48 protein-coding genes, 1 tRNA gene and 4 pseudogenes (2 of these 53 running past the window's edge) are annotated in these 57,671 nt (G+C 42.2%); 23 read left to right on the forward strand and 30 right to left on the reverse strand.

Features of this window, described 5'->3' with window-relative positions:
- Positions 1-610, reverse strand: a pseudogene (locus XZ46_RS19850) (Uma2 family endonuclease); it reaches 247 nt to the left of the window's first position.
- 429 nt (positions 611-1,039) lie between these two features.
- Here XZ46_RS19850 and XZ46_RS19855 point away from each other — a divergent pair.
- The 9 genes from XZ46_RS19855 (at position 1,040) to XZ46_RS19895 (ending at position 10,698) form a co-directional block, all read left to right on the forward strand.
- Positions 1,040-1,228 carry a hypothetical protein gene (locus XZ46_RS19855; protein ID WP_008053068.1) on the forward strand — a complete coding sequence of 63 codons (189 nt, stop codon included), beginning with the start codon at positions 1,040-1,042 and terminating at the stop codon, positions 1,226-1,228.
- Positions 1,229-1,272: 44 nt separating this feature from the next.
- Positions 1,273-2,442, forward strand: coding sequence for a radical SAM protein (locus tag XZ46_RS19860; RefSeq protein ID WP_048895189.1), 1,170 nt, complete (start codon positions 1,273-1,275; stop codon positions 2,440-2,442).
- Complete coding sequence (locus XZ46_RS19865; RefSeq protein WP_081593291.1) at positions 2,417-2,950, forward strand: phosphoglycerate mutase family protein; 534 nt, start codon at positions 2,417-2,419, stop codon at positions 2,948-2,950. The genes XZ46_RS19860 and XZ46_RS19865 overlap by 26 nt, the downstream gene beginning before the upstream one ends.
- On the forward strand, positions 2,947-4,104 hold the full coding sequence (locus tag XZ46_RS19870; protein WP_008053072.1) for a radical SAM/SPASM domain-containing protein: 1,158 nt from the start codon (positions 2,947-2,949) through the stop codon (positions 4,102-4,104). The genes XZ46_RS19865 and XZ46_RS19870 overlap by 4 nt, the downstream gene beginning before the upstream one ends.
- Positions 4,105-4,169: 65 nt before the next feature.
- Entirely contained in the window at positions 4,170-5,426 is a 1,257-nt protein-coding gene (locus tag XZ46_RS19875) for a radical SAM protein (RefSeq protein ID WP_008053073.1), read from the forward strand.
- Between the two features lie 113 nt (positions 5,427-5,539).
- Positions 5,540-6,625 carry a hypothetical protein gene (locus XZ46_RS19880; RefSeq protein WP_157234455.1) on the forward strand — a complete coding sequence of 362 codons (1,086 nt, stop codon included), beginning with the start codon at positions 5,540-5,542 and terminating at the stop codon, positions 6,623-6,625.
- Positions 6,626-6,630: 5 nt separating this feature from the next.
- A complete protein-coding gene (locus XZ46_RS19885) occupies positions 6,631-8,172 on the forward strand; it encodes a coiled-coil domain-containing protein (protein WP_008053075.1) in 1,542 nt (513 codons plus the stop codon).
- A gap of 10 nt (positions 8,173-8,182) precedes the next feature.
- Positions 8,183-9,868: an ABC transporter ATP-binding protein gene (locus XZ46_RS19890; RefSeq protein WP_008053076.1), complete on the forward strand. Its 1,686-nt coding sequence runs from the start codon at positions 8,183-8,185 to the stop codon at positions 9,866-9,868.
- A 2-nt stretch (positions 9,869-9,870) separates the two neighbouring features.
- Entirely contained in the window at positions 9,871-10,698 is an 828-nt protein-coding gene (locus XZ46_RS19895) for a hypothetical protein (protein WP_008053077.1), read from the forward strand.
- 341 nt (positions 10,699-11,039) lie between these two features.
- Here XZ46_RS19895 and XZ46_RS19900 read toward each other — a convergent pair whose 3' ends face one another.
- Positions 11,040-11,546 (reverse strand): GUN4 domain-containing protein, encoded by a 507-nt coding sequence (locus tag XZ46_RS19900; protein ID WP_008053081.1) that lies wholly within the window; start codon positions 11,544-11,546, stop codon positions 11,040-11,042.
- A gap of 287 nt (positions 11,547-11,833) precedes the next feature.
- Here XZ46_RS19900 and XZ46_RS19905 point away from each other — a divergent pair, with 287 nt between their 5' ends.
- The 4 genes from XZ46_RS19905 to XZ46_RS19920 are packed head-to-tail and all read left to right on the forward strand — an operon-like array spanning position 11,834 to position 14,865.
- The gene (locus tag XZ46_RS19905; protein ID WP_008053082.1) at positions 11,834-12,376 is read left to right on the forward strand and encodes a 2OG-Fe(II) oxygenase; all 543 of its coding nucleotides are present in this window, start codon (positions 11,834-11,836) and stop codon (positions 12,374-12,376) included.
- 5 nt (positions 12,377-12,381) lie between these two features.
- Positions 12,382-12,936 carry a 2OG-Fe(II) oxygenase gene (locus XZ46_RS19910; RefSeq protein WP_008053083.1) on the forward strand — a complete coding sequence of 185 codons (555 nt, stop codon included), beginning with the start codon at positions 12,382-12,384 and terminating at the stop codon, positions 12,934-12,936.
- A gap of 11 nt (positions 12,937-12,947) precedes the next feature.
- Positions 12,948-14,171, forward strand: a complete 1,224-nt coding sequence (locus XZ46_RS19915; protein WP_008053084.1) for a hypothetical protein — start codon at positions 12,948-12,950, stop codon at positions 14,169-14,171.
- Positions 14,161-14,865, forward strand: coding sequence for a class I SAM-dependent methyltransferase (locus XZ46_RS19920; protein ID WP_048895191.1), 705 nt, complete (start codon positions 14,161-14,163; stop codon positions 14,863-14,865). The genes XZ46_RS19915 and XZ46_RS19920 overlap by 11 nt, the downstream gene beginning before the upstream one ends.
- 125 nt (positions 14,866-14,990) lie before the next feature.
- Here the strand turns inward: XZ46_RS19920 and XZ46_RS19925 are convergent, their stop codons facing one another.
- The 8 genes from XZ46_RS19925 to XZ46_RS19960 all read right to left on the reverse strand — a co-directional run bounded on the left by XZ46_RS19925 (position 14,991) and on the right by XZ46_RS19960 (position 22,770).
- Positions 14,991-15,524 (reverse strand): helix-turn-helix domain-containing protein, encoded by a 534-nt coding sequence (locus XZ46_RS19925; protein ID WP_008053086.1) that lies wholly within the window; start codon positions 15,522-15,524, stop codon positions 14,991-14,993.
- A gap of 350 nt (positions 15,525-15,874) precedes the next feature.
- The gene (locus XZ46_RS19930; protein WP_228116614.1) at positions 15,875-16,990 is read right to left on the reverse strand and encodes an RNA-guided endonuclease InsQ/TnpB family protein; all 1,116 of its coding nucleotides are present in this window, start codon (positions 16,988-16,990) and stop codon (positions 15,875-15,877) included.
- On the reverse strand, positions 16,947-17,552 hold the full coding sequence (locus XZ46_RS30470) for an IS607 family transposase (protein ID WP_071829370.1): 606 nt from the start codon (positions 17,550-17,552) through the stop codon (positions 16,947-16,949). The genes XZ46_RS19930 and XZ46_RS30470 overlap by 44 nt, the downstream gene beginning before the upstream one ends.
- Before the next feature lie 71 nt (positions 17,553-17,623).
- Entirely contained in the window at positions 17,624-18,235 is a 612-nt protein-coding gene (locus tag XZ46_RS19940) for an HAD family hydrolase (protein WP_228116379.1), read from the reverse strand.
- Positions 18,236-18,632: 397 nt separating this feature from the next.
- Entirely contained in the window at positions 18,633-18,986 is a 354-nt protein-coding gene (locus XZ46_RS30480) for a DUF1257 domain-containing protein (protein WP_006617969.1), read from the reverse strand.
- Between the two features lie 150 nt (positions 18,987-19,136).
- Positions 19,137-20,666, reverse strand: a complete 1,530-nt coding sequence (gene ycf46 / locus XZ46_RS19950; RefSeq protein ID WP_008053093.1) for a stress-responsive protein Ycf46 — start codon at positions 20,664-20,666, stop codon at positions 19,137-19,139.
- A gap of 109 nt (positions 20,667-20,775) precedes the next feature.
- A complete protein-coding gene (locus XZ46_RS19955; RefSeq protein WP_006624065.1) occupies positions 20,776-21,126 on the reverse strand; it encodes a slr0373 family blue light stress response protein in 351 nt (116 codons plus the stop codon).
- Between the two features lie 174 nt (positions 21,127-21,300).
- Positions 21,301-22,770, reverse strand: coding sequence for a hypothetical protein (locus XZ46_RS19960; RefSeq protein ID WP_008053097.1), 1,470 nt, complete (start codon positions 22,768-22,770; stop codon positions 21,301-21,303).
- A 286-nt stretch (positions 22,771-23,056) separates the two neighbouring features.
- Here XZ46_RS19960 and XZ46_RS19965 point away from each other — a divergent pair, with 286 nt between their 5' ends.
- Together XZ46_RS19965 and XZ46_RS19970 are read left to right on the forward strand one after the other, a co-directional pair.
- Positions 23,057-24,526 carry a phytoene desaturase gene (locus XZ46_RS19965; protein ID WP_008053105.1) on the forward strand — a complete coding sequence of 490 codons (1,470 nt, stop codon included), beginning with the start codon at positions 23,057-23,059 and terminating at the stop codon, positions 24,524-24,526.
- Positions 24,527-24,586: 60 nt separating this feature from the next.
- Positions 24,587-25,537, forward strand: a complete 951-nt coding sequence (locus tag XZ46_RS19970; RefSeq protein WP_008053106.1) for a ribonuclease Z — start codon at positions 24,587-24,589, stop codon at positions 25,535-25,537.
- Here XZ46_RS19970 and XZ46_RS19975 read toward each other — a convergent pair.
- Together XZ46_RS19975 and XZ46_RS19980 are read right to left on the reverse strand one after the other, a co-directional pair.
- On the reverse strand, positions 25,513-26,184 hold the full coding sequence (locus XZ46_RS19975) for an N-acetylmannosamine-6-phosphate 2-epimerase (RefSeq protein ID WP_006669379.1): 672 nt from the start codon (positions 26,182-26,184) through the stop codon (positions 25,513-25,515). The genes XZ46_RS19970 and XZ46_RS19975 overlap by 25 nt on opposite strands.
- Before the next feature lie 56 nt (positions 26,185-26,240).
- On the reverse strand, positions 26,241-28,112 hold the full coding sequence (locus tag XZ46_RS19980; protein WP_008053107.1) for a hybrid sensor histidine kinase/response regulator: 1,872 nt from the start codon (positions 28,110-28,112) through the stop codon (positions 26,241-26,243).
- A gap of 325 nt (positions 28,113-28,437) precedes the next feature.
- Between XZ46_RS19980 and XZ46_RS19985 the strand changes: the two genes are divergently transcribed.
- Complete coding sequence (locus XZ46_RS19985; protein WP_006669377.1) at positions 28,438-29,589, forward strand: CBS domain-containing protein; 1,152 nt, start codon at positions 28,438-28,440, stop codon at positions 29,587-29,589.
- A gap of 32 nt (positions 29,590-29,621) precedes the next feature.
- On the opposite strand, the gene XZ46_RS19990 is transcribed toward XZ46_RS19985, so the two are convergent.
- From XZ46_RS19990 to XZ46_RS20005, 4 genes are read right to left on the reverse strand one after another with little or no spacing between them, the layout of a single operon-like run.
- Complete coding sequence (locus tag XZ46_RS19990; protein ID WP_006669376.1) at positions 29,622-30,311, reverse strand: DUF4340 domain-containing protein; 690 nt, start codon at positions 30,309-30,311, stop codon at positions 29,622-29,624.
- 26 nt (positions 30,312-30,337) lie between these two features.
- Entirely contained in the window at positions 30,338-32,182 is a 1,845-nt protein-coding gene (locus tag XZ46_RS19995; protein WP_008053108.1) for a GldG family protein, read from the reverse strand.
- 8 nt (positions 32,183-32,190) lie between these two features.
- Positions 32,191-32,991 (reverse strand): ABC transporter permease, encoded by an 801-nt coding sequence (locus XZ46_RS20000; RefSeq protein WP_006669374.1) that lies wholly within the window; start codon positions 32,989-32,991, stop codon positions 32,191-32,193.
- A 43-nt stretch (positions 32,992-33,034) separates the two neighbouring features.
- Entirely contained in the window at positions 33,035-34,090 is a 1,056-nt protein-coding gene (locus XZ46_RS20005; protein WP_008053110.1) for an ABC transporter ATP-binding protein, read from the reverse strand.
- 300 nt (positions 34,091-34,390) lie between these two features.
- On the opposite strand from XZ46_RS20005, the gene XZ46_RS20010 reads away from it, so the two are divergent.
- Positions 34,391-35,260, forward strand: a complete 870-nt coding sequence (locus XZ46_RS20010) for a Uma2 family endonuclease (RefSeq protein WP_006624055.1) — start codon at positions 34,391-34,393, stop codon at positions 35,258-35,260.
- Between the two features lie 75 nt (positions 35,261-35,335).
- On the opposite strand, the gene XZ46_RS20015 is transcribed toward XZ46_RS20010, so the two are convergent.
- Positions 35,336-35,881 carry a peroxiredoxin gene (locus XZ46_RS20015; protein WP_006669372.1) on the reverse strand — a complete coding sequence of 182 codons (546 nt, stop codon included), beginning with the start codon at positions 35,879-35,881 and terminating at the stop codon, positions 35,336-35,338.
- 199 nt (positions 35,882-36,080) lie between these two features.
- On the opposite strand from XZ46_RS20015, the gene XZ46_RS20020 reads away from it, so the two are divergent.
- Both XZ46_RS20020 and XZ46_RS20025 read left to right on the forward strand, forming a co-directional pair.
- A complete protein-coding gene (locus tag XZ46_RS20020) occupies positions 36,081-37,412 on the forward strand; it encodes a peptidylprolyl isomerase (protein WP_006669371.1) in 1,332 nt (443 codons plus the stop codon).
- Positions 37,413-37,505: 93 nt separating this feature from the next.
- Positions 37,506-37,739, forward strand: coding sequence for a hypothetical protein (locus XZ46_RS20025; RefSeq protein WP_006624052.1), 234 nt, complete (start codon positions 37,506-37,508; stop codon positions 37,737-37,739).
- A 985-nt stretch (positions 37,740-38,724) separates the two neighbouring features.
- Here XZ46_RS20025 and XZ46_RS20030 read toward each other — a convergent pair.
- Positions 38,725-39,840, reverse strand: coding sequence for an RNA-guided endonuclease InsQ/TnpB family protein (locus tag XZ46_RS20030; RefSeq protein WP_228116615.1), 1,116 nt, complete (start codon positions 39,838-39,840; stop codon positions 38,725-38,727).
- A pseudogene (locus XZ46_RS30485) lies at positions 39,797-40,405 on the reverse strand (IS607 family transposase). The gene XZ46_RS20030 and the pseudogene XZ46_RS30485 overlap by 44 nt, the downstream one beginning before the upstream one ends.
- Positions 40,406-40,467: 62 nt before the next feature.
- Between XZ46_RS30485 and XZ46_RS36940 the strand changes: the two are divergent.
- Together XZ46_RS36940 and pcrA are read left to right on the forward strand one after the other, a co-directional pair.
- Positions 40,468-40,875, forward strand: coding sequence for a hypothetical protein (locus XZ46_RS36940; RefSeq protein ID WP_008053115.1), 408 nt, complete (start codon positions 40,468-40,470; stop codon positions 40,873-40,875).
- Between the two features lie 76 nt (positions 40,876-40,951).
- On the forward strand, positions 40,952-43,291 hold the full coding sequence (pcrA, locus tag XZ46_RS20045; RefSeq protein WP_008053116.1) for a DNA helicase PcrA: 2,340 nt from the start codon (positions 40,952-40,954) through the stop codon (positions 43,289-43,291).
- A 2-nt stretch (positions 43,292-43,293) separates the two neighbouring features.
- On the opposite strand, the gene XZ46_RS20050 is transcribed toward pcrA, so the two are convergent.
- The 6 genes and pseudogenes from XZ46_RS20050 to XZ46_RS30490 form a co-directional block, all read right to left on the reverse strand.
- Positions 43,294-44,262, reverse strand: coding sequence for a hypothetical protein (locus XZ46_RS20050; RefSeq protein WP_008053117.1), 969 nt, complete (start codon positions 44,260-44,262; stop codon positions 43,294-43,296).
- A gap of 136 nt (positions 44,263-44,398) precedes the next feature.
- Positions 44,399-46,591 (reverse strand): lytic transglycosylase domain-containing protein, encoded by a 2,193-nt coding sequence (locus tag XZ46_RS20055; RefSeq protein WP_008053118.1) that lies wholly within the window; start codon positions 46,589-46,591, stop codon positions 44,399-44,401.
- A gap of 34 nt (positions 46,592-46,625) precedes the next feature.
- A complete protein-coding gene (locus XZ46_RS20060) occupies positions 46,626-47,696 on the reverse strand; it encodes a class I SAM-dependent methyltransferase (RefSeq protein ID WP_008053119.1) in 1,071 nt (356 codons plus the stop codon).
- 628 nt (positions 47,697-48,324) lie between these two features.
- On the reverse strand, positions 48,325-49,392 hold the full coding sequence (locus tag XZ46_RS20070; RefSeq protein ID WP_230428072.1) for an RNA-guided endonuclease InsQ/TnpB family protein: 1,068 nt from the start codon (positions 49,390-49,392) through the stop codon (positions 48,325-48,327).
- A 37-nt stretch (positions 49,393-49,429) separates the two neighbouring features.
- Positions 49,430-50,005: pseudogene (locus XZ46_RS20075) on the reverse strand (IS607 family transposase); the annotation flags it as partial.
- Positions 50,006-50,117: 112 nt separating this feature from the next.
- Positions 50,118-50,510: pseudogene (locus XZ46_RS30490) on the reverse strand (zinc ribbon domain-containing protein); the annotation flags it as partial.
- 150 nt (positions 50,511-50,660) lie between these two features.
- Between XZ46_RS30490 and XZ46_RS20080 the strand changes: the two are divergent.
- A complete protein-coding gene (locus XZ46_RS20080; protein WP_008053156.1) occupies positions 50,661-51,203 on the forward strand; it encodes a DUF1176 domain-containing protein in 543 nt (180 codons plus the stop codon).
- A gap of 138 nt (positions 51,204-51,341) precedes the next feature.
- Here XZ46_RS20080 and fba read toward each other — a convergent pair whose 3' ends face one another.
- The 4 genes from fba to XZ46_RS20100 form a co-directional block, all read right to left on the reverse strand.
- Positions 51,342-52,421: a class II fructose-bisphosphate aldolase gene (gene fba, locus XZ46_RS20085; RefSeq protein WP_006624033.1), complete on the reverse strand. Its 1,080-nt coding sequence runs from the start codon at positions 52,419-52,421 to the stop codon at positions 51,342-51,344.
- 354 nt (positions 52,422-52,775) lie between these two features.
- Positions 52,776-52,847 (reverse strand) — tRNA-Lys (locus XZ46_RS20090).
- A gap of 71 nt (positions 52,848-52,918) precedes the next feature.
- Positions 52,919-53,809, reverse strand: coding sequence for an aldose epimerase family protein (locus tag XZ46_RS20095; protein ID WP_006624034.1), 891 nt, complete (start codon positions 53,807-53,809; stop codon positions 52,919-52,921).
- A gap of 189 nt (positions 53,810-53,998) precedes the next feature.
- Positions 53,999-55,954 (reverse strand): CapA family protein, encoded by a 1,956-nt coding sequence (locus XZ46_RS20100; protein WP_008053164.1) that lies wholly within the window; start codon positions 55,952-55,954, stop codon positions 53,999-54,001.
- 249 nt (positions 55,955-56,203) lie between these two features.
- On the opposite strand from XZ46_RS20100, the gene XZ46_RS20105 reads away from it, so the two are divergent.
- Positions 56,204-56,515, forward strand: a complete 312-nt coding sequence (locus XZ46_RS20105) for a DUF6679 family protein (RefSeq protein WP_035760090.1) — start codon at positions 56,204-56,206, stop codon at positions 56,513-56,515.
- 9 nt (positions 56,516-56,524) lie between these two features.
- Here the strand turns inward: XZ46_RS20105 and XZ46_RS20110 are convergent, their stop codons facing one another.
- Positions 56,525-57,671, reverse strand: the 3' portion of a protein-coding gene (locus XZ46_RS20110; RefSeq protein WP_228116380.1) for an MBL fold metallo-hydrolase. It continues 395 nt past the right edge of the window; only the last 1,147 of its 1,542 coding nucleotides appear in the window; the start codon falls outside the window, past its right edge; its stop codon occupies positions 56,525-56,527.

The raw sequence follows: 57,671 nt of genomic DNA on the forward strand, positions 1-57,671 counted from the left end.
AGGTTGCCATACTGTCCGAGCCAAATGCCTAATTCTACACCCATGGGGTGAATGGGATAGTGACCTCTTTCATTCGCGGCCACTAACTCATAGTGATTTTCCATTAGGTGATAGACTTCTACACTGGCTTTCCGTACCTCATAGATAGCATAGAAAGGGGGGCGGATGATTTGTTCATATACCCAAAATTTACCGGTTTATGACGTTCTCCAGAAATTTGATATAAGGGAGTGCGATCGCGTTCTTCTGAACCATCTCCCGACACAAATTCTATGGCAATTAAAGGGGGGATATATTCCTGCCATAATACATAGGAACGTCTCACCCTACCATCAAGAGTTGGGGGAACGTTGGGAACATAAAACCAGTCTGGAGATTCCGCCCCCCGTTCTAGGGGTTCTGTTAATCGCCAATAGATACCAGAATCTTGACCTATGGCATATTGCTGGTCTGGGTGTAGACTATCTAGTGTTGATAGAATCGAATCAGTCAATAAGATACTTTGGGGATGCTCCTGAAAGTTTTTCACGAAAGTACCGTCGGAGTCGGGGAGTTGAGTATGATCGGGAAGGGTGGTAATTCCCAGTTCTGATGATGGGGCGATGGTCATGGTAAATAGTTTCTCATCGCAGGTTATGGCAGACAGTATAGCATTTGGGTAGGATTTTCGAGAGCGATCGCTCTCTATTTTTGACCCTTCCGCACTTCCTTTTAAACCACCAACGGTAGACTATCCAAGCCTTACCTAGTTGAATCGCTCCACTGCTGACACTCCATTACCTCTCAATTCCGCTTGGGAAACATCTTGTCATCTACCATTAGAGGCAACCATCCTAAATTTTTACATTTCTTAATCAAACTCCCGTCTTTTTCCGTCCTTTTCCGTCCTTTTCCGACTTGCAATACTTTGATAATTGAATCATAATAAGCAGATAGGTACTAGCCTATCAATTACAGTATATTTATAATATTGCTTAAATATTTGATAGGTTATATCATGTAGATTGATTTTGTATCTGTAAAAATACGGTATTTAGCCATGAAAAATAGCAGTCAGAAAATCGGAATTAATGATGTCAGCAATGAATCAAATGCTAATATGAAAGAAAATGAATTCCAAGCGCCAACCCTCGATCAATTTATGGAATTGATTACCGATGAGCAAAAATCAGTAGTATCAAGTCCCTCTGGATATAATGTTTACAACAAATATCATAAGTCATCTTGAATCGCCGAGGTAACTATAAGATTCATAGAAGCACTCAGGAATAATTGGAATTAATCGAAACTAAAATAATTCTCAAATACCTGAATGCTACCAGTTTATCCTCTACAAGCGGTACTGGTAGATTGACTGGTATCGCTTGTAATTTCAATACGCACAACCTCAAAATTATGATCGATCAAAAAATAAAACTGAAGCCATATACTTTGGTAATCCGAACGACTGAGAGATGCAATGTAGGCTGCTACCACTGCTCTATTTCCGCAACTCCAAAAGGTTTAAATCTACCTCTTCAAATAGGATTAGAAGCCATCAGAGATGCTAAAGCTAACGGTCTTAACCGCGTTCACTTTACAGGAGGAGAACCTCTACTTTATAATAATCTAATTGATCTAATAAATCGGACTAAAGAGTTGGGGATGTTTACAGATATAACATCTTCTACTTTCACTAAAACGGGAGAAGATACGCTGCAACTTTTAGATAGTTTACATAAGGCTGGGCTTGAATGTGTCATGCTTTCATTTGATGAGCCTCATGCCCAGAAAGTAACTATTGAGCAGTTTACTCAATTTACAAAGCGATCGCAAGATTTGGGAATGCACGTTTGTGTGTTTGTATGTCAAGGTGGTAACACTTCACTGCAAATGGCAGACCTAAAAAAAGCTCTGATTAAAGAAAACATAGATATTGACAAGATTGAGTGGACAGTTTCTGAATACCAATATGAAGGTAGAGGCGCAGACAATATTCACCTTGCCGAACAAAATGAAGAAGAACACTATTGCCGTTGTCCCTATGTCATGGCAGTTCCCACTCTTAATCCCGATGGACAAGTATTACTTTGTCACATGGCAAGGTTTAAAACTAAAAACTTTGTAGTCGGTCAATATCCCAGTGAATCTTTAGAAACAATACTTGACAGAATGGAAAATACTCCCATTTACAGGTATCTCTCTAAATATGGACCACAACAAAGTTTAAGGAATTTGGGCTTTAAAAAGGAAGAAGTGCCTAATGATATGTGTAGAGCTTGTGAAAAATATCTTACCAAGCTTGAGGAAAGCGAATATCAAAATAAGTTGAATGAATTAATGATCAATGATGATTTAACTGAAATAGAAGTTGATCTCAAAGCAGTATTGCCAATTTATCAAAGATATCTTTTAGAACACGGGGAAAAATTAATAGATGACTATGACTCAAATATGGATTAGACATGGACAATGTATAGCTAATTTACAAGATAAAAATTATTCTTTTTCTAGCGATGAACAAGATGTTCTAACCGAAAAAGGAAAAGCACAAGCTAATATCACTGCATTGTATATTAAGAATGTTTTTGCTCCAAAAACCTGTTTGGTTTCTTCTACTCTAACCCGAGCAAAACAAACCAGTAAAATTATAAATAATATAGTAAATGAAAGTGATAATAACTTGATTGTACACGAAAAGTTGCTAATCGAAAAAACCAATATTGAAAGTTTAGCTGATTGCGCTAAAAGAATTAACATTTTTTTACAAAAATTAAATAAAAATGAAAATTATTTAATTGTAACTCATGGTCATGTTTTACAAGCAATCGCCTCCATTGTTTTAAATTTGAACGCTAGAGTTTCTGAATCCCTGATTTTCAATAATTGTGGTTTAACAATTATTGACAACAATCAAAAACTTATTGCTTTAAATTCCATCTCCCATTTTTCCAAGGATTTATTAACATGAAATCACCATATAAAAACATCAACGAAGTTCATATTGAAATTACTAATATGTGTAACTTAAGTTGCACCTATTGCTATGCTGAGACTTTATTGCCAGACAAGCAAATTAAAAATCTTTTTACCAACGAACTATATCGAGATACCATCACTAAAATGCTACTAGAGAGCAAAAGTGATTTCTTAGACATCGTATTTCATGGAGGTGAACCCTTATTACATACTCCTGAGTGGTTTGAAGAAGCCTGTACTTTTGCCACCAGCAAAGCCAATCAACTAGGCAAAAAAGTATATTTCAGTATGCAAAGTAATCTTACCCTCTTAAAAAATGCTCATGTTGAAAGCTTTAAAAAACACCAAGTAAAAGTAGGAGTTTCCTTAGATGGTGACAAGGAAACCCACAACGCCATGAGAGGAAATTTTGGAGTGACTGTTGCCAATATGAAAAAGTTGCAAGATGCTGGATTGTTTGGTGGAGTCATTGTTGTTATAAGTCACCACAACTGGAACAAAATTCCTTTATTTTTCAAACAAATGGAAGAATTGGGCATTCGGATATTTCACATGAATATTGCTTCTTCTGTAGGCAGAGGAAATTCTATGGAATTGCTGGGAACAGAGAAAACTTTTAGGGCTTTTAAAGATTGTGTTGATTGTATGTTGAAATACAAAGGCGAAATTGTAGATACGCGCATGATTAAAAAATTGCAACAATTCATCAATCCCCCTCAATCAACGGAAGAAACTTTTCAACAACTTCGCTGCGACAATTTATTTTGTCATGCTGGAGTCACCATGATCGCCGTACAAAATGACGGTAATGTTTTCCCTTGTGGTTGTGCTGGATCTAGTGGAAATATGAAAAATTTTAAATTAGATAACTTCAGGGACACAAGAGAAACTAACCCAGTTGATTATTTTGAATTACTCAAAAAATTTCACACCAAAAAAGAAAAATATTATAACGAGTGCGTTCATTGTCCAGCCAAGTTTGTTTGTGAACATGGCTGTCCAGCATTTGACCATACAGATCCCGAAACTCCTGAAAATACTTGTTTAGCAACCAAGCAACTTTATTCTTATCTTCAAACTATTGATCGGAGTTTAATCGTGGAATTAATATCTATCCACGAATCAAAAAGCAGGGCATTAGTATAGCATTTTTTGTCTTACATCCCAGTTGGTCATTATTTCACAGTCAACACAACAGAGGCATTAAAAATATGAATATCATCGTAGTAGATAAATGTACGAACTACTGTAAGTATTGTTTTGCTTCAAATGAAATGGCAAAAAACAATGCTAAAGCAGCTTTAAAGGAAGAAAATATTCCTATATTATTAGATTTTATTAGTAATTCTGGATCGAACTTTGAACTGAATATTATTGGAGGTGAACCATTCCTTTACCTAGAGTTACCTTACCTGCTTGAAAAACTTTTAGAACTGTGTAATGTCAGCAAAATTTGCATTTTCACAGGAGGCATAGTACCCTCAAAATTAATCGCAAAAATTAGTGAATTAGATACTACTCGGATTAATTTTTTATTCAACCTTAATGAAAAAAAAGATTATAAAACCGAAAAAGAGTACAACTTAGTATTGCAAAATTTTGATTTAATTTTGGGCTATGGGTTTAAGGCTACTTTCGGCTACAATATTTACGAGAAAGAATTTAACTATCAAGAAATTTTGCAGGTGTGTCGTGAATATGGTTCAACTTATTTACGTTGGACAATTGCCTTTCCAGAATTAACAAAAAATCCTTATACTCAAACTTTACTACCTGAAGAATACCAATTAGTTTCAAGTCGTGTTGCTGACTTTTTAGAAGAAGCCTATCAAAGTGGAATAGATGCTGCTCTTGATTGCCCTATTCCCAAATGCTTTTTTACCCATGAACAATTAGGTAGAATTGCTCTCACTCAACCATTTACCATCAACTCCATTAAATCCTGTGGTCCGGTTATTGATGTCACCCCTGATTTAGAAGTTTTCCGCTGCTATGCACTGGCTGATTTAAAACGGACTAAATTGACGGATTTCAATAATTTTCAAGAAGTCGTTACTTACTACGAAAAAAATATAGATGAACTTTATGGTGTTCCTCAGACATTTGAATATTGTAGCACTTGTGAATTTGCTCTCAATAAAACTTGTTACGGAGGCTGCATAGCTCATTCTCCTAATTCAGTAGGTAAAAGAATCAGCGAAGAAGACTTATTGAGAGAAATGTTTAGTTACTTCCAAGCCAATGACTTTGGCAAAGCCGAACAATTTTTTGCCGCCAATAAAATTGCTTTGAATAAAAATCCAGTGGCCAATTATTTAATGTCATTTGTTGCCGAAAAAAACAATGACTTGAAACAAGCAAAAACTTTCACCAGACGTAGTATTATGCTTTCTCAATCGTTTAACAACATTGAGAAATATAAAGAACGTCTAAAGAATCTTAATGAACCAGTCAAAAAAGCTGTATGAAATATTTGAGATATCCAGTAAACTTTTACACTAATGATATCAACTCACTGTGTCTTGATATTTGCTCATTTTTAGGTTGCTCAGATTTTTTATTTGACAACTATAGAATCCCCTTGTCCGATTCTTTTTTAATAGCTCCTATTCGTAAATTTATAGTCAATGGTTCTAAAAGCTTTACTTCTGATTTTACTCGGTTTAGAATCAGTGGAAATTTTTTTGATGCTATTAATAAGATAAAAAATATTGACAATTTAGTAGCCAGAGGATATTATTTACCACATACTTATTCACACCCACAGTTACCCACACTAATTATATACAAACAAATGAATGCCTATGGGAATAAGCCTGTAATTATTTCTGAAAATTTAGTTCGCCCTGGAGAATTTATTTTAGTTACTGAAAATGTTGAAGTAATTGCTACTATTTCATTTTATGATGAAGTGAATGATACCCACACAAGTCTTCCCAATGAGTTGATGAGTATTTCTTTTTTTAATAAAGAAAATTACACAATAGATTATTTTTTAGAATCAAGTAATTTTGATAATCAAAAAACTATCAACAACAAAGTCTATTCATATACTGATGTTATACCTCATAGATTTGAGAAATCATTTTTTGAGGAAAGGACTATAGTTCAGCAACTTTTGACAGAGGAGTTCCAGTTCACACAAATATTTCCTGTGCTTAATCAGAAATTACATGAAGAACTTTTGCATGATATTAAACAGTCAACTTTATGGGTAAAACGACATTCTGACAATTTCATTCAAATGTCATTAGATATTCTCGAAATGAGTAAATTATCTGATTGCCCTGCTTCTATCACAAGAATTATTGAGGAGATTAAAAAGCCGGAAACGGTTCAAGCGATATCAAAAATAAGTGATATTTCAGTCAAATATGTCAATGAAATTTATGCTTATAGAATGCAAAACGGTGAATTTTTTGACATCCATGAAGATCATCACATGAATGGCAAACTATTAGTTAGATTTAATTGGCTTTTACAGTTACCTACCAACCGTAAACATGATTTGCGATTTGTCAAGAATGAAACTGTATATTGCTGCCAATCTGTACCTAATAGTGCAACTATTTTTCGTTTAGGTGAACAAACACCCCATGATGTTTCTTTAATCTCTTGGGATGCTGATTGTGACAGAATCAATATAATCTTAACTTTTGGTAATTAACAAATATGCAGAGTCAAAATTTACTTTTACACATTTGGATGAAAAAAATTAGCATGACCATTGTGCTGGTTATTTTTTGTTGGTTGAATCCTTCCTATCACAATCAATCAGTCTTAGCACAAACTCAAGATCAAAATACTCCTAATTTGCCCAAGCAAGAAAACCTAATACAGAAACAAAGTTTAGAAACTCAACAACCAAAAATAAAGGAAAATCCAACTCAACAACCAGAAAAGCCAGAAGTGAAAAAAGAGACAATCGATCTTGGAGTTTCTATTGGTTACAATACGTTTGTTGTAACGGCTCTTGCTCTTTTAATAACTATACTTTCTATTGTTTTGACTATTTCCATATTTATTCTTGGTTACTTGGGTTATTCTAAAATTGACAAAACTACAACAGAAAAATTGAACAAAAAGATGAAGGAAATTGAAGAAATTAAAGAAAAATTTGATGAGGATATTAAAGCAATTAAAGCAAAGTTGGATGAAAAGATAAAAAACTTGGATCAGGATATTGAAGCAATTAAAGCAAACTTGAATGCCGATGAGCAAAAACTAAAAACAAATATTACTGATTTGGATGAAAAGATAAAAAACTTGGATCAGGATATTGAAGCAATTAAAGCAAACTTGAATGCCGATGAGCAAAAACTAAAAACAAATATTACTGATGTTAATGCTAAACTTGGGGAATTAAGTGAAAAAATAAATGGTCAAGTTTCAGAACTTCAAAAAATAGTTTCATCGGAAAGAGATAAAACAGAAAATTTAACAAAAATGATCGATAATATTAGTGATGATTTTAAAAAATATATTCAAGCTGAAGCTATAAAAATGAATGTGCTTACTATGGTCGATCACTACATGAAAATGAAAAATTTTGAACAAGCTTTAAAAGAGATAGAAGATTTTGAAAAAAAATATTTGAACGAAAAAGAATTGTTAAAAAGATGCAAACTTAATAGATCAACTATTTTATGTAATCAAGAATATGCTTTAAACAATTACGATCTTGCTCTTAAGAATCTTGAAGAATTGTTAGATTGGGCGGAATATAAAATAGAAATTTATAATTTAATAGCTTATTGCTATTCGCAAAAATATTATAATTCGTATTGCCAAGAAACAAATTTAATCAAAAAAGCCAAGAAACAACTAGAACAATTAAAAGAAATTATTGCTGAAAAAAATCAAAGAGAAAATTTTAAATTAAAGATTAATTTAGGTAACTGCGAAATACATTTAGGCGATTTTAAGGCAGCATTACAATATTTTTATGATGCTGATAGTTATCTTGATGGCATTAATTCACAAAATTCCCCTGGAGAATTTTACTTATGGCGAGTTGGCAAATTAATTTGTTATTTGTCTTGTATTGAGCAATATAAATCTGAACTTGATCAAGAGTTCCAAATATTTACTTCTAATATTGATGAGTGGAATGAAGGTTTAAGATACTGCAAAAAAAATTTCCAACATTTAGAGAAATATTTGAACAAACTAGAAGAAGAATTTAATACCTTTAAAAATCAAGTCAATCCCTAAAAAATTAGTAATGCTTATTTCCATTACAATCCCATCGCTTAAATCTCTTTTAGTTATTTTCAGATTTTTTAGATATATCTGGAAACCATTTGTTCTATCTGTACTTTTGCAAGTTTTTGTTTCCTACACCATACTTTACTCCATTGAAGCCTTAAATATTGCGGTGTCACAAGTTGACCCGTCCAGGGATATCAACAAAGCGAGTTGGCTTTACCAAACTTTTGCTGAGGGTGCTGCAAGCAAACAACAGATCATTGTCAATTGTGTGACAGTGGCTTTAGTTATCATCTTTATTGGGATGATTTGTGATGTTGTTATTGCTTGGTCTATTTCTTGGAACTTTGCCTTACTTAATCACAAACTTACTCCGAAAATTATCAACCAGTTAGTCTATTCCCAAACAGCAGAAAAGGTCAAAAAACAGGAATCTACAGTAGTACAACGTTGGCTTACCATCAGGCAAATCTCAGAATTTTTTCACAATGTACTAGCCAACACAGTGGGATCAATATTTACACTGGGAATTTTGCTTTGGGGAACTTACCAAGAAAATACAATGGCAGGTCATTCATTATTATTAATTTTCTTATGCTGGATTATCTTGCTTTTAATATTGAGTCCTAAAGCTTTAGTTGCCTCTAGAAACTATGCTTTGATGGAAGAAACTGTAGGTAGAAATATACGTTCTTCAGTTTCCTTGAGTGATAGTTTAAGACCCAAGGAAGTTTTTCAAAAATTCATCGCCAAAATCTCACCTAATATTACTGAGTATTCCAGCGCAATTTCATTGCAAGGATTTTATGGCTCATTACTTTATGGTGTTCTTTCGGGGATGGCTTCTTTAGCTCCTTTGGTAGTTATTATAGTAGCAATACTCTCAAGCACTAACCATAGTCTTGGCATCTCCACTGCTGCCACATTGTATTTATTTGCTTCTAAAATTACTTCTCCTTTGGCTAATCTAGCAAGAGTAATTCCTATTCTGCAAAATCAGCGTATTGATTTTGTTCGTTTTGAAAGTATTTATCGCAATCAGCTATTTGATCAATCCCTGGAAGGTAAAAAAACAATCACTGATTTTAAATCTGTTCATATTGATAGTTTCAAATATGCTTATGACAGCAGCAAAAAAATTGACTTTAGGCAATTCAGTCTTGAAAAAGGTAAGATTACTTGTATTGCTGGTGACTCAGGGGTAGGCAAAACTACTTTATTGAAAATAATTGCTGGTCGTTTAGATACTAATTTGAATGTTAACATTAATGGTGATATTACTATTGAAGTATCTGAAATAGCTGATGAAATCGCCTATCTACCACAAGAACCAAAACTGGCAGAAATGACAGTCAAAGAAAATCTTGATTTATATACTATTAATGGTAAGGTCACTAACTCTTATTGCCTTGAAGCATATCATAAGATTATTGCCAAGCTTCCTCAAGCAGAAAATACTTTAGTTACAGGAGACGTTATTGGATTAAGCGTTGGACAGCGCCGAGTTTTGTCTGTAATTAATACTCTCTCAATAGATCGACCGATTTTGATTTTAGATGAACCTCTTGCAAATATCGATCAAGATATGGCAGAATTAATCTGGTCAGCTATTAAAGAGGAGAAAAACAAGCGTTTACTTTTAGTAGCTTTACACGAAGCTAAATATAAAAGAGAGTGTGATGTAATTATACAGTTGGATTAACAATGCTAACAAAAGAAATACATAATTTTGGTAACATATATACTCTTTCAGAATGCGAGATTGAAAAATTTGAAACCCTTGAAGAATTGTTTGAGGAGGAAGAAAACTACATTCTTTCTCTCAAAAATGACTATGATTTAGAGATAAGAGAAGATTTGCTAATTCTTTTTGTGCAAATGTATTTACTGCGTTTTGCCATCCCCTATTTTCAGCTAACCCACAATCAATTTCCCGATCGCGCAAATGTAAGTTTCTTGAAAAAGATTCTTTACTTTTGCTTAATTGGCAGATTTATAGACGATTTAGTAGATAGTGATTCTCAGTTATTCAAAACCTATGAATCCATTCTACTGTATCAAAAATACTATCCAAGATTAACTTCTTTACTTTCAAGAGACGATCGGGAGAAATTCGATCGCTATTTATTTGAGAGTACAAGATATAAAAGTCCCTTAATAGAAAATAAAATTAACTTTAGTGATATTAGTAATGATGTTTACTATCGAATTAAATATTTTTTCTGTGCAGCCGAGAATTATAATTCTGTTCATCAGGAAAAGCTTATAAAATATACAGTTATATTACTGGGTGGATTAGACTTGAATGATTTAATTTCTGATGGCTATCGGCAAAAGTCATCCACTGTCATCAGCAATAATGCTTATCATAAATATTATAATGATGAGGGCAAGCTTTTATTAGATCAAGCCTTGTTAAATTACTATCAGTCATTAAGATTAATTATTCAACAAGAAACAAACCAATTAATTCAGTATTGTCAGAAGAAAAATTTATTTTATACAAAAAACATTTTAAAAAGCACTCAATAATATAAATATTTAATGAAGTTAGCGATGAGTTTTAGGCTCTCCCGGATCTATAGTGATAAGCCAGACTTATGTCTATATTTGGCAAGGCTTTAAAGCATTTTCAAGCCTGCCAAGTGTGTAATTTAATACAGTTTTTACCGCTAACCCGGAAGATCCGAGTTTTAAAGACAGTTGGCAGTTCATATTTTTAACTGAATATAATTTTTCCTAATAGACATCTCCAAAAATCAGATATAAAGCCTTGATCTGGCTTTGTGACGGGCAATTATTGGAGATGTCTAATGCTTATAAGGGAGCGTATCTCATGACTATTGGCAATATTATATTCAATATTATAAATTTCAAAAAAGACTAATAAAATCAATGGTAAAATCACCAAAATCAGAGCTAAAACCATGCCCTACTGCATGACCAAACATCATATTTATAACAAGCCAAGAACCACCCCAGAGTTCAGGCAGGTGTCCTTGTGGGGCATTAAGAGAAAAATCAAGATCTGTATTCTCCAGATATCTATTTCCTTTTATCCATCCGATTCGCTGACAAAACTCTTGATACGCCATTTTGAAATTATCAGTATCTTCACTATAACATTCACTCCATTTTATTTTTTGGATGGAAAAGCCAAAATGTTTATTGCTGTTGTTTACCCAAAGATTATCAATTATTTTTAATTGATCTTGAGAAAATTGAGGAAGATAATCAACTATCTCGCACATAAAAGTATTTTTACCTGTAATTTTTTCTAGCTTTGAATGTATTAACTGTCCTGTGTAACGATTAGCTTGTTTCCATTTACCTTGTACTAACAAATCATCTAAAGTACAGAGGTCTGTTTCCTTGAACATAATTAATCTTCTCAGTTTTAGTAATGTAGTGCGGTTACAGCTTTTAATTGTTTTTATGATACCATTATTTCAGGTTGGATGCAAGTTTGGTAATTAATTATCAGCAATTCTCATTATGGAAATTTTGCCCCAGCTTATTGAGAATTATCTCAAGAGCGATTCTTGAAAGCCCCATTCTTTCGTTCAAGATTGGGCATCATCGGGCATTTTGGACAGGATGCGGGTCAAAATGAGAATTGCTGATTAATTATCCTTTGATCAATTCAAGTATAGATTAAGTATAAATTATGAAAAATTTTAAAACCCCATATCCACATATCAAATGCTTAAATTTTTTGACATTAAGTGAATATCATGCTATGATGGTAAGCGTCAGTAGTTTAGAATGGGAACTCTACGATAAAGGTAGTTACAAATATAAAGTCAGCAGTATTGACTATGAAACTGAATGTTACATTCAGAATCAAGCAATCATTGAAAAATTCATTTCAGAGGATTTTATTTCCCTACTCTCAGAAGCATTGAAGATTAAATTAGAAAAGTGCGTAGACTTCACTTTTCATAAAATGGATATAGGTGATTTTAGCCAGAAACATACCGATAAAAACGAATTTGGTCAATTAGCTAGAATTGTTTACTACTTATCTAAACCAGATGATTATGAAGGAGGGTGTTTAAGACTTTTTGATTTAGATGGACAAACCGTTTATGAAGAATTAAAGATGCCCATGAACTCTTGGTTTGGCTTTCGTTTAACCGACGATTTTTTTCATGAAGTACAAACGATCGGCAAAGGCATCAGATATTGTATTTGTGTAACCTATAGTTAAGAAAAATGCAGCTACTAGAACAACCTTACAAACACTATATCAAAGAAAACTTTTTCTCTCCAGAGCAGTTCCAAATGCTCCGTGAATTTGCCCAAAAATCCCCTTGGACATATTACGATGATGTTGATTTTCCTCAATACATCATTCAAAGGAAACTTATTGAAGAGTATTTTCTGAATCAAGAAGCAGATAGGGGAAAATTTAGCTTTCTTTTTCATAGTAATTTTATCCATAGTTTAGAACCTTTATTCAGAATATCTCTAGAAAAATGTGTGGCTATCTCGTTTCACAAACTAATTAAACCTAACTTTAATATCGTTCACAATGATTATAATGAATACGGTGAAAAATTTAGAATAGTTTGCTATCTATCCGATCCGGAAACTTATGAAGGAGGAGAATTAAACTTATATTCAATATTTAATCTGAAATCACCTTTTGCTTCATATAAACTTAATGCCAATACAGCCTTTATTTTTGAAATGAATCAGGAATCTTTTCACTCAGTCAGTGAAGTGATATCTGGTGAGAGAGTTTGCATGGTAATCACTTATCAATAAGGAATCAAACAATGAAAATTCGTTACCCTATCAATCTTATTTCCAATAATGTTGAACAAATTCTTAGTAATGTATCTGGATTACTAAATGCCAGCCAAGTTGTCAAAGTTACTCCGGGAACAAAAATTGATGATGTTTATTTTATTGGCCCTTATAATTTAGTCAAAGACCTATATGCTAAATACTCAGATGAACATAAAAATTCACTGCTAATTTTGATTGATGATAGTGCCAAATCTACCCGATACGAGCATAATAAAAAACTTATAGCAAACGGTGTTTATCTTCCTTGTGACTATGAAGGAAATTGCCCCTTTTTAATGCTATATAAAAGGGTTGATGTACTAAATGGTAAACCTATTTTAATCAGTGAAAATTACCTAATTCCTGGAGAATTAGTGGTTGTACCGGAAACCTCAGAGCTATTTGCTGTGCTATTTTACAACGATGGAGAAGTTTGTCAAATTCCTGATGATGTTCAGTGGTTTTCCTGGTATTCAGAGCAAGAACAAAATGAACCTGAAGATACATATAGTATTACATACAAAATAAGTTATGAAGATGAGTATGCTAAAAATGGTTTTCAAGATGCTGAAATAATCACTCTAGACCGACCTCTTTTTGATTATGAAGAATCTGAATTGCCCCAACAATTAATGACTGAGAAAAATCCGGTTGTTCATATTGCTCCTATACTTTCTAATCAAGAGGCAAAAGAGCTATTAACCCAGCTAAAATTATGCAACGCTTGGATTAGAAGAACAGGAGAAAACAACATACTATATACTCAAGAAACTTTTGATATTTGGGAATACTCTAAAAAAGATAATTCGCCCCAAGTGTTTAAAGATTTAATTGCGAAGCTAGAATCTGATACTTTATTAAAAGTGATCAGAAAATTGACAGGGATGAAAGTTAATGAACTTCGTGAAGTGTATGCTTTTCACATGAGGTCAAATGAGTTTATCACTAAACACGCTGATAGTTCTTTGGGCGGACAATTATTAGTTCGTTTTAACTGGCTTTTACAAAGTCCGACAGGTAGAGAGCATGATCTGAGATTTTGGAAAGGTGAAAATACTAACGAGCCAATTACAAGATACAAAGCTGTTCCCAATAGTGCGACTCTTTTCTATCTTGGTGATTCTACTCCTCATGATTTAACCCCACTTCCAGAAGACTGCGATCAAGATCGATATAACCTTGTAATTACATTTGGTGATTATGCAAGCTAAATTTTTAAAATCATTAATGTATGAAGCACAATACAAAGATTATTCGCCGGATTTTGTGATGTATGACACTTTATTAGAGAAGAATATTCCTGTTGTTGAGTTTGGCTCAGGAACGGGAAGAATTACTTTGCATCTTCTTGAACAAGGCTACAGAGTTTTTGGCATAGAAACTGATGAAGATTATCAAGGTTTTTTCCTCAACAAAATTCAAGAAAAAGGATCGAACGACAACTTCTGTTATGTTACAGATATAACAGAAGTTAAGGAGAGATGTAACATTATTTATCCATTTAATGTATTGTTTCATTTGAATTACCAACAAGTTGAGGCAGAATTAAATAAACTCCACAAATTTCGCCATTATTGGAATAAATTAATTATTGAAACTGACAATATTCAATACATTAATAGCGAAAGCTTTAGGTCTAAATTTCATCAAGATCAAGATTATTTATTTAAAGAGGTTCCCAGGCCATCTCAATCAAAAATTATCATATATAATGAAGTGATAGAGAAAAGAAGCTTCAACATTATTCTTAAGTTTGACTATTCGCTGTATTTACATAAAGCAGATGATTTGCATCTCATTTACAATCAGATATTTCCAAGGGCAAAATTTTATGGTGATTTTAATTTACAATTTTATCGTAAAAATTCTCCTAAATTAATTGCGATGTGTATTAATAATCATTAGATTATATCGAAAAAATTGCATCACACTTATGAAGCTTATGAATCTAATTCAATAAGATTCAATAAGCTTGTGAAGGTAATTTAAGATTTTTTAACAATTATTGATTCATACTACTGAGGATAAAGTTACTCTATCCAATTCTCAACTTCTGGTAAGGGTAAATCTAGGGATTCGGCAATTTGTTCCGGTGTTAAACCGAGTTTACTTAGTTTCTCCACCGCCTTAAATTTAGTCTCTTGCAATATCTGTTCAACTATTTCGTCTTCATATATGGTATTTGTGACTGGAGATTCAGGATGGACTTTATCCGGATTTTCTAAATTGGCTGTTTCATAATTGCCACAGAAATTAATATTACTTATTTTGACAGAATTCTTGACAATATGATGTTGATAATTTACAAACCCTAAACGCTCAACTGTAGCGACTAAATTTGATTTATTAACATCTTGATCAAAGACTTTTGATAATAACTGCCATAGTTCGTATCCCTTATCCTTGGCATGACCTGTACTACATCCGTACTGCTTGCCGATCGCACTATACTTATGGCCATTCAGCACTCCCTTTAAAATTGCCAATTGCAGGCTATCCAAGTGTTCCCCAGTTTTTTCAAACACAAACTCATCAATCGAGTTAACCACACTTTGCCACTCCATCCCCTCTCAATTCTCCTTCCGAAACATCTCCTTTTTTATGATTATCCATTATAATCCCTGGCTCAAATCGCCGCCATAAAAGAATAAAGGGGTTGACAAGGGGAGGAGCGATCGCATTAGATGAACCTGTGGTGCTGGCGTGGCTATACTTATGACTAAAAAATCAACAGCAAGAAGTACCACCTGAGACAGTTGAATCCCAATCAGTCAGTGGCGCGATACTCCCAGCCCTAATTTGAGTTGCCATAGCCCAACTCAATCAATAGTTTCCCTAAGTCCCACCGTCTCCAAAAACTGCTGGGGGTGGGGAAGTGCATCCCAAACCCACCAAGAACCGCAATCTGATACATTTACGCGACATTTATCCGGCTATTGCCTGACAATGCGACGATAGCACTATTACCCGTTAAGGTAACAGAGGCGGTATCCCGCAAAGCTTTTAGAAAGATTCCAAAAGCACCGTTCCAGTCCCTGGGTAGAGTGAACCCGCACTCAGGACATCGGAACACTTTTGAGCCACCTAGCTGGGAATGGACATGACCACAGTGAGTACAGGTTTTGCTGGTGTATTCTTCCGTCACATCTACAACTGTGGTTCCAGTTATCTCGGCTTGATGTCTCAGGGTTAGTTTGAATCGATAATGCGCCCATGTCAGCATGGCGCGGGCAGTCTTAGACCTGATTAGACGCTTCACCTTGGCAACCATATCGGAAGTCTCGAAGGTGGGCAAAAAAATTAGGCTGTAGTTGTGAGTCAAGTAGTGAGCAATTTGTTTGTGGGCCTCATCCACTAAATTCCGGATTTTAGTTCTCATTCGTTGAGCCGCTTGCCTCATCCGTCGCCTTCTTGAACGACAGGGTTCCTTGGCGATTCGGCTCATCAAATCATCCAAATGTTGACATAGCCTAGTAATGCGTCCAATATCCCCGGAGCCCAATTCCAGAAATCGAGAGCCATCAAACCCAGTTATGAAAGTTCGCACACCCGGGTCTAATGCAATCACGCCATTCGCTTCAGTTGGGGTAACGGCAACTGGTTCAGGGAAAATCGCCAACCATCGACCTTTGGTAAACACCAACTGAGTCCCTTGCCCGCAAGTTTTAGGGATGGGTTCGGAAACCATGAAAGTTAATCCTTTCGTTAGTCTTGGATACCAACTCCCTGAAGAGAAATTAGTATTATTGAACTTAATCCCTTGAGAGCTGTCACGACAACTTCTAAACCTGGCATCAGGACTAGCGGTCAAAGCCTGATAGGCATCAAAGATGGCATTTTGCCGAATGTGGCAGGGTGTTTCTTTGACCCATTCGGGTAAGTCACTCTGCATCACTTCGTTGCGTAACTTTAACTTGCTTAGTCGTTTACCACTCCTAGATAATGCAATTGCTTGGTTGTAGCAATACCTACAAGCAGCCAGCCATTTACGCCAGACTTGATTTAGCTCGGGGCTGGGGTAAATCCGGATCTTCTTTGACCTGAGTTTTGTATTTACTCCGTCGGTATAATCGGGAACTGAAGCAGTGGAGGATGGCGAGGATGTCCTCAACCATTTCTGGTTCTGGACTGAGACTTGTCTGGTTGAGAACCATGAGTGAGCACCTGTTTTGCTCACAGAGCCATCGAAACAAGTCAAATCCCCATATTGCCAATCGGTCTTTGTGGGCAACGACAACCATGCGGACATCTCCTGACAATTGATGTCCCAGTAAGGCCAGCATTTTCTTTCCCTTGAAGTTGAGCCCGCCTCCGATTTCTGAGACGACTTCTGCTTCGGGGTAGAGGTTGGACAGTGCGGCCACCTGTCGGTTGAGGTCGGACTGCTGGGCGCGGCTACTAACTCTGGCATAGATAACGACTTTGCGTTTGTCACTGCCTGATTTGGCAGTATATGACTCAACGTTGTATCGTCGTTGCCCAGCGGGGGTTCTGATGGTCTCGATTGAGCCATTGTCGTCCCATCTGCGGAGTGTTCTTTCATGGACTCGAAGGATTTGGGCGGCTTCCTTGGGTTTGACATATCTGGCAATAGGTTTATCCTCAACTCTTCTCGCTTCTTATACCATATTGCCCTAAAATATTAACCTAATTTGAGATTAAATCATGCTCTCAACTCTTCAGCGCCATGGTGTCCTGAAGCGATCGCGATCGCCCTCGCCCCAATCGCTTGACCGCAGCGCACATCATGGGGCGTATCACCAATAACATATAATCGATCCGGCGTGAGTTTTCCTAACTGTTGCTCGGCTAAAATCATAGCCCGTTGTGCAATTTCCACCCGCTCGCGCGATCGCCTGGAAAACGCGCCTAGGGGGAAGTATGAATCCAGACCATAGTGAGCCAATTTAGCCCTTCCCCCCGCTTCCATATTTCCCGTTAAAACCAAAGATAAAACATCGGTGCGCTGTTGCAAATTCTCCAAAATTTCCCGCACTCCCCCCAACACATATCCCGGACATCGCAGCAACATTTCGGGGAGATGTTTAATGTAGAGTTTCTCAAGTTGTTCGATATTTTCCGCCGTCGGTTCAAGATTGCACTTTTCTAAAATCCTGCTGCAAATATCCCAATCTGTCAATCCCGCCATATTCAAAGCTGACAAATCGGTGCGATCGCCTATTAGATCTGCGATCGCTGCTTCCATCGCCGATCTCCCCGCCCCTTTAGTGTTTAAAAGTGTCCCGTCAATATCCCAAAATAAAACCGTTTTCAACTGCTCAAATCCTCCCTTTTCCCTATTCAAGTTGACTTACAGCTTGTTCACCAGTCGCTTAATAGATTGCCCTCACCCTAAATCTGGATCCCAGAGAGGGAGAGGGACTTTGAGAGGTGATCAAATGATTTCTGAACAGGCTGTATTAACCCGCCTTGATAATGCCTCCGGGTTAATCCCCTGGGCGGGTAATAACTCAGCTAGTTCCCCCACTAATGCCTAATTATCAAGCCATCAAGTCAATGGGAGAATCACCCCGTTGATGTTAATAAACCCGCCCAAAACCAAGATGGTAGCATGGTCAGGGCCGTTTCCATGGTTAAATTAACTAGCCACACAAAAAACGGGTTAACCCGTCATAATGGTTAACCCGCCAGCTTGGGAACGCTCAGAGATTCTATTTTTGAACAACCAGTTTGACGTTTGCGCCTTGGAGACCACGCTGCTTAACATCAGCCAAAGTCTTGTTAACGGCGTATTTTTGATTAATAGAGTTGATCAACTCAGTTTGGTTGTGTTTTTTAGCGACACCCCACAGGTCAGCGATCAAATCGTAGCTTCCATCGCTATTGCGAGACCAACCCAGGTCATACTCGCCATCAAGGACGGCAACCAAGTCGGCACGGACGCGCTGGCCGTTGTAACCGCGAACGTCAGCGTTGGAATTCACAGAGATACCCAGATCACGCAGAGAAGATTTCAGGATTTCGGCATCGGTGATCTTGGTACGCAGTGTGCTAAAGTGAGACATTTAGGTATCCTCCTAGTGGAACTAAAAACGAAACAACAACGGTTTTGATTTGAACTTTAATCGCTCTTCGTGGGATGCAAAGACGATTGTGATAGAAACTGCTAGCGAATGTGCTAGCCTTTACTCCTGTTTGGACCAGGAGAAAGCCTGTTAGAACTCCATGCGCTGATATTCAGCGACGGAGGACGCAGCCGGTCGCGCCCGCTGTCTGGCCCAGTCTCGTAGCGCTGTGACCTGTTCCTTCATAGTTTTTGACAGCGGTAGGGTTGCCTTAATGGCGGCGATGATGTCGAGCTGCGTAAACTCGCGATCCTGAGCAAATGCCTCATACATGGCAGCGATTAGGGCTTGCTCAATTTCCGCTCCTGAGAAGCCCTCAGATATGGTAGAGAGCTGATCGACATCAAAGCGATCAATATCTGAGCGACGTTTGGAGAGGTGAATCTGAAAAATAGCTTGTCGTTCTTCCTTGGTGGGTAAGTCTACAAAAAAGATTTCGTCAAATCGTCCTTTTCTGAGGAACTCACCGGGAAGCCTTTCGACTCGGTTGGCGGTTGCCATCACGAACACGGGGGATTGTTTCTCTTGCATCCAGGTTAGGAAAGAACCAAAGATGCGGCTAGATGTGCCACCGTCTGAATCAGCAGAGCCACTCCCTCCGGCAAAGGATTTGTCTAATTCATCGATGAATAGGATGGCTGGAGAAATCGATTCTGCCGTTTTGAGGGCGTTACGAAGGTTGGCTTCCGATCGCCCTACCATGGAGCCATCATAGACCCGACCCATATCTAATCGCAACAGGGGTAAACCCCACAGCCTAGATGTAGTTTTAGCTATCAGGGATTTTCCACAACCGGGAATTCCCAAAATTAGCATCCCTTTGGGTTGGGGTAGACCATACTCTCGGGCTCGTTCGGTAAAGGCATTAGAACGCTGCTGTAACCAGTGTTTTAGCTCTTCTAAGCCCCCAACGGCATCAATGGTTTCATCAACATCTATGAACTCTAGGATGCCATTGCGCCGAATGAGTTGTTTTTTCTCAGACAGAACAATTTCAACCTCTTTATCAGTCAGTCTACCTGCGGTTACATGGGCTTTGCGGTACACTTTCTCAGCTTCATCTTTTGTTAAACCTAGGGTAGCCTTCAAGAGTTTTTCCCTGGTTTCGGTGTTGATGCGCTTAGAACGGCTTTGCTCAAGTTGGGCGGACAGTACCTGATTGAGTTCTGTCATGTCCGGTAGGGGGAAGTCAAGAACGACTACTTCTTTTTCTAGCTCGATGGGTACTTCTTGCACTGGAGACATCAAGATGATTGTCTTGTTTGTGTTTTTGAAGTTAGCGATCGCATCGCGTAAACACCGGGTTACCTCTGGGGAATCCTTAAAGGGGTGCAAGTCCTTAAAGATGTAAATACTGCCACTAGCATTTGGTTCTCTGTGCCGAATTACCCATTCGATCGCCGATTGCGGTGATACGGTGTTAGACTGTACTGTGTTACGGGCTTGCTCCCCGCTGTATTGGGTCAGTCCCCTCGTTACTGTCCAAACGTATACTTCCCGCTGGCGCTTCGAGTTCTGTGCAATGGTGGCGATCGCCTGCTCAGACCGCTCCTCCTCGAAAGTCACGAGGTAGATCAGAGGATATCGAGCTTCAATTAGGATACTAAGTTCTTCTTGCATAGTCCTCGATCCAGGGTAGAGACGGTACAACGTTTACTAATGGTGTTTCCCCATATCCGATTGTGAGCACGACATCGCACTATCATCGAAGCTAGGTTTTTTGACTTCCTCAACAGGGAACGAGTTCTTCTTCTCCTGTGTGGGCAGTGGTTGAACCCACTTCTCGCACTTGCGTAACCGAAATTTCTTCGTCCGACAGTACAGTGGGTTGGTTCTTGAGTGATACCAATTCGCCTTGGTCTATGACCACGGAACTGGCACACTCGGGACAGGCATAAACCTTGTGGCTATGTCCGTGTAGTCCTTCTAACTCATCTACGATTTCTGGGTGGGTGAGATAGAAGACAAGAGCTTTTTCAGCTAGAGCGGACATGGGTTCCGATTCAACTGCTGCCTTGATTTTGAGTTGGCGATGCAGTTGAGGTGGAATATAGAGTGTTACCTTTTGCTTACTTTGCATAGGACAGTGAACTTGTGTACCCGGGTATGTATGACAAGATAGCCGGTCTTTTTTCAGATGTCAAGCGGTTATGCTGCTATAACGTCAAACTTGTAATATTTCGTTACAATCATTGCCAAAAAAACTACTGGTGGGGTGGGTCAATTCACCGCACAGGGCTGGGCTACGGAGCGCTCAGTTCCTCCTGGGCCAGGGAATAGAGGGTTCAGCGACTAATTTTTGAGAGACAGCCCTCGCGCCGTAACGGTTGAGGTGGCTAGGGTCTACAAAATAATGGTATTGGGTGAGAGCCCTTTGGGAGAGGTCAATAAACAGGAACCCCTGCTGTCGGGAAAGGTATGTCATCCGATCCTGGAATTGACGTTCAGCAGACCAGCGCACAGAGTCTAAATAGCCTTCGGTGAGGGGAAGGTTAACCAAGACTAGGGAAATATTGCGCCCGCGAGTAAAGGCGACGACAGAATCAAAGGCTCTGGCTTGTACCCCCTGTAGGTTAAATGATTGATAGTCTCCGTCATAACGACCAGAGACATAAGGGCGACGTTGATAATAGGTCTGGGGATTATAGCGATCGCTTAGGGGTAGGAATCCTTGAGCATCAATGTTATCAAGAGATATGGGAGTCAGATTAAAGGGCTGTTGTCCAGGGCGATAGACTAAATCTGTTAGTTCCCAGTCTGCTGATGAGTCCGCCATGATCGGCTCTAAGGTGATATCCGGCTTTGCTTGGTAAAAATTGAATTTTGACCCCCTCGCCACACAAAGTGCTGGGAACTCGTGACAGGTGGTTGGGTAAGGTTGTGCTTGGGCTAGTTGGGGGCGGATACCAGAACCTATGCGTTGATGTCCCGCAGATGCTAAAACTGCTGCAAAGGTGCGATCGAAACGACCACTATTAAAGGCTCGCACTCCGTCAGCCCACAGAATCATCGGAGGTAAATGCTCTGGGGGTAAGATTTCCCTAATTAAATAGTTTACTAACTGGGCTGTAGCCCCATTGATGCCAAAGTTGAAAATTCTTAGGTTTCCGTAGCCTCTAGCGGCTAGGGAACGCTGCATTTGACTAGGATCGACTCCCTGAAGGGCGCGGGAACTGCCGACAATTAAAATGTCTGGCGTACCAACGGTGCTTAAATAGGATAGATATAGTTCTAATTGGCGATCGAAAAGTTCGCTGTCAAAACTGGGAAAAGCACTTACTGACCTGCTTCTGGCGGCTTGTTGTTGGGAGTAGGTCAGGTTACGCATATACTCTACTACTTTTCTCTCGGCAAAGCTGCGCCGGGGACTGCGGGGAGGGACGGCTTGCATCCATGCTACGGCTTGCACCCATTGACGGGCTACTTCGTCCCAATCTTCCTTGCTACGGGCGTTTTGGGCTAAATTGGAGGCTCTCAGAGCAAAACGCACTGATTCATCAAAGGGGTTGGTTTCGACGCAGTGATTGGATTTGGATATAATTTGATTGGCTGATTGGGCGATCGCATTGGGGACTGATTCTGATTCAGACACTTGGGCGGCGATCGCTTTTTCCGATACTTGGTTGTGTGCCGACTGTTGAGACTGGGAACATCCAGTCATAAGTACAATCGGTAACAGGGCTAAAATTTGGGCGGTGAACCGGAGACTATAGAATCTACTCATCGATGTTCTGACAAATGACGCTGAATACAGACAAGTTGGGTTTTAACTTTTCCGTCTGGAGAAGCCGCTAATTTCGATAAGGGTTTGATTTCCTATCTGCTTACCTAATTATGTCGGCTCAGGCTCCAATTGTGGGGACGGATCACCAAGGGCGATCGCCCTCTTTAAGTTAACTTAATGGGGAACCATTAGGCTCAGGTATTTGTAAAGGTCTCTATTTAGCACTTGTTTATTATTACATATTTTCAGATATTATAGTAACTATTCAGTGCGATTAACTAAAATCATGAATATTATCATTATTGGCAGTGGATTGGGTGGATTGGCTGCGGGGATTCGGTTGCAGGCTTTAGGTCATCAAGTAACTATTGTGGAGAAGCGAGATAAACCGGGAGGGCGGGCTTATTGCTATCAGCAGGATGGTTTTACCTTTGATGGCGGTCCCACCATTATTACCGCTCCTGGATTAATTGAGGATTTATTTACTTTAGCCGATCGCTCCATGTCGGATTATGTACAATTAGTCAAACTAGACCCTTTTTATCGGGTCAGATTTCCTGATGGTTCAGTGTTTAACTATAATGATAACTACGAGCAACTTATCGAGCAAATTCGAGAGTTTAATCCTGGGGATGTACAGGGATATCAAAGATTCTGTAGGGCGGCGGATTTAGTCTTTAGTAAAGGATTGCCTTTGATGACTAAACCTTTTCATAAATTTAGGGATATGCTGAAAGTTGCGCCCGCCATGATACAACTTCAATCCTATAAATCTGTGGCGGGATTTGTGAATCAATATATACAGGATGAACGGTTGCGCCAGGTGTTTAGTTTTCATCCTTTATTGATTGGTGGAAATCCTTTTAATAGTACATCGATTTATGCCATGATTCATAAACTTGAACAGGTTTTTGGGATTTGGTTTGCGATGGGGGGGACGGGGGCTTTGGTGGCGGCTTTGGTGCGACTTTTTGAGGAGATAGGGGGGGTTTTATGTGTCAATGCGGAAGTTGAGGAAATTGTGATTGATGAGGCTACCAGAAAAGCTAAGGGGGTGATTTTGAAGAGTCAGGAAATGTGGGAAGCTGAGGCGGTAGTGAGTAATGGTGATGTGGCGTTTACTTATCTCAATTTAATCTCACCCAAATTTAGGAGAAAATATAGCGATCGCCAAATTAAAAGCCTGCGCCATTCAATTTCTCTATTTGTAGTTTACTTTGGTACCAATAGACGTTATAATAATATGGCACACCATGAAATTATCATGGGACCAAATTATCGAGAATTAATGGATGATTTGTTTAGGCGAAAACACCTATCATCAGATTTTGCTCTGTATTTACACCGTCCTACGGCGACTGACCCATCCTTAGCGCCATCGGGTTGTGATTGTTGGTATGTGCTATCTCCGGTTCCTAATTTAGCAGGAGATACGGACTGGAAAATCATGGCAAAACCTTATCGCGATCGCCTAATTCAATTTTTAGAAAATCAATATATGCCCAATTTATCCCAACATATTGTCACCGAAAATTATATAGATCCGCTGCATTTTCAAAATACCCTTAACAGCTATTTAGGAAGTGCATTTTCCCTAGAACCTACCTTAATGCAGTCCGCTTGGTTTCGTCCCCATAATGTCAGTGAAGATATCCCTAATTTGTATTTTGTCGGGGCGGGTACTCATCCGGGCGCGGGGATTCCAGGGGTGATCAGTTCGGCTAAAATTGTGTCGGATTTGGTGGGTAAAGCGTGATTTTTAAACAGGATGAACATTAACTAAAATCGCCATAGTAAAATCAAAGGAGTAGCCATTTTGCAGATTACATTTTTAGGCACAAGTTCAGGAGTTCCCACGCGATCGCGAAATGTTTCTAGTATCGCCCTACGTCTTCCCCAAAGGGCAGAACTTTGGTTATTTGACTGCGGAGAAGGAACACAACATCAGTTTTTGCGTAGTGAATTAAAAGTCAGCCAACTGAGTCGTATTTTTATCACACATATGCACGGTGATCACATTTTTGGTTTAATGGGATTACTAGCTACCTGTGGTTTAGCCGGAAATGCTAACCGCATAGATATCTACGGACCCCCTGAATTAGAAGATTACTTAAAATCCTGCACTCGCTATTCTCAAACCCACTTTTCTTATCCGGTAAAAGTCCATCGCGTTCAACCCGGAATAATTTACGAAGACGAGGAATATATTGTCCGTTGTGGACCTCTCAAACATCGAGTTCCCGCCTTTGGATATCGGATCGAAGAAAAGGATCGCCCCGGACGTTTTTATGTGGAAAAAGCTCAAGCATTGGGGATTCCACCCGGACCGATTTATGGTAAACTGAAAAATGGGGAAATTGTCACCCTTCCAGATGGTCGTCAAATTAACGGTTCTGCTCTTTGTGGAAAACCGGAAATCGGCCGTAAATTGGTTTATTGTACGGATACTGTCTTGTGTGAGGGGGCGATCGAATTATCCACAGGTGCAGATGTTCTCATACACGAGGCTACATTTTCTCATCTTGATGCTGATATGGCATTTCAGCGACTGCATTCTACGTCTACAATGGCGGCGCAGGTGGCTTTGGCTGCGGGAGTCAAAACTCTATTAATGACGCATTTTAGCCCCCGCTATGCACCGGGAAATGATATAGTTTTGGAGGATTTGTTAAAGGAAGCTAGGGCAATTTTTCCCCATACCAAAATGGCCTATGATTTTATGAGTTATGAGATTCCCAGAAATCAGGAATTAGTAGTAGCTTCTTGAAATCCCTGTACTAGGTAATCAATACCAGTGATAGCCGTACCGACGACGATCGCATTAGCCCCTAAAGCGATCGCCTGTTTAGCTAAAGTGGGGGAACTAATACCCCCCTCGCAAATCACCGGACAATCAAGCTGTTTAACCAATTGACTAAGAAGTTCAAAACCTGGGGGTGACAGGTGTTGAGTCGCCTCTGTGTAGCCATAGAGAGTGGTTCCCACACAGTCCGCCCCCGCTTCAACGGCTGCTATGGCTGCGGCTAAAGTATCTATATCAGCCATCACTGGTTTACCTAATTTTTGATGAATTTGGGCGATTAAAGATGCCACAGTTTCCCCGTCTGGGCGGTTTCTTAAAGTCGCATCAATGGCAATAATATCAGCCCCAGCTTGAGCGATCGCCGCCGCCTCTTCAAACCGAGGTGTAATATAAACAGAAAACCCCGGAAATTGTCGTTTCCATAACCCGATAATTGGTTGAGCGACCTGTTTTCGCACCGCCGTGATATGGGCGGGGGTATCAATTCGCACCCCTACCGCCCCCCGTTTAACTGCTGTTTTGGCGATCGCTGCGATAATTTCCGGATCATGTAACGGAGAGTCAACGGGGGCTTGACAAGATACAATTAAGCCAGACGGAAGGGTTAACATAGATATTTTTTAGATACCAATCATCCTCATTAAATTATAGCATCTATTGAATCAATTTAATCATAATTTTTGTCCCCCAAGTTTAACGATTCAACTTGATTAAGTAGTTGATTAGGTAATATAGGTTTATTCAAACATTTATCAACCCCGAATTGTAAGGATTGTTCCTGTTCATCGCTGTTGGTAGTAAGGGCAACAATTTTAATTTTTTGGGTAGTGGCATCTTCCCTAAGATGACGAACAATATCATAACCATCTTGTCCCGAAATATGTAAATCTATGAAAATGGCATCTGGTTTGAGAAGTTGAATAGTTGCCAAAGCCGTTAAACCATCCATTAACCATACCACTTGATAACCAGCCGCTGTGAGTAATTCACAGATTAAAGTAGCAGTTTCCTCATCATCTTCAATCAAGACTAATCTACCTTGAGGACTATCTGTATACATGGAAGGTAGGGAGGTTTTGTAATTAGAACTACTTTTGTTAATTAAAGGTTGAATAGGGATGTAAACTGTAAATTTAGTACCTAAGCCAACTTCCGATTCAAACTGAATGCTACCGCCATGTAACTCTACCAATTGCTTAGTCAAAGCCAACCCTAAACCCGTCCCACCATATTGGCGACGGTAGGGAGAATCTAATTGTTGAAACTTCTCAAATAATAGGGATTGTTGTTCCTTAGAAATGCCGATACCAGTATCTTTAACTTGAAAGATAGCCGTTTTGTCTTTCCGGGAAACTGTGAGGGTAACGCGACCACCTTTAGGCGTAAACTTAATAGCATTGCTTAATAGGTTGAGCAAAATTTGTCTAACCCGGCGATAGTCTGCCCGAAAAAGGTCTTGATCAACCTTAATTTGTAAGTTGACATTAACTCCTTTTTCTTTAGCAAAATCTCGCAAAGTATGTAAACATTGTTGAGCGAGTTTTTGTAGGGAAAATTCGCTGAATTTTAGGACGGTTTTACCGGATTCAACTTGGGACAAATCGAGAATATCATTAATCAAAGCCAGTAAATTTTCGCCGCTATCGTGAATAGTTTGCAGATAATGTTTTTGCTTTTCTAGGGGTAGGGCTGGAAAATTATCCGGCTGACTATATAACCTTAATAAAGTCGATGAAATCCCAATTACATGGGTTAAGGGTGTTCGTAATTCATGACTCATAGTGGCTAAAAATTCACTTTTAGCACGGTTGGCACATTGAGCGGCTAAGAGGGCATCATGAAGCGCTTGGGTGCGTTCTTTCACCCGTCTTTCTAAGGTTTGTTTTTGTTGCTGAACTTGGGCGTATAGTTGGGCTTGATAGATAGCGATCGATAGATGTTGAGTGATTTTACTAATAAATTTTTGCTCGCTTTCTTTCCATTGACGATCGCTAAAACACTGATGAGCAATTAATATACCCCAAAGCTGTTTTTGTACTAAAATTGGAGCCACCAGTTGCGCCGTCACCTGCTTTTGTTGTAAAATTGAATACAATTCGGGGGATGATTGATAGTAGAGTTTGATATTGGGGATGCAGTGGATGATAGATTTTTGATAGTATTGTTGATATTCGGGAACTTGAGCAAAGCAGCGATCGGCTTCTTCCCAGTCTAGGAGTGAGGCGATCGCATCGGAAGATTTAGCCTCATAGGTAATACTTCCATGAATCTGATCATGGCGATCGGCTTGAGGGACGGGAATTTCGGGATTTGGGTCAGGTTCATCTAATTCAGGAGATAGGTCTTTAGTATGATCACCAGTCTGGACCTGATAGCTGTTTAACTGATAAATCACCAGGCGATCAACCTGCAAAAATTCGCGCAACTGTTGGACTGCAGTTGACAAAATCACCGACAGGTCAAGACTCTGGCGAATCTGGGTCGTCACTTGATTTAAAAGTCGCTCTCTTTCCAGTTGCTTATTTAGGGAATCATCCACAGGCTTAGTAAATATAGCGATCGCACAGATTTAACCAAACACAGACTTTTGCTGTACACTCTTAAAGATAGCACCAAACCACTCTATCTCATTTATAGCGCCTCCGATCAGGGTTCGATTCAGGGTTTTGGTCTCTCCATGTGGCTGATGTAGGCGTTTTCAGGGTCAAACTTGTTGCCAGATTATTTTAATATTTTTGTGGTAGTGGCTATCATATTCTCTGGTAGGGTGATCTACTTTTTTGACCTCAACCATTAAGCCTATCTCCCATAGCGATGACCGCTGGGACATGGTTTGATTGTATTTGTCTAAAAAATATAACCTTATGACTCAGCAATTACCCCTCACTCTTAACTCAACTATCGCCGACCTACCATGCCATAATTATCAGGTTAGTTGGGTAACTAGAGCCGACATTGTAGCGAAAGAACTCTACCAAAATCCCGAACTACCAGGGGTATTAATTATCGACGATTCCGAATTGATCGGGATGATTTCTCGCAGCAAATTTTTAGCAAAAATACATTTACCTAATTGGGAGGAAATTTACAGCAACAATCCGATTCAGAAAATTTTAGATTTTACCCGGATTCCTCCCCTGATGTTGTCATCAGATACTCTCATTAATGAAGCGGTACAACTGGCGATGAATCGGTCTGTCAATCTGATTTATGAACCGATTGTGATTATCTGGAGTGACCATGAATTTGGGTTGATAGATTTTCGGATTCTGTGTCAATCCCAAACAGTAATTTTACAAAAATCTCGTCAAATCCTTCAACAGCAAGAACAGACGAAACAGAAGTATTTTAATCTGTTAAATCAGGAAAAACAACGGATTAATGAGGCGAATCATAATCTCAATATTGAGAAAAATATTATGAAAAAGCTATATCAAAGTCGTTTTATAGAAAGGGAAAATGCCATTAATCAACATTATCAAAAAATCCTCAAAATTTATCAAGAAATTGTCCAGACTGGTCGGCTGGTTTCTAAGGAAAGTCATCGCGAATTTCATGCAATTTTTATCGGCGCTAATTCTATTCATAAAAATTCGGAAGATTTAGAGTCAGTGATTAAAAATATTTCTAGGGATTTGGAAACTATTAATTCCGCTTCGACAATTATGGCGGAAATTGTCCAAAAAGTCCGATATCTCTCGGTACAGGCTTCGGTTTTAACTTATCAACAAAGTTCGACTAATCAAACAGTTTTAAGTAAAATTAACCTAGAAATGAATCGACTGGTTAAACAAACTCTTGATTTAAGTCAACAAATGAATAATGTTTCTAGTCATTTTAAAGTTCATATTAATAACCTGAAAGATATCGCTCATAAAGAAGACGAAGTTACCCGCAAAATGATTTTAAACACTCAACGCGCTGAAATGGCGATCGCTGAATTGGATCAACTCCTAGAAAACCCTAATCTCGGTTTAACCAATCTAATTACCAACCTATCTAATCACCATAATTAATTGAATACAGTTAATCTAGTTGGCTAGTGATTTTATGTTTCTGGAGTGTCAACTTCTTCTGTCTCCATTTCGGTGGGAGTTTCGGTGGGAGTTTCTGGAGTTTCTGGGGATAATAAATCTTCCGCATCTCTAGCCATAATCCACTCATCTAGGGGGTGACTAATAGCATCTCGCGCGGTCTTAGAAATCACTAAAATCGAGATATTTTCGGGTAAAGTTTCGGGAGGATTGGTCATTGCATAAATTGCATCACCACTAAAATCCGACTTACCCAAAACCAGGCGATGAGTAGTTTCATCTCGTAGTTGAATTTGGATCGACTCTTGAGGATCAACCAATCCATAATCCTCTAATTGTGATTTAGAAATGGTTAATTTACTAATACCGGAGTTAGGATTCGATGCAATCCTCTGGGTATTTACCAGTTGATTTAAAACGGCATTCACCCTAGCAATATTAGCGGGATATTCCATAGGTTCAAGCATTTTCCAAGGGGTGATTGCATCAGTTTCATCTTCCCCAACCCGTTCAATTTTTAAAGTGCGATCGCCTGTTTCTATAATCAGAGATTGGATCTCATCTTGAGAAATATCAAAAATCCGATCTTGTCTAGCTTGGACTTGTTGCTGTTGAGACTTTCCGCGAATTTCCACCACATAAACACCACCCGCTAATACCAAAGCAATAATCATTAAAATCCGGGTTGATTGCTGCAATTTCATAACTAAACCTCCAAAGAAATGCTATCTTATCGTCGCCGCCACCAGAGGAAAGCTGATACAGCAAATCCAATTAGCGGGAAAATCACTAACGCCATCCAACTTAACAATCGACCTAATGGGGGAGTCATCAAAATCCGACGACTGGTAACCGGTTTAACCCCGATAGATAACACTTCTTGGTCTGGTTGACTCAGCCAAACAATAGTATTCACAAATATATCCCTATTGAGTTGTTGCTCAAGCCAGCCATCAGTCGCAAATTGAGAGTTTCCTAATACTACCAGTCTGGCTTCTTGACGAATTGCTGAGGTTTCCTCAGTTTCGGTAGTTTCCGCCGTGTCTGTAGTTTCCGGGGTGGGAGTTTCTGTGGTTTCCTCAGTTTCGGTAGTTTCCGCCGTGTCTGTAGTTTCTGGGGTGGGAGTTTCTGTGGTTTCTTCTGCTTCGATAGTTTCCGCCGTGTCTGTAGTTTCTGGGGTGGGAGTTTCTGAGGTTTCCTCAGTTTCGGTAGTTTCCGCCGTGTCTGTAGTTTCCGGGGTGGGAGTTTCTGTGGTTTCTTCTGCTTCGGTAGTTTCCGCCGTGGGAGTTTCTTGCTGGTTCAAAACTCTGGTTAAAGCGACCCCCAAAGATAGAGGACCTTCGCGATCGGTTTCCGGGTTAAATTCTAATCTTCCCTCTACTAAATTACTTTCCGCCCAACTTTGTCTATCTGTCCAAATTATGGGAGTTTCAGTAATTCCGTCTACGGGGCGAGTTTCCACAGGACGCGCTGACGGAAACAGAGATATATTATTACCAAAATCTCTAGTAATAGGATGATCGCCATATTCGCGGACAATGGGAACCGTGGGACCCAAACCCACTAATCGACCGCTACCTGTTGCGTCAATAGCAATGCGATCGTCTAATTTTACTCCCCATTTATCCAATAAATCATCTAGCCCTGGGTCAGTTTTCGGGTCTAGCATTAACAGTAAACCGCCGCCATTGTCAAGGAAATCAATTAAGGCGTTAACTTCCCCTTCAAATAGCCTTTGTTGGGGACCTGCTACGACAATCACATCTGCATTTTCAGGAATTCCTGTAGCTCCTGCTAGTAGCAGAGGTTCAACAATAAAGTTTCTTTCTTTTAAACTATCAACAGCCTGTTGAAAGCCTCCTTGTCCGGCTTGAAGTGGTCTTTGTCCGTGACCTTGGAGGAAATAAATTTGGGAAGTGCGATCGCTAAAAATTTGTTCAATACTATTAGTTAATGTAACTTCCGTTAGTGGTTGTCTTCCTTCCCGGCGAATAAGTTGGCGACGGTTTCCTGCTTCCAGATGAATTTCACCAAAATTTCTCACCCCCAATTCTTGGGCTATACCCGGCTGCATTTGTGGATCAATAAACTCGTAACTAAATAAGGCTGGGTTTTTTTCTCGGTAGCGGTCTAATAATGATTGAGTTTGAGGATTTTGGGTCGGGTCAAATACCCAAACCTTTAAAGGTTCAGGGAGGTTGGTCAGTATAGTTTGGGTTTGGGGGGCGAGGGTAAATTGTTGGTTTTCGGTTAAGTCAATGCGAACTGGGTTCCGCACTGCAATAATATTAATAGAGGTGAGAATTACCATCACGGAAACTGTTGCCAATAGGGCGTTAGTCCCGGCTTGAGTAGACCGACGATTACCTAGTCGTTTTTGTTGCGGGTCAGTTTCCAAATCACCTTTTAATACTAACCACACCCCGATAATTACCACCCCAGCGATGATTAATGCTAGGGGAACTGGTTGCCAAATTCCTGATACGAAACCCGCTGATAAACCAGCGATCGCAATCATGGGACCTAGCCAAAATGAGTATTTAAAGAGTTGCCAAATAATTCGATTTTTTTTCATAAAACCTTTTACGAACGCTGGAAGCGAAACGCATCAATAGACTGGGCGGTGAGAAACACCCCTAACACTACATAACTGCCAAACAAGACCAAACTCCTAATCTCAATAACCCCTTGTACTAAATTAGTATAATTAGAGATTAATGATAAATGGGTGAGGGCATCTCCTAGGGGTCCTCCTACCGCTTGACCAATGATATCCACAACCCATAAAAATAGCACCAAGGCAAAAGTACCGATCGCCGAAAGTAAGGTGCTATCTGTTAGGGAAGAAATAAACATTCCCAGGGATAACACACCAGCAGCCAGTGAAATTAACCCCAGATGAGATACTATCATAATTCCTGGAGACATGGGAGGGCTAGACACACTGAGGGCGATCGCCTGTAGCACAAACAGTGGCAAAATCATGGTACTATAGAAGGTGAGAACTCCTAGTAATTTTCCCGTAGCTACTCCCCAGTTAGTAATTGGAGAAGTCGCCAACAGTTCTAGGGTTCCTCGTTTGCGTTCTTCTGCATATAATCCCATTGATAACATGGGCAGCACAAACAGAGATATGGTTCCCATAAGCCTCAGAAATACTTGCAGAAACTCAAATGATAAATCAATGGGGGGTTCCGTTAAACCCATTTGATCTCTCAAAGCTACTTGTTGAATCAGTCCCTCTGGCCCTAACAGAATAGCTATAAAAAAGTATCCCGTTAGTAGCCAAAAAATTCCGGCGATCGCATAAGCCAACGGAGAGGCAAAATACCCCTGGAGTTCTTTGCGATATATGGCGATGATATTACTAAAAACGACTAGCATAGTTTCCTATTAGTTTAAGCAGAACCGGAGCCATCATCAGTTATTAATTCTCAACTGTTTCTTCTGTGTCTTCTTCTAGCTGGTCTTCTTCTAGCTGGTCTTTGGCTATGTCCTGAGAATCGGGTTTATCCTCAGAAGGCGATCGGGCGATCGTCGCTTCTTCTTGGGCGGTTAGAGTTAGGAAAACATCCTCTAAACTAGCACGAGTGCGCCGCATTTCATAAACTTTTATCCCCTCAGTCACACAGGCGGCTATCAGCTCAGGTCCGGGTTCCCTGTTATTTTCACAAACGACCTGTAACCGCTGGCGTGGTTCCGTGGGAGATGTTGTTAATAGGTCAACTATTTTCACTCCAGGAACTGCTAACAGCGAGTTTAGGGTTTCCTCCTCGATTTCTCCCTCTACTTCTATCTCATACCCTGCACCCGCCGTCAACTTCTCCATCAGATTATCGGGGGTTCCCGTCGCTACAATTTGACCCTTATTGATAATTACCACCTGGCTACAGGTCATGCTAACTTCAGGTAAAATATGGGTAGACAGGATAATCGTATGGTCTCCGGCTAGACTCTTGATTAAATTCCGCACTTCAATAATTTGGCGCGGATCTAACCCCACTGTCGGCTCATCTAACACTATCACAGGTGGGTCATGCACGATCGCCTGGGCTATTCCCACCCGCTGACGATAGCCTTTAGATAGTTTACGAATGAGACTCTGGCGGCGATCCAATATACCGCAGCGTTCCATAGCCGCTTGTACTCGTAAAGGGCGATCGCCCGCCGCCACCCGTTTAATTCGCGCCACAAAATGCAGAAAACCCTCAACCGTCATATCAGGGTATAATGGGGGTGTTTCCGGCAGGTAGCCAATTCTCTCCCGCACCGCCATTGATTGTTCGTGGACTTCATACCCAGCAATTCTAGCTGTTCCATTTGTGGCTGGTAAATAGCCTGATAAAATACGCAGGGTGGTAGTCTTTCCTGCGCCATTGGGTCCCAAAAACCCTAAGATTTCCCCCGCTTTCACAGAAAAGGATACATCCTCAATGGCTGGGGTTGTGCCATAAATTTTGCACAGATTCTCAACTTCAATCATGGGTTATGTGCTATCGGTCTGGCAATAATCATCTTCAAGATTAACTGATTTCGGGACCTTCCTGATTATTTCCTGGGTCAGTCCTCCCTTCTCCCTTGGCGTGTTGATTTTTTCGTCATGAGTATAGCCATGAAACCCCCACAGGTTTAATCTAGGCGATCGCTCCTCCCTTTGTCAACCCCTATTATTCTTTAAAGGCGACGATGTTGGTTTTAACAGTGTTTCACAATAGGTGTAGACCATCAAATTTAGCCAAATGCTATACTATCTGCCATCACCTGCGATGAGAAACTACTGACTATGACCATCGCCCCATCATCAGAACTGGGAATTACTACCCTTCCCGACCATACTCAACTCCCCGACTCCGATGGCACTTTCGTGAAAAACTTTCAGGAGCATCCCCAAAGTATCTTATTGACTGATTCCATTCTATCAACACTAGATAGTCTACACCCAGACCAGCAATATGCCATAGGTCAAGATTCTGGTATCTATTGGCGATTAACAGAACCCCTAGAACGGGGGGCGGAATGTCCAGACTGGTTTTATGTTCCCAACGTTCCCCCAACTCTTGATGGTAGGGTGAGACGTTCCTATGTATTATGGCAGGAATATATCCCCCCTTTAATTGCCATAGAATTTGTGTCGGGAGACGGTTCAGAAGAACGCGATCGCACTCCCTTATATCAAATTTCTGGAGAACGTCAAAAACCCGGTAAATTTTGGGTATATGAACAAATCATCCGCCCCCCTTTCTATGCTATCTATGAGGTACGGAAAGCCAGTGTAGAAGTCTATCACCTAATGGAAAATCACTATGAGTTAGTGGCCGCGAATGAAAGAGGTCACTATCCCATTCACCCCATGGGTGTAGAATTAGGCATTTGGCTCGGACAGTATGGCAACCTAGAATTGCCTTGGCTGCGCTGGTGGGATAGCCAGGGTAATTTGTTATTAACCGGGGATGAACGAGCAAAACTGGCGGAACAACGACTTGAACAAGCTCAGTTGCAATTACAGCAGGAACGCCAACGGGCGGAAGCTGAACGCCAACAAGCTGAACTAGAGTTACAGCAGGAACGCCAACGGGCGGAAGCTGACCACCAACGGGCGGAACGACTAGCGGAGTTTTTGCGCGCCCAGGGAATTAACCCCGAAGAACTTTAAATAAATAGAGGCGATCGCACCTACGAAGAAAAGCCTAGAGGCGATCGCTCTCCCAAATTCTCCCTATTTGAACTCTCAGGAGTTGATCATTTCATCCAAACGCGCTAAGACCTCCTGACTGTGGATGGCTGGAATCACACGCACAAAGGTTTCTCGGAGAATACCATCAGGATCAATAATAAATGAATGTCGCATCGAAAAGAAATTTAACCATGAACCATAAGCCTTGCTGACACTTCCATCAACATCAGCTAACAGCGGAAATTTTAGCCCCTCAGAGTCGCAAAACTCCGCGTGGGAGTCCACATCATCAGCACTAATCCCTAAAATTTGGGTATTTCTAGCCATATATTTCGGTAAGTCTTCCTGAAAGCGACGGGCTTCTAGCGTGCATCCTGGGGTAAAATCTTTCGGATAGAAATAGACTACTACCCACTGACCCTCGTAGTCTGATAGAGACACCTCCCCATCTCCCGTATTCGTGGGAAGCGTAAATTCTGGCGCGGGTTCATTTAGCGGCGGAAGTTGACCCCCCAAGGCTAAGACCGGACTCGCTAGGTTTAGGTTAAATAAGGCGATCGCAATTCCTAAAATGAGACTGATCAAGGTTCGGCGTAACATAACACACAGATCTAAATTTCTTTACATATATTTACATATCTCTGCCCTCACCGGACTGGCGGAACCCTAAATCTATATTTGCAGTCATGGAAGTGCGATCGCACCATATACTCCCCTAAATTCACCAACAACTCTCAAATTTGTCTCGATCTGATCCCAAACAAGCTAACATCATTAACGGAAAAATACCATTTCAAACATGACAAACATTCAACCCTTAAATGGTCAAGCATTAGTAGCAATGGTGGTTAATGGATCACCAATTGTTATCCAAGTTGATGGTGATAATGCACCCATCACCGCCGGAAACTTTGTAGAATTAGTTGAACTTGGCGTTTATGATGGTGTATCCTTCCATCGGGTAGTGCGTGAACCATTCCCCTTTGTTGTACAAGGAGGCGACCCTAACAGCGTTATTCCAGGTTTTCCCCCTAACTTATTAGGAACTGGTGGATTTATTGACCCAGCTACAGGACAAGTCCGCAATGTTCCCCTGGAAATTATACCAGAAGGTGCTACCGAACCTATCTACAGCCAAACCTTTCAACAAGCCGGAATTACAGTTCCTCCCGTATTAAGAAATGTCCAGGGTTCGATCGCTATGGCGCGGTCAGGTAATGACCCGGACTCAGCCTCTTCTCAATTTTACTTTAACTTAGTTGACTCTCCCGGCTTAGATGGTGATTATGCCGTTTTTGGTATGGTAATGCAAGGGTTTGATGTCATTGACCAAATTCAACAAGGCGATCGCATTCAAGACGCGGAAGTTTTTGCTGGGATTTTACCAACTCGCACCTCTAATCTAATCACTGATGTACCACTTTTAAATGGTTTCATTAACACTCTTAACCGCGCCAGCTTACCCTTATCTTATGCCTTTCCAAGGGATTTGGATGCTGATAATGTCATCGAAATTACCCAGGAAATTAGCCAACAAAACCCTAAAGGAGTTTTCGCCGGGGGTGGTAATGATTTAGTGATTGGCTCAGAAATTGATGATGTAATTAATGGCAACCAGGGTAATGATACCATCTATGGCGGCGCTGGTAATGACCTGATTTGGGGTGGTCAAGGTGATGACCTCCTCTTTGGTAATGATGGTAATGATATCATCAACGGAAATCGGGGAAATGACACTATCTATGGCGGCGCTGGTGATGACTTTATTCGCGGTGGACAGGGTGATGATTACTTGTCTGGAGATGCTGGAAATGATATTCTCATTGGTGATTTGGGTGCTGATACCCTCGTCGGTGGTGAGGGTGCTGATACTTTTGTTTTAACCCATGCTGATGCTACCATTGATCAGGCTGATCTGATTCTCGATTTTAACCTCGCTGAAGGCGATCGCATTGCGGTAGTCGGCGATATTGACCCATCAGTATTAATCCTTAATTCAGTGGGTAATGATACTCATATCCTTCTCCCAGAGGGGGGTATTTTCGGAGTCGTTCAAAATGCACAACCTGATCTAGTTAGACAAGGACTATTTACCCTCTCACCCCAAGATTTAGCCCTGACTATTGGCTAATTTCTTACCCTAGGGAACTGTATTTTTATCTTATCAGTCTAGTTCCCTAGATTACTAAATACTATTACCTACCCTTCCTCACCAGTTAAAACTATGTCACCATTATCTTTAATTCCTCTGGCGATCGCTTGTATTTCTGTTTGGGTCAGCCTCAGTCACCACGGACACTGGTTTGATGAACTTCCCCGCCTTCTCGCCGCCGTCATCGCCACTATATCATCAATGTGGTTTTTTGTGATTATTCCCTGGCCGGTTAAACTTAGTCTAATTCTGTTAACCTTAATTGTCGGTAACTTTTTGCTCAAAAAACAACTAGGTCTTAGATAGCAATAAATACTCAATCAATATCGCATCTTTTCCCGTCCCGTCAAAAATTCGACAACAGCAATAGCGCCCTAACTCATTCCCCAGGGACATCCTCTCGTTGATTTAGACTATCTGGAGGTGAACTGAAACCATATCCAGTTGCATTGCTCCCATCGTCGCTATCTGAGGAAATATAAGGAACCTTTGTGGGCGCTACTACCGCGTTTTGACGAAACAGAGTTTAGAGTGAACAGCTTAGAATACCTCCTGGTTGACCGAGTGATTCCCTCGAATAAATCTAGTTTGGCTGGAGTTACATCGAAACTAACAAAGTTAAGTGCATAGCTCCCATCGAAAAAGTAGAGGAAATATCAGAACCCTATAGAGGGGCTGCTCTCAAACATGACAGACTCGAAATGAAACAGTGTTTTACCTCCTGATTTTCACTACATTGGCGATGAACAAGTTTGGATTCGTTCTAGTCCTCCTTTTAGATATAAAACCGACAGATTGAACATCGCTTTTGGTATCTGTCAAAGAAGCCTGTTTGACTTCAATTACTACTTTAGCACTATTAAATATAAGTGCAAGCATATTAAACCAAACTTAACAATTTAATGAGTGACACAATCTAAATATATTAAATTTCGTTAAAAATATTCTCTATTTTCCTGGGTATAGTATCCTGTGTCTTCTTGTCTGTGGGGGTTTGAAAAGATTTTACTTAATAAAGTTGACCATTTTTGAGAAACCATTGTATTGACAAGGTATCTGGTATAATGAGTTGTTTGTCTATAAATAAATGGCTAAATTTAGCGGGCAAATGTAAAGAGAATGTTACAATAGGGGGATTAATCCTAAGCCGAATCTAATGATGCACCCGCTGGACCAGGAAATCGAAGCAACTCGGAAGCAAATTTTAGCCCTAGAAAGGGAAAAAACCCAGATCCAGATTCACGCATAGGCAAATCACCCCAGAAATCACGCCAGAGAATAACTGATACATTTACGCGACATTTTTCCGGTTGTTCCCGGACAATGCGACGATAGCACTATTACCCGTTAAGGTAACAGAGGCGGTATCCCGCAAAGCTTTTAGAAAGATTCCAAAAGCACCGTTCCAGTCCCGTGGTAGAGTGAACCCACACTCAGGACATCGGAACACTTTTGAGCCACCTAGCTGGGAATGGACATGACCACAGTGAGTACAGGTTTTGCTGGTGTATTCTTCCGTCACATCTACAACTGTGGTTCCAGTTATCTCGGCTTGATGTCTCAGGGTTAGTTTGAATCGATAATGCGCCCATGTCAGCATGGCGCGGGCAGTCTTGGATTTGATTTTCCGCTTGGCTTTGGCAACCATGTTGGAAGTCTCGAAGGTCGGCAGAAAAATTATGCTGTAGTTGTGAGTCAAGTAGTGAGCAATTTGTTTGTGGGCTTCATCAACTAGATTGCGGATTTTGGTTCTCATTCGTTGAGCCGCTTGCCTCATCCGTCGCCTTCTTGAACGACAGGGTTCCTTGGCGATTCGGCTCATCAAATCATCCAAATGTTGACATAACCTAGTAATGCGTCCAATATCCCCGGAGCCCAATTCCAGAAACCGAGAGCCATCAAACCCAGTTATGAAAGTTCGCACACCCGGGTCTAATGCAATCACGCCAGTAGCGTCAGTTGGGGTAACGGCAACTGGTTCAGGGAAAATCGCCAACCATCGACCTTTGGTAAACACCAACTGAGTCCCTTGCCCGCAAGTTTTAGGGATAGCTTCGGAAACCATGAAAGTTAATCCTTTCGTTAGTCTTGGATACCAACTCCCTGAAGAGAAATTAGTATTATTGAACTTAATCCCTTGAGAGCTGTCACGACAACTTCTAAACCTTGCATCAGGACTGGCGCTCAAAGCCTGATAGGCATCAAAGATGGCATTTTGCCGAATGTGGCAGGGTGTTTCTTTGACCCATTCGGGTAAGTCGCTCTGCATCACTTTATTGCGTAATTTCAGTTTGCTTAGTCGTTTACCACTCCTAGATAATGCAATTGCTTGGTTGTAGCAATACCGACAAGCAGCCAGCCATTTACGCCAGACTTGATTTAGCTCCGGGCTGGGGTAAATCCGGATCTTCTTTGACCTGAGTTTTGTATTTACGCACTCCGTATAATCGGGAACTGAAGCAGTGGAGGATGGCGAGGATGTCCTCAACCATTTCTCGTTCTGGACTGAGACTTGTCTGGTTGAGAACCATGAGTGAACACCTGTTTTGCTCACAGAGCCATCGAAACAAGTCAAATCCCCATATTGCCAATCGGTCTGGGTGGGCAACGACAACCATGCGGACATCTCCTGACAAATGATGTCCCAGTAAGGCCAGCATTTTCTTTCCCTTGAAGTTGAGCCCGCCTCGGATTTCTGAGACGACTTCTGCTTCGGGGTAGAGGTTGGACAGTGCGGCCACCTGTCGGTTGAGGTCGGACTGCTGGGCGCGGCTACTAACTCTGGCATAGATAACGACTTTGCGTTTGTCACTGCCTGATTTGGCAGCAGTATATCACTCAACGTTGTATCGTCGTTGCCCAGCGGGGGTTCTGATGGTCTCGATTGAGCCATTGTCGTCCCATCTGCGGAGTGTTCTTTCATGGACTCCAAGGATTTGGGCGGCTTCCTTGGGTTTGACATATTTGGCAATAGGTTTATCCTCAACTCTTCTCGCTTATTATACCGTATTGCCCTAAAATATTAACCGAATTTGTGATTAAATCATGCTCTCCAGAAGCGATCGCCATAGCCTACCGAAACCATGCGCGAGAAACCGCCCACCAGTCAGCAGAGGTCAAAGGTATAGAAGATGCGATCGCCGCCCTAAAAATCCACCTGCGCCATAAACAACAGCAATTAGAACAATTGAGACGCAGCCAGCCTACAGAAGAACAACTAGAAGAAAGCCGCCAGCAAGCGAAACTACACGCCGATCGCATAAACCAACTATCCAGGGAACTCCAAGCGGAAGCGAAAGCCCTGAAAGCGATCGCCGATGAAATCACCCCCCTCTACTGGCAGGTGTACCATAAGCCCTTTATTACCGGATTTAGCAATATTTCCGTCCCCCACGTCCGTTCTGATGGGGATGTTTGGACAATTCTCAATAAACTTGTCTGAAGTCCCAAATCTATGGTAATGGTATACGATGAATACTACCCCCCTTATTGTTAAAGGTTAAGCGATCGCAGCCACTATGGAATCCGTAGACTTCCTAACTTCCCTCAACTCATCCCAACGCCAAGCCGTCGAACACTTCTGCGGTCCAATGTTAGTAGTTGCTGGCGCAGGTTCCGGTAAAACTCGCGCCCTCACCTATCGGGTAGCCAACCTGATCGACAATCATAAAGTCAACCCCGAAAATATCCTAGCCGTCACCTTCACCAACAAAGCCGCTAGAGAAATCAAAAACCGGATCGAGTCAATTTTTGCCCAACAGCAAGCCCAAAAACAATACCAGAAACCCCTATCAGCCTTAGAACCCGCTACCCAAACTCAACTGCGATCGCAAATTTACCGGAAACTCACCAAACATCTATGGATGGGAACCTTCCATAGCCTCTGTGCGCGGATTCTTCGCTACGATATCAACAAATACCAAGATGAAAAGGGCCGTCAGTGGAAACCTAACTTCTCAATTTTTGATGAGTCAGACGCACTAGCCCTAGTTAAGCAAATCGTCACCAAAACCCTCAACCTAGACGACAAAAAATTCGACCCCCGCAAAACTCGCTATAAAATCAGTAACGCCAAAAACCTGGGATTGTCTCCTCAACAATACCTACAGGAGAACCCCGACTATCAGGGGCGAGTAACTTCGGAAGTCTATAGTTTATATCAAGATGCCCTCGCAGCTAATAACGCCCTAGACTTTGACGACCTAATTCTCGTCCCCGTCGCCTTATTTCGCCAAAACGAACAAGTTTTAGCCTACTGGCATCAAAAATTTTGCCATATTCTAGTTGACGAATATCAAGACACTAACCGCACCCAGTATGACCTGATTCGCCTATTAACAACCAATGGAGAAGCACCGCCATCTTTTCACAATTGGCAGAATCGGTCTATTTTTGTGGTGGGGGATGTAGATCAGTCTATTTATTCCTTCCGAATGGCAGACTATCGGATTATGCTGGAATTTCAACAAGATTTTGGCGATGGTTTACCGGATGATGACAGCCGCACGTTAATTAAACTAGAAGAAAACTACCGATCGCGAGAAAACATCCTAGAAGTAGCCAACCATCTCATTCAAAATAACACCACCCGCATTGACAAAATTCTGCGCCCTACGCGATCGCCTGGTGTTCCGGTCTGCTGTCATAAAGCCGATGACGAAATGGCAGAGGCTAACTTTGTAGTTGATAATATCAGAACCATTATCAACCAAAACCCCGAAATCGGCTTCGGTAGTTTTGCCATTCTCTATCGCACCAACGCCCAATCTCGACCCTTTGAGGATGTATTACTGCGTGAAAATATACGTTATAACATTGTCGGCGGGCTAAAGTTCTACGATCGCCGAGAAATTAAAGATGCCATATCTTATCTTCGCGTTATTGCGAACCCCGCTGATAGCGTCAGTTTGCAAAGGGTGATTAATGTACCTCGGCGCGGTATTGGTCGCACTACCATAGACGGCTTAAATAATGCCGCCCAACAGTTAGGGGTTCCCCTCTGGGAAATTATTAGTGATCAAGACTCCGTTAATACTATTAGCGGACGCGCCGCCAAATCTGTTAATCGCTTCGCCCAAATGATTCAATCTTGGCGCGCGCGCCTAGAAACTACCACCGCCCTCGAAATTTTAGATGGCATTCTGGAAGACTCTGGCTATTCCCAAGACCTCAAACAACAAGGCACTGATGAAGCAGATAACCGCCTAGATAACTTGCGGGAACTCTGTAACGCCGTTTCCCAATTTCAGGAAGAACAGGAAGATACCAGTTTACAGGCTTTTTTAGCCAGTGCATCCCTATCCTCAGATTTAGATAATCTTCAGGAAGGAGAAGAAGCCGTTTCTCTGATGACCCTACACTCCGCTAAGGGGTTAGAATTTCCCATTGTCTTCCTAGTGGGTTTGGAAGAGGGACTATTTCCCAACTTCCGCAGTATTAACGACCCTCTCAGTTTAGAAGAAGAACGGCGACTTTGCTATGTAGGCATCACCCGCGCCCAGGAACAGTTATTTATTACCCACGCCAGGGAAAGGCGTTTGTGGGGGTATCGCGAACCTTGTGTTCCTTCCATGTTCCTAGGCGAATTACCACCAGACCTAGTGCAGGGATATAAACCTTTGACCCGTCGCCAAGCAGCCAAAACCACCACCAAGAATAAAAAAGCCAAGGGGACTACCAAGAAAAGTCCCCAAGAGTGGAATGTGGGCGATCGCGTTTTACACCGCAGTTTTGGTGTTGGTCAAATCACCCACATTTTCGGAGATAAGCAAGGTAAGCTATCTATAGCCGTTAAATTTCAGGGTTCTAGCCCCAAAATTCTTAATCCTAGTGTAGTACCTTTAGAGTCCCTAGATTAGGCCTAGAATATGCCCAGAATATTCCATATACTGCGGGTATACACATAACCCACCCCTAGCATCACCCCTACTTCCGTAGTCTCTCTGATGTAGCCTACATTAAAGCGACCCGTCAAGATGAAACTGTAGGAAATTGGTACGTCAACACCCGTCATAAACAGGGGACCGAAGCTAAAATCGCTATTGAATAGGTCCGCATAAATGATGCCAGCACCTATAAACGGAGAGGCAACTATACCCCCTGTATCTACCCGCATGGGGAAGCTATAGGTCAAAGCCGTGACACTAGCACCCTCACCAATAAGCACGCCGCCAGTGTGCAAAGATAGATTCTCAGAATATCCCGCTTTACTTAAAGTGCCGCCGCCTCCCTTACCCAAACCAGAAGCATTCCCGGTAACGCCAATATTACCCCCAACCGCAAAATAGCTGAAGTGGTTACTCAAGCGGCGGTTATTCCGGTCAGCCGCGCGGCGAGGATTATCCTGCCAGGATTGAGCTATGATATCATCCCCTAAGATATCATCCCCCAAGGCTATCTCTTCAGCAATGCGCCATTGTGGTTGTATGGCTACCACATTTAAATCAATTGCATCGGTAGAAGGGCTATTTTCGTTGATTTCTGACAGATACTGAGGAGTTTCTTGGCTATTAGTATTAACTAATTCCGCGATGGTTTCAACTTCTGGGTTAGTATTAACTACTTCCGCAATGGTTTCAACTTCTGGGTTAGTATTAACTAATTCCGCAATGGTTTCAACTTCTGGGTTAGTATTAACTAATTCCGCGATGGTTTCAGGAACTGCTAATTGAGATTCTAAGTCTTGGGCTAAACTCAAGAAATTTTTGTTAACTGGTGTTTCCTCTGATTCCTGAAAGTCTTTAATAGTCCCCGCCGCCAAAACTTGACTACCGCTCAAGGCTACGATCGCAAAACAAGCAAGAGCAACCGACTGTTTAAAAATGGTCATACTGGCTCCTCACAACATTCAGCTAGGAATAACGGAATCATACACCATCTTGCCAGGAAGGGAGAACCAAAATATATTTTTCTTATTAATTCTGGACTCTCCCCTCTCGCAGATTAACAGTCAGCCCACCATAACTTTAGTCAAATCTATCATTAAAGGTGCGGATATGTTCTGCCAACTTTTGAGAAATTTCTGGGTTATAAATCCTGAGATAATTCCAGTAATTTCCAAACACAGATTTCACATAACCATAGGTTTCAGGATAGGGGATTTTATCGATAAAGTCATCAGGATCATTAAAGCCAAACCGCCTTACCCAATTAGCTACCGCACCCGGACCGGCATTATAACTCGCCACAGCCAACAGTGAATTATTGTTATATTCTCGGTGGGTAAAATCAAAGTAATAAGTTCCCAAATTTACATTATCTTCAACATCTTCTAAAGAGTAGTTAGTCAGTTGAATTTTCTGGGCTACTTCTGCCCCGGTTTCGGGCATTACCTGCATTAATCCAGTCGCGCCAACCACTGACTTAATTGAAGGCATAAACCGCGACTCCTGGCGAATTAGAGCGGTAACCAAGACTGGATTTAGTTGGCGTTTATTTGACCAACTCACAATAGTTTCTAGGAAAGGAAAAGGATATAAAGACTCCCAATAACCCGGTTTTTGCTTCAAAGCCAGATATTCCTGATGTTCTTCGGGGTCATTCCGACGGCTAAGGCTGGAAATCATCCACAGTCCATCTAAGTTGTCACCGACGGCAATTCGCATTAAACCATCAGTATATTGTTGGGCGACAGAAGGCTGCTGACGATAATTACTAAATTCGACCTGCCACAAATTCCAGGCATCCTGACCGCGCCCTAGGCGATATAATTCCCTTACTGCCTCGGAACCTGCGGGCGGAATAGGTAGCTGTTCTAAGTGTTCCACATGGGGAGAGAGGGGGCGCACAGTGGTAAAATCTCCCACTGGCCAACCCAAAAACACGGCAGCCCGCCAAGCATAATAAGATTCAGGATATCTGGCTAACAGATATTCAAAAGCCTTGGTGGCATCTTGTGAATTCCCCTGCTGTCGCGCCCACCTTCCCAGCATAAAGGTAGCTTGCGGCGCTAACTCACTATCGGGGTTTTTGGTAATTAACTGTCGTGCCCATTCTGAAGCCAGATCCAGTCTTCCGGCTGTAGCACCCTGTTGGGCGAGAGTCCAACGCAACTGGGCGGCGGGTTCGGAATCACTATATTGACTTAGCAATAACTGACGACTCTGAGAAGCTGTCTCGGTAGATCTGAGTTTATCAAGCACATTAGCGCGCTCTAACAGGGCCTCGGCGGCATGATTAGGGAAATTGTCTACTACTTGATTAAGCAGGGGTAGGGCTTCTCTAGGCTCGACTAACCGCGCCAGTCTAATCCTTCCTAAGCCGGCATCTTCACCCCCAGGATCGGTTTGGGTGGGGAATGCGGCAATTAACTCTTGATAGGCGCGACGTGATTCGGGAATTTTGCCACTTAACCATAGTCCCCTGGCGTGTCGATACATATTTCTAGGGGTTTTTGGGGCTTTGGAATAGGCGATCGCCCCTTGACCATAATCCATCTTCTCCCAATAGCCAAAGCCAATATTTTCCCAATCCTCTGGGGTAAGTTGTTGTTGATAATTCTGAGTTAACTTGGCTAAATAAGTGCCATATTCGGGTAGATGAATACCATGTTGGGCAATTAATAGCAATAATGGGAATTGATCGGGATTCTCTCTCAGGAGGGTTCTGGCAATTTCTACGGTCTGCGGGTGGGCGGGAAATTCAGCGATCGCCCTATCCCAATATTCCCGATTAGTTTCGCCTAAAGCATATAACCCCATGACCACGACGGGATCTTCTGGGTGGCCATCCACTAAGGCCTTCCATGACTGTGAGGCTAATCGTGTATCTCCAAGCTGTTCATAAGCCAAAGCCCGCATTTTCAGGATATGACCCGCTAAGACACGATAACTCCTCTCTAATCCATCTAACTTTTCGAGGGCGGCTTCTGGCTGTCCGGCTTCTAATAAATCCGCGGCTAGTAAAAATCTAGCGCGATCGCGATTTTCGGAGGTAGTTCTAGTGGTGGCAATTTCTTCTAATTCCTGGCGGCGGGATGCTGGAGACAACACCGCCAAACTCATCACAGCTTCTGAAGGCTGGGAAACTTCCGACATTTCCCCGGTCCGAGAAGACCAAATTTTTGGTAATTGCATCATCGGGAAAAATATTCCCACCAACAATGCTGCCACAGCAGCCACAACATACAGCGAAACTTGGGTAACTTTTCCCTTTAACATAATTCTTGAATCGGTAAGTTGTTTTACTTAAAACTTAATTCACCCGACAGAGTATCCATCGCAATGATATGGGAGGGTTATGTATCGGAAAGACATCTCTACCCTGACTCCAATTTTCAAACCAACCCGTTGGAGGCCAGGATTCGGAGGGGAGGTGCGATCGCTCATACTCATACACCGACTCATCGGATAATACCTCTAATGGTAAACCGGCCATGATCGAATTGAACTCCGATCGCGTGATTAAATAAGACCATTGCACCTGGGAAAGTTCCCTCGCCCGGTTATCAGGTTCATAACCTGGCTCTGTTAAAAATGTGTTAAACAACAACAGCCCCCCCGGTCTGATAGCATTACACATTCTCGCTAACAGGGTTCGCACATCCTGATTATTCCGAAAATGGGAAATCACCTCCGACACCAACACCAATTGATAGCTTTTCTGGGGTAATTGCAGAGACGGGTTCAAAATATTACTTTGGATAACCCGCACCGGTAATTGGTTCTCCTGGGCTTCTTTCGCGATAATTTGGGCAAATTCTGGAGTTAATTCTACGGCATCTACAGGATGTCCCCGCCTCGCTAAAGCTAAGGTATTGCGACCTACCCCAGCCCCTACGTCAAGAATGGGGGCGTTGGAGGGGGGGTTAAACTCTTTTACCACATCCATCAGTTTAGCGTCAGCATGAGAGCCAAACAAGGGTCCCTGGCGACTGGTTAACCACCGTTGATACTTCTGTTCGACTGATAGAATTTCTGTGAATACGCTTAATTTTAAGCCGCTGGTGAGTCCTTGGGTGGGGTCTGGCGGCTCGTATTTAAAAATTATCCGAGAATGGGGTGATTGATTGTAACCGTATCCTAGTTTCCGCGCTACTAATTCCCGCAGGGCTGTCATTTCTTCCTGGGTGAATGTCTGTCCTAGGGATTTTAAAATTCGATCAAACTGGTCCATGTATTCGTCTATCATGGACGGGATACAGGGTAGGCTCATTTGACCGCTGGCTGCTGTGAGTCGCTTTACCTTTAATGAAATGGCGTTTGATAAAATGGCGTTGTTCATATTTTGGCGATCGCTCAGAGATATCGGCTTGTTTGCTACCACCGGTCAAGTATCCTCAATATACAGATTAAGTGCATTTCTGCTAATTTAACAAAAATCTGCCCATAATTTGGTTAGTTCCGGCTATCACGTAAAACTCCTGGGAGGGTTGGAAGCTCCGTGATTTATCGCGGAGAGGAAAACCGACTCAAGCGGATGACCGCCGCCAGCACCCCCTTGCGGGGTGGAGGGGTATGGTTGCCCCTCCATGGAGCTATGGTTGGCTCCGACTCCCTTGCGGGGTAATGTTTGCGCTTGCGCTAACGCGCACGCTGCGCGAACGCCAATGTTCAGAGTCGGTACTATCCAAATCGCACGTCCTTAACCCCTTAGAGATGTTTAACGATTCGGTTCATGAGCCTGGAACTAGCACGCATTCCAGGGTAAGAACTTTAACTCTTGCTCTGAACGTAGCCAGTTAAGGCTATAGCTGGTCAGCTACCTGAAAGGGGGGCACGAAGCCCCTGTGCTTCAGCCGGGGGTGCTGACATTTAAAATTACCTGGTTTGTGCCTACGGATGATGTATGACCACAGTATATGCTCATCTGTATTTAAAAATATGCGAAAATTAGCCCTAACTATGGCGATCGCCTGCTTATTCTGCCAGCATGGTAGTGTTCCCTGATACATTTACGCGACATTTATCCGGCTATTGCCGGACAATGCGACGATAGCACTATTACCCGTTAAGGTAACAGAGGCGGTATCCCGCAAAGCTTTTAGAAAGATTCCAAAAGCACCGTTCCAGTCCCTGGGTAGAGTGAACCCGCACTCCGGACATCGGAACACTTTTGAGCCACCTAGCTGGGAATGCACATGACCACAGTGAGTACAGGTTTTGCTGGTGTATTCTTCCGTCACATCTACAACTGTGGTTCCAGTTATCTCGGCTTGATGTCTCAGGGTTAGTTTGAATCGATAATGCGCCCATGTCAGCATGGCGCGGGCAGTCTTGGATTTGATTTTCCGCTTCACCTTGGCAACCATATCGGAAGTCTCGAAGGTCGGCAGAAAAATTATGCTGTAGTTGTGAGTCAAGTAGTGAGCAATTTGTTTGTGGGCTTCATCAACTAGATTGCGGATTTTGGTTCTCATTCGTTGAGCCGCTTGCCTCATCCGTCGCCTTCTTGAACGACAGGGTTCCTTGGCGATTCGGCTCATCAAATCATCCAAATGTTGACATAGCCTAGTAATGCGTCCAATATCCCCGGAGCCCAATTCCATAAACCGAGAGCCATCAAACCCAGTTATGAAAGTTCGCACACCCGGGTCTAATGCAATTACGCCATTCGCTTCAGTTGGGGTAACGGCAACTGGTTCAGGGAAAATCGCAAACCATCGACCTTTGGTAAACACCAACTGAGTCCCTTGCCCGCAAGTTTTAGGGATGGGTTCGGAAACCATGAAAGTTAATCCTTTCGTTAGTCTTGGATACCAACTCCCTGAAGAGAAATTAGCATCGTTAAACTTGATGGCTTGAGAACTATCCCGACAGCTCCTAAACCTGGCGCCTGGACTGGCTGAAAAGGCGAGATAGGCATCAAAGATGGCATTTTGCCGAATGTGGCAGGGTGTTTCTTTGACCCATTCGGGTAAGTCACTCTGCATCACTTCGTTGCGTAATTTCAGTTTGCTTAGTCGTTTACCACTCCTAGATAATGCAATTGCTTGGTTGTAGCAATACCGACAAGCAGCCAACCATTTGCGCCAGACTTGATTTAGCTCCGGGCTGGGGTAAATCCGGATCTTCTTTGACCTGAGTTTTGTATTTACGCACTCCGTATAATCGGGAACTGAAGCAGTGGAGGATGGCGAGGATGTCCTCAACCATTTCTCGTTCTGGACTGAGACTTGTCTGGTTGAGAACCATGAGTGAACACCTGTTTTGCTCACAGAGCCATCGAAACAAGTCAAATCCCCATATTGCCAATCGGTCTTGGTGGGCAACGACAACCATGCGGACATCTCCTGACAAATGATGTCCCAGTAAGGCCAGCATTTTCTTTCCCTTGAAGTTGAGCCCGCCTCGGATTTCTGAGACGACTTCTGCTTCGGGGTAGAGGTTGGACAGTGCGGCCACCTGTCGGTTGAGGTCGGACTGCTGGGCGCGGCTACTAACTCTGGCATAGATAACGACTTGGCGTTTGTCACTGCCTGATATGGAATCAGAATATGACTCAACGTTGTATCGTCGTTGCCCAGCGGGGGTTCTGATGGTGTCGATTGAGCCATTGTCGTCCCATCTGCGGAGTGTTCTTTCATGGACTCGAAGGATTTGGGCCGCTTCCTTGGGTTTGACATATCTGGCAATAGGTTTATCCTCAACCCTTCTCGCTTATTATACCGTATTGCCCTAAAATATTAACTTAATTTGAGATTAAATCATGCTCCCTCCGGTCAACCTGAGCAAGTTACTGATACATTTACGCGACATTTTTCCGGTTGTTCCCGGACAATGCGACGATAGCACTATTACCCGTTAAGGTAACAGAGGCGGTATCCCGCAAAGCTTTTAGAAAGATTCCAAAAGCACCGTTCCAGTCCCGTGGTAGAGTGAACCCGCACTCAGGACATCGGAACACTTTTGAGCCACCTAGCTGGGAATGGACATGACCACAGTGAGTACAGGTTTTGCTGGTGTATTCTTCGGTCACATCTACAACTGTTCAGTTATTTCCGCGCTTATGTCTCAGGGTTAGTTTGAATCGATAATGCGCCCATGTCAGCATGGCGCGGGCAGTCTTAGACCTGATTAGACGCTTCACCTTGGCAACCATATTGGAAGTCTCGAAGGGGGGCAAAAAAATCAGGCTGTGTTATGGGATGGCCAGGGATGCGACCCAATCAACCAAGGGGTTGAAGTCCTCACCGGGTAGTTATTTCGCCCATTTCAGCTCTATTTCATACCCGAAGGTCTCGCACCATACTTGGTATTATACCGTATTGCCGTCAAATGTTAACCTAATTTGAGATTAAATCATGCTCCAGAAGCGATCGACGAAGACCTTGAGCAAGGTGATCCTTTTTTTCGGGTTCCTGAGTCCATAATGCAGTATTTTTACAGCAATCGTGACCAATTAACCCTTTGTCCCGGTGGTACTTCTTTCCCCTTTCAAGTCGGTTCCTTTGCTTATCCTTTGGGAACTCAGGGATATTTGGTACAATTACTCTGCTTTCAAACAGCCTACCAAAATAATTATAATTTCTTTGTCTATCGAGAAACTAATCAGGGTGTTAAGGTCTCGCGGGTTAAATTACCATCATTTGAAATCAACTCTAGTGGTCAAAGGGTAGAAACTCAGATTGATGAGGTCGTCGGTTTGGTTGATTATGACCCTATTCAGGGTGTTTTAACTGTCTTTACCAAATATCGGGGTATAGGAGATTGTGGATCTTTTGCTAAATATCAATGGGATCAAGTCGATTTTCAGGCGATCGAATATCGAGAAAAGTCTGATTGTGATGGTAATTTTGTCGAGCCAGAAAATTACCCCCAAATTTATCCCTAATCTCCTCTATAATCCCTTTTGATGAATTCACCCTCTCCTATCAACCTGTTTCTCGAACCTCCTCAAAAAATAAAACCCGGCATAAAACCGGGTTAAATTAATTATTTAAAAACCCATCTCTGAGTTAACATAAGTTAACTACACAGCCACAGCTTTTTTAGAAGTTGCACTCAAAGCACCACTAGCATATTTAGCCGCGAACTCGTCGAGAGTTTGAACTTTAATCTTGTCAGCATTACCAGCAGTTCCGAACTGTTGATAGCGATCGGCGCAAACCTTCTGCATATACTTGATAGAAGGCTTCATGAAGTGGCGGGGGTCAAAGTTAGAAGGATCTTTAGCCGCAGCTTCACGAATAGCAGCAGTAATCGCCAAACGGTTGTCAGTATCAATGTTCACTTTCCGAACACCACTCTTGATACCTTTCTGGATTTCTTCAACCGGAACACCGTAAGTTTCAGGAATTTGACCACCGTATTGGTTGATCAAAGCAATCAGATCTTCGGGAACAGAAGAAGAACCGTGCATCACCAAGTGGGTATTTGGTAAACGGCGGTGGATTTCTTCAATGCGGCTGATTGCCAAAATTTCCCCAGTCGGTTTACGGGAGAACTTATAAGCACCGTGGCTAGTTCCAATGGCTACAGCCAAAGCATCAACCTGAGTACGTTCTACAAATTCAACCGCTTGATCAGGGTCGGTCAGCAATTGGTCGCGAGTCAGGACACCTTCCGCGCCGTGACCATCTTCCTTGTCACCCATACCAGTTTCCAGAGAACCCAAGCAACCCAGTTCCCCTTCTACACTCACACCAATGGAGTGAGCTACATTAACCACTTCAGCAGTTACCCGCACATTGTACTCGAAATCAGAGGGGGTCTTGGCATCAGCTTCCAGAGACCCATCCATCATCACACTGGTAAAGCCATGACGCATTGCAGAATAGCAAGTGGCGGGGGAATTTCCATGATCCTGGTGCATAGCCACAGGGATATGAGGATAGGTTTCCACCGCCGCCAAGATCAGGTGGCGCAGGAAGTTTTCACCAGCATAAGAGCGAGCACCACGAGATGCTTGCAGGATCACGGGGCTGTTGGTTTCATGAGCAGCTTGCATGATCGATTGGATCTGCTCCATGTTGTTAACGTTGTAAGCCGGGATGCCATAATCATTCTCAGCAGCATGATCTAGCAGCAACCGCATCGGTACTATCGCCATAAAGTCTCCTCCTAAGTCTTCTTAATCTCTAATTGAGGTTTTGATTAAAACAATCTTAAAACAATTTTACGATTTATGGCTAATTGTATCAAGTTATGTTTACTGAACTACCCGACGCTGAATCTCAAACTACAGCCCGGGCTTCCTACCCACCAAACCGAGTATAGCAGTTTTTCCTCGCTATTTACTGCCGTGTCAGGTGTATCCATCATACCATCAACGATGAATCTGTCAATTTTCCGCCCATCGTAGCTGGCTTACCGCCGCCCCCCCTCAATGGAAAGCGACTAATCCCGACGCTCCCCTGTCGGCGCGGAGCTAATTACGCAATTATCACTGGAAACACAGTGCGAATGGGTCGCCCGGGACTCGAACCCGGAACTAATCGGTTAAAAGCCGAGTACTCTACCATTGAGTTAGCGACCCTCGTGAGTGGTTTTTGTAATCTCACACAGTTTTCTATAGTAGCATAGCTAATTTTGGTTGTCAAACATTTTTTATAAAAAAGTTGCCATAAGGTAAACTACCATCTCGCAACTGGTTCCCGGCTTTAGGTGAGTTAGCAGTTTTCCGGTGTTCATAGCGTTTCTCGGTGCAGTCCAAGGTTCGAGACAAACATAATCCTTACCCTTGACAGTCCAAAAGACTACACGGGAATAAGCTGCACTGTAGTTGAGGGATAATCTTAAATTGCGACTTAAATCAGTCATGGTCGCTCCTAATCCGGTCAAAGGCCCAAAAATCCCATCGATTTCTTCGACATTAGGATCAAAGTAACCTCGAAAATCGTGGAGACTCTGGGTGGGTTGGTCCCAATACTGCATGGCTGGAATGTGAAAACGCAGTTGACTTTTATCTGGGACCCAGAAATAAGGATGTAAACCGGCTGAAAAAGGCATGGACTCAGGGGGCATACTGTTCACTAACCCTGATAGATTAGTGTAACGCTGGAAAATCTCTAGTCCGTTTCCCTTGAGGGTATAGGTAAACTCTAATTCAAAGTCAAAGGGATATAGCGATCGCGTTTCCTCATTGCTAGTTAACCCTAGAGTAATGGAGGCGGCGTTGGTTTCGTCTTGTTTTCTTACGCTCCAGGGTAAATCACGAGCAAAGCCATGCTGTTTTAGCCCATATTCCCGGTCTTGGTGAGTATAACTATTATCGGGTAAATTTCCACAGATGGGAAACAGAATCGGAATACCACCCCGGACGGTCAAACTGGGGTCAGCAAACCTTTCCTCATCCATATATAGCAGTTCTTCACCTTTAACTGACCAGCGAGTAATTAACCCACCCCTTTCCGGTACTACCTCCAGACAGGACTCTGCCTTATGGTCACATAGGGTATAGGTCTTATATTGTTTTTGGTTAAGTGCGATCGCAAACACAGTAATTTATTCTTCCTTGGGAATTTAGTAGAGTTTGTCGGGTGCCGTCACACAGTGATAATTTTCATGATCTTCCTCGGAGAAACCCCATCCCGCAAGTGGAGTGGGGCTGTTGACGAAACACGACAAATGACATGGGGTGACGCACGCTGACATTGTTGAAAGTTTTAGATCCTGACCAATAAACCTCTAACACCCTAGTTGAGGAAGACGAATAGCCTCACCACTATGAGCCAGAGGAGAAACCCTATCGGTTTTAGCGATCGACTGATCACATTTAGCTTGGCGGTGAGACCCGGCTGTTAAATAGCCGGAAATTTCCGACTGGGAATCATTGTAGCTGCCTTCTGAAGTTCTCGCTTCAGGTTGAGGGAGAGAAATAAAAGGTTCGGTAATAAAAGGAGTTTTGATAAAAGGCTGCAACTGCTTGGACTCCCCAGAAGTTTCCGACCATGGGGTTGTCGGCTGATCAGCATCAACGGAAGATTCACTATCCGCATCATCTAAGATAATAGTAGTTGATTCTTCATTCCTCGATAACCCAGGGGACAAAGTTTCCTGATGTACTTCAGGAGTAGTTATAGCATCACTCAAAGCGGGTTCAGTAGAACGAGCCTTCAGGACTACCTGGTACGGCATCGGCTGATCAAAAATCCGGGAAATGCGCTCAATATGGCGTAAAGTAGCCTTGGCGCTTTCCCCTTGCATTACACGAGCCTGATATCCTCGCACCTCAACGGGTAAAAATTCCACCTTCATTTTCCGATTTTGCTTTAGTGAAACCCTTAAAATGGCTGTATCGTAATCACTGCGATTGTTACCACCAAAAATAAAATTTCCCAAGGAATAAACAATTGGTCTGCCTTTATATATCTCGGCACCCTGAAGAACCTGGGGATGATGTCCAATCACCACATCGGCTCCCTGGTCAATGGTATAGCGACCCAGATCAATTTGCCAATCTCCGGGATAATCAGAAAGTTCAACTCCCCAGTGATAATTAACAATTACCCAGTCTACCTGGTCACGCACAGCTTTAATATCTGCGGCGATCTGTTCATTATCACGAGAGTTAGTTCCCGCCCGATTTTCCCCGGCCGCATTCAAATCAGCATCATAATAGCCAAAATAAGCGATCCGCTGTCCTTTTACCTCAATAATTTTCGGTCGTCGCGCTTCGACGATATCCCGCCCTGCTCCGATCGCATGAATACCGGCTTGCTGCAAGGTTTCCAGAGTTTCCACCAGTCCTGCTTCTTCGTAATCCATGATATGGTTATTGGCTAAATTGACCAGATCGATGCCACCTTCTGTTAATACCTTAACTGCTTCTGGATCAGCTTTAAAATTAAATTGTCGATTAGGGCGTGCCAGAGTGGCTCTGGTCAAAGGATTTTCCAAGTTGACCATAGCTAGATCCGCATCCCGATATTCCTGTAGTTCGGAAAAAGCCCAACTATAATTATCACCAACTTTCTGAGCAAAGGAACTAGCCAGGTTCACATCTCCCCCAAACATTAATGTTACGGTAGGGTCCTCTGGATTTAATACATTTTCATGTTGAATCACGGGGACAGTTTCTAAAGCTGCCCGCACCTGATTAGGTCTAGTGACTGGGGGAGATGTCATCGCTACCTGACCCGACTGCCTCCGCTCGTCTCCACGGGAATAGGTCATAGCTTGAGCATCCCGACCAATTACCTCATAATAACTCACCCAACATCCCAGAACTAAAGTAGCGGTTACTGAGGTCATTAGCAGCAAGGTCCGCAGGGTTTTAAAGTCCAGGCGAGTCCCTTTTCGTCTATGGAAATGTTGACGCGCGGCGGGTGTGACAATACGAACGGACTGGTTCCACAGGATATCTGGTTCACCCATGAAGCGACCGGCAATTTTTACCCCCAAGACCTGGGGAGAGTTCAGCTTCCACAGGACATGACAAATATATTTAATAATTCTCTCGGCGATCGGTTCTTGTTGAAACTCCACCAGCACCTGCAAACATCCTTTGCGATCGGGGATGACCCGCGCCTGTATCCCCTGGGGGGCTAGGTAGCTATTAATCAGATAGGCGATCGCCCGAAAATCACCCGATCGCGCGAGGTCAAATACTGTGGGTTGGGATAAATTTTGTGCGTAAACCATAATTGAGATCTTTTTCCGGCTAGATTAATAACTTCCCGCCTCCGCATGGATCGGAGTGATACCGAAATTTGTGATTACACTGTATAATAATAAGCAATGATGCGCTATTAATAAAATTACACAGATGGGATTCAGTCAAACATCAGGTACAATAAGCGCGCATGGATGACTTATAATCATCCCCATCAGACCAACGCCTTAATATGGCGATTTGACCTAGCCAGCGAACTTCTCAGGATTAAGTTAAAAATGCTACATCGCAAGATCTATCAACTTTGTTGTGATGGCCGCGAAGTCTGCATCTTTTTGCGGGACCAGCAAAGGTGGATCGAAAAAGCCCATATTCTTGATATCGAGGGGGATTTGGTCACGCTGCGCTACGAAACAGAAGAAGATGACGAAGTGTCTTCTTGGGAAGAAATCGTGCGCCTCGAGAGCATCGGATCTATTAGTCAAAAGTTGGCATCAGTTCCCCGTGGCTATTTCGAGCTACAGGTATCTGATGAATGTCCAGAAGCCGAGCAACTGCGTAACCCTTCCACCGACTCCGATCGCGAATAGTCCCTTCTGTTACTGGTCTCGGGGGGCTAACGGCTCAAACACCGGACAGTAACCCTCTGGGGTGACTTTAAAGCCATATAAAGCCGAAACTGGGTTCCAACAACGCCCGCTTCGGTAATATTGGCAATTCCCGCAACAGTCTAAGTCTGATGGCATTGTGCGATCGCTCTGACTGCTGAGAAATTCCCGCTGGGAAATTCCCCGCAAAACTAACTCTTCCCCCTGCCATCTGGCCTCCACAATTCCCGTATCTGCAAAGGTAGACCACCGTGGATCGACAGACAAAGCATTGGGTAGGGTAATATTTAACTCGGTAGCCGACTCGGTTAACTCCCCCTGATAATGGGTTTCTGGGAGGGTCGGTTGTAGAAAAGTCTCCCCAATGGGTAATGGGACCTGTGCGCCTGCTGCTGGGTAATGCAATTGGTAGCGGTTCCGCAATTCGTCTAAATTGGTTAAATCCGCTAAATAAATAGGAGAACCATGCACAAAAATCACGTGCTGGGGTCGCAGGTTATGAATCAGTTGGGTAGTTCCTGGACCGTCGCAATGTTCGGCCAGAAAATAGCTTTCTAACAAAATTTCTCCAGAATTGACCAAGGTTGATATTTCCCTGGTGTGTCCGGGAGTTTCTGATAAAAATAACGTCCACAACCGAGGACGATAGCGCAAATACTGTTCAATATCCGTCTCGTCATCTACAATCACAATACAGGGGGATTGCTCCAGTTCTGGCAACAATTCGGGGGAGAGGCGACGGACACGAGGCTTGATTCGCTCATCCCAAAATAGTGGCTGATGTTGGGCAAAGTTCTGTATATTCGCTGGGAAGTGGGGTAGCAGTTCCAAATATATATCGCACCCGGTTTGGACTTGGCCATCAACCCAAATGTCAATATCCCTACCTGTGAAGTAGTGGTGGGAACGCAGTAGCATTAATAATTCCTGACCTAACCCTAATGCTGGGGTGGGAATTAGTACAGAATAACCAGAGGCGATCGCTCGATAAATTCTTTCGGCTAGTTGGTTTTCTAATTGGCGGCGGTGGGGATAGCGTGCAGTTCCATAGCTCCCTTCCAAAATTAGCACATCCGGCTTGAGTCCCCGCAACTCCCCTAGGGGTAGACCCTCCACTAATCGAGAATTGGATAGGAAA

It is taken from the genome of Limnospira indica PCC 8005 (assembly GCF_000973065.1).
GTDB lineage: Bacteria > Cyanobacteriota > Cyanobacteriia > Cyanobacteriales > Microcoleaceae > Limnospira > Limnospira fusiformis.

What these genes read in the sequence shown, in the direction of transcription:
- XZ46_RS19855 (WP_008053068.1), top strand. Translation starts at nt 1,040, where the DNA reads ATGAAAAATAGCAGTCAGAAAATCGGAATTAATGATGTCAGCAATGAA.
- XZ46_RS19865 (WP_081593291.1), top strand. Translation starts at nt 2,417, where the DNA reads ATGACTATGACTCAAATATGGATTAGACATGGACAATGTATAGCTAAT.
- XZ46_RS19870 (WP_008053072.1), top strand. Translation starts at nt 2,947, where the DNA reads ATGAAATCACCATATAAAAACATCAACGAAGTTCATATTGAAATTACT.
- XZ46_RS19875 (WP_008053073.1), top strand. Translation starts at nt 4,170, where the DNA reads ATGAATATCATCGTAGTAGATAAATGTACGAACTACTGTAAGTATTGT.
- XZ46_RS19885 (WP_008053075.1), top strand. Translation starts at nt 6,631, where the DNA reads ATGCAGAGTCAAAATTTACTTTTACACATTTGGATGAAAAAAATTAGC.
- XZ46_RS19890 (WP_008053076.1), top strand. Translation starts at nt 8,183, where the DNA reads ATGCTTATTTCCATTACAATCCCATCGCTTAAATCTCTTTTAGTTATT.
- XZ46_RS19895 (WP_008053077.1), top strand. Translation starts at nt 9,871, where the DNA reads ATGCTAACAAAAGAAATACATAATTTTGGTAACATATATACTCTTTCA.
- XZ46_RS19900 (WP_008053081.1), bottom strand. Translation starts at nt 11,546, where the DNA reads ATGTTCAAGGAAACAGACCTCTGTACTTTAGATGATTTGTTAGTACAA.
- XZ46_RS19905 (WP_008053082.1), top strand. Translation starts at nt 11,834, where the DNA reads ATGAAAAATTTTAAAACCCCATATCCACATATCAAATGCTTAAATTTT.
- XZ46_RS19910 (WP_008053083.1), top strand. Translation starts at nt 12,382, where the DNA reads ATGCAGCTACTAGAACAACCTTACAAACACTATATCAAAGAAAACTTT.
- XZ46_RS19915 (WP_008053084.1), top strand. Translation starts at nt 12,948, where the DNA reads ATGAAAATTCGTTACCCTATCAATCTTATTTCCAATAATGTTGAACAA.
- XZ46_RS19920 (WP_048895191.1), top strand. Translation starts at nt 14,161, where the DNA reads ATGCAAGCTAAATTTTTAAAATCATTAATGTATGAAGCACAATACAAA.
- XZ46_RS19925 (WP_008053086.1), bottom strand. Translation starts at nt 15,524, where the DNA reads ATGGAGTGGCAAAGTGTGGTTAACTCGATTGATGAGTTTGTGTTTGAA.
- XZ46_RS30480 (WP_006617969.1), bottom strand. Translation starts at nt 18,986, where the DNA reads ATGTCTCACTTTAGCACACTGCGTACCAAGATCACCGATGCCGAAATC.
- ycf46 (WP_008053093.1), bottom strand. Translation starts at nt 20,666, where the DNA reads ATGCAAGAAGAACTTAGTATCCTAATTGAAGCTCGATATCCTCTGATC.
- XZ46_RS19955 (WP_006624065.1), bottom strand. Translation starts at nt 21,126, where the DNA reads ATGCAAAGTAAGCAAAAGGTAACACTCTATATTCCACCTCAACTGCAT.
- XZ46_RS19960 (WP_008053097.1), bottom strand. Translation starts at nt 22,770, where the DNA reads ATGAGTAGATTCTATAGTCTCCGGTTCACCGCCCAAATTTTAGCCCTG.
- XZ46_RS19965 (WP_008053105.1), top strand. Translation starts at nt 23,057, where the DNA reads ATGAATATTATCATTATTGGCAGTGGATTGGGTGGATTGGCTGCGGGG.
- XZ46_RS19975 (WP_006669379.1), bottom strand. Translation starts at nt 26,184, where the DNA reads ATGTTAACCCTTCCGTCTGGCTTAATTGTATCTTGTCAAGCCCCCGTT.
- XZ46_RS19985 (WP_006669377.1), top strand. Translation starts at nt 28,438, where the DNA reads ATGACTCAGCAATTACCCCTCACTCTTAACTCAACTATCGCCGACCTA.
- XZ46_RS19990 (WP_006669376.1), bottom strand. Translation starts at nt 30,311, where the DNA reads ATGAAATTGCAGCAATCAACCCGGATTTTAATGATTATTGCTTTGGTA.
- XZ46_RS19995 (WP_008053108.1), bottom strand. Translation starts at nt 32,182, where the DNA reads ATGAAAAAAAATCGAATTATTTGGCAACTCTTTAAATACTCATTTTGG.
- XZ46_RS20000 (WP_006669374.1), bottom strand. Translation starts at nt 32,991, where the DNA reads ATGCTAGTCGTTTTTAGTAATATCATCGCCATATATCGCAAAGAACTC.
- XZ46_RS20005 (WP_008053110.1), bottom strand. Translation starts at nt 34,090, where the DNA reads ATGATTGAAGTTGAGAATCTGTGCAAAATTTATGGCACAACCCCAGCC.
- XZ46_RS20010 (WP_006624055.1), top strand. Translation starts at nt 34,391, where the DNA reads ATGACCATCGCCCCATCATCAGAACTGGGAATTACTACCCTTCCCGAC.
- XZ46_RS20015 (WP_006669372.1), bottom strand. Translation starts at nt 35,881, where the DNA reads ATGTTACGCCGAACCTTGATCAGTCTCATTTTAGGAATTGCGATCGCC.
- XZ46_RS20020 (WP_006669371.1), top strand. Translation starts at nt 36,081, where the DNA reads ATGACAAACATTCAACCCTTAAATGGTCAAGCATTAGTAGCAATGGTG.
- XZ46_RS20025 (WP_006624052.1), top strand. Translation starts at nt 37,506, where the DNA reads ATGTCACCATTATCTTTAATTCCTCTGGCGATCGCTTGTATTTCTGTT.
- pcrA (WP_008053116.1), top strand. Translation starts at nt 40,952, where the DNA reads ATGGAATCCGTAGACTTCCTAACTTCCCTCAACTCATCCCAACGCCAA.
- XZ46_RS20050 (WP_008053117.1), bottom strand. Translation starts at nt 44,262, where the DNA reads ATGACCATTTTTAAACAGTCGGTTGCTCTTGCTTGTTTTGCGATCGTA.
- XZ46_RS20055 (WP_008053118.1), bottom strand. Translation starts at nt 46,591, where the DNA reads ATGTTAAAGGGAAAAGTTACCCAAGTTTCGCTGTATGTTGTGGCTGCT.
- fba (WP_006624033.1), bottom strand. Translation starts at nt 52,421, where the DNA reads ATGGCGATAGTACCGATGCGGTTGCTGCTAGATCATGCTGCTGAGAAT.
- XZ46_RS20100 (WP_008053164.1), bottom strand. Translation starts at nt 55,954, where the DNA reads ATGGTTTACGCACAAAATTTATCCCAACCCACAGTATTTGACCTCGCG.
- XZ46_RS20105 (WP_035760090.1), top strand. Translation starts at nt 56,204, where the DNA reads ATGCTACATCGCAAGATCTATCAACTTTGTTGTGATGGCCGCGAAGTC.